The sequence below is a fragment of the Terrisporobacter mayombei genome (assembly GCF_020748465.1).
GTDB classification, from domain to species: domain Bacteria; phylum Bacillota; class Clostridia; order Peptostreptococcales; family Peptostreptococcaceae; genus Terrisporobacter; species Terrisporobacter mayombei.
On record NZ_JAHZMP010000002.1, the window covers coordinates 1 to 57,671 of the forward strand.

Annotated in this window: 57 protein-coding genes and 2 riboswitches (1 of these 59 running past the window's edge); of the genes, 44 read left to right on the forward strand and 13 right to left on the reverse strand. The window is 27.5% G+C overall.

The window, feature by feature from the left end; translation table 11 throughout:
- Positions 1 to 194: 194 nt before the first annotated feature.
- From K0039_RS06280 to K0039_RS06290, 3 genes are all read left to right on the forward strand, one after another.
- Positions 195 to 1,556, forward strand: a complete 1,362-nt coding sequence (locus tag K0039_RS06280; RefSeq protein ID WP_228104204.1) for a hypothetical protein — start codon at positions 195 to 197, stop codon at positions 1,554 to 1,556.
- A 14-nt stretch (positions 1,557 to 1,570) separates the two neighbouring features.
- Complete coding sequence (locus tag K0039_RS06285; protein WP_228104205.1) at positions 1,571 to 2,257, forward strand: zinc ribbon domain-containing protein; 687 nt, start codon at positions 1,571 to 1,573, stop codon at positions 2,255 to 2,257.
- Between the two features lie 202 nt (positions 2,258 to 2,459).
- On the forward strand, positions 2,460 to 3,329 hold the full coding sequence (locus K0039_RS06290; protein WP_228104206.1) for an alpha/beta hydrolase: 870 nt from the start codon (positions 2,460 to 2,462) through the stop codon (positions 3,327 to 3,329).
- A gap of 28 nt (positions 3,330 to 3,357) precedes the next feature.
- On the opposite strand, the gene K0039_RS06295 is transcribed toward K0039_RS06290, so the two are convergent.
- A complete protein-coding gene (locus tag K0039_RS06295; RefSeq protein ID WP_228104207.1) occupies positions 3,358 to 4,926 on the reverse strand; it encodes an oligosaccharide flippase family protein in 1,569 nt (522 codons plus the stop codon).
- A gap of 207 nt (positions 4,927 to 5,133) precedes the next feature.
- On the opposite strand from K0039_RS06295, the gene K0039_RS06300 reads away from it, so the two are divergent.
- Genes K0039_RS06300 through moaC form a run of 3 tightly spaced genes read left to right on the forward strand, consistent with a single transcriptional unit; the run spans position 5,134 to position 6,896 of the window.
- The gene (locus K0039_RS06300) at positions 5,134 to 5,649 is read left to right on the forward strand and encodes an RNA polymerase sigma factor (RefSeq protein ID WP_228104208.1); all 516 of its coding nucleotides are present in this window, start codon (positions 5,134 to 5,136) and stop codon (positions 5,647 to 5,649) included.
- Positions 5,627 to 6,388 carry a DUF6241 domain-containing protein gene (locus tag K0039_RS06305; RefSeq protein ID WP_228104209.1) on the forward strand — a complete coding sequence of 254 codons (762 nt, stop codon included), beginning with the start codon at positions 5,627 to 5,629 and terminating at the stop codon, positions 6,386 to 6,388. Before K0039_RS06300 ends, K0039_RS06305 begins: the two co-directional genes overlap by 23 nt.
- 16 nt (positions 6,389 to 6,404) lie before the next feature.
- The gene (gene moaC, locus K0039_RS06310; RefSeq protein WP_228104210.1) at positions 6,405 to 6,896 is read left to right on the forward strand and encodes a cyclic pyranopterin monophosphate synthase MoaC; all 492 of its coding nucleotides are present in this window, start codon (positions 6,405 to 6,407) and stop codon (positions 6,894 to 6,896) included.
- A 68-nt stretch (positions 6,897 to 6,964) separates the two neighbouring features.
- On the opposite strand, the gene K0039_RS06315 is transcribed toward moaC, so the two are convergent.
- The gene (locus K0039_RS06315) at positions 6,965 to 7,453 is read right to left on the reverse strand and encodes a prolyl-tRNA synthetase associated domain-containing protein (protein ID WP_228104211.1); all 489 of its coding nucleotides are present in this window, start codon (positions 7,451 to 7,453) and stop codon (positions 6,965 to 6,967) included.
- 148 nt (positions 7,454 to 7,601) lie between these two features.
- Here K0039_RS06315 and K0039_RS06320 point away from each other — a divergent pair, with 148 nt between their 5' ends.
- On the forward strand, positions 7,602 to 8,798 hold the full coding sequence (locus K0039_RS06320; RefSeq protein ID WP_228104212.1) for a DHHA1 domain-containing protein: 1,197 nt from the start codon (positions 7,602 to 7,604) through the stop codon (positions 8,796 to 8,798).
- 104 nt (positions 8,799 to 8,902) lie between these two features.
- Positions 8,903 to 10,021 carry an XRE family transcriptional regulator gene (locus K0039_RS06325; protein WP_228104213.1) on the forward strand — a complete coding sequence of 373 codons (1,119 nt, stop codon included), beginning with the start codon at positions 8,903 to 8,905 and terminating at the stop codon, positions 10,019 to 10,021.
- A gap of 58 nt (positions 10,022 to 10,079) precedes the next feature.
- Here the strand turns inward: K0039_RS06325 and K0039_RS06330 are convergent, their stop codons facing one another.
- Complete coding sequence (locus K0039_RS06330; protein WP_228104214.1) at positions 10,080 to 10,904, reverse strand: carbon-nitrogen hydrolase family protein; 825 nt, start codon at positions 10,902 to 10,904, stop codon at positions 10,080 to 10,082.
- Between the two features lie 260 nt (positions 10,905 to 11,164).
- On the opposite strand from K0039_RS06330, the gene msrA reads away from it, so the two are divergent.
- Together msrA and K0039_RS06340 are read left to right on the forward strand one after the other, a co-directional pair.
- The gene (gene msrA, locus K0039_RS06335; protein WP_228104215.1) at positions 11,165 to 12,046 is read left to right on the forward strand and encodes a peptide-methionine (S)-S-oxide reductase MsrA; all 882 of its coding nucleotides are present in this window, start codon (positions 11,165 to 11,167) and stop codon (positions 12,044 to 12,046) included.
- A gap of 842 nt (positions 12,047 to 12,888) precedes the next feature.
- Complete coding sequence (locus K0039_RS06340) at positions 12,889 to 13,419, forward strand: hypothetical protein (protein ID WP_228104216.1); 531 nt, start codon at positions 12,889 to 12,891, stop codon at positions 13,417 to 13,419.
- A gap of 282 nt (positions 13,420 to 13,701) precedes the next feature.
- Here K0039_RS06340 and K0039_RS21950 read toward each other — a convergent pair whose 3' ends face one another.
- Complete coding sequence (locus K0039_RS21950) at positions 13,702 to 13,830, reverse strand: hypothetical protein (RefSeq protein ID WP_265589433.1); 129 nt, start codon at positions 13,828 to 13,830, stop codon at positions 13,702 to 13,704.
- A 210-nt stretch (positions 13,831 to 14,040) separates the two neighbouring features.
- Here K0039_RS21950 and K0039_RS06345 point away from each other — a divergent pair, with 210 nt between their 5' ends.
- The 3 genes from K0039_RS06345 (at position 14,041) to K0039_RS06355 (ending at position 16,399) form a co-directional block, all read left to right on the forward strand.
- The gene (locus K0039_RS06345; RefSeq protein WP_228104217.1) at positions 14,041 to 15,090 is read left to right on the forward strand and encodes an SH3 domain-containing protein; all 1,050 of its coding nucleotides are present in this window, start codon (positions 14,041 to 14,043) and stop codon (positions 15,088 to 15,090) included.
- A gap of 378 nt (positions 15,091 to 15,468) precedes the next feature.
- Positions 15,469 to 16,026: a 3D domain-containing protein gene (locus tag K0039_RS06350; protein WP_228104218.1), complete on the forward strand. Its 558-nt coding sequence runs from the start codon at positions 15,469 to 15,471 to the stop codon at positions 16,024 to 16,026.
- Between the two features lie 154 nt (positions 16,027 to 16,180).
- On the forward strand, positions 16,181 to 16,399 hold the full coding sequence (locus tag K0039_RS06355; RefSeq protein WP_228104219.1) for a hypothetical protein: 219 nt from the start codon (positions 16,181 to 16,183) through the stop codon (positions 16,397 to 16,399).
- A 15-nt stretch (positions 16,400 to 16,414) separates the two neighbouring features.
- Here K0039_RS06355 and K0039_RS06360 read toward each other — a convergent pair whose 3' ends face one another.
- Both K0039_RS06360 and K0039_RS06365 read right to left on the reverse strand, forming a co-directional pair.
- Positions 16,415 to 16,975, reverse strand: coding sequence for a hypothetical protein (locus K0039_RS06360; RefSeq protein ID WP_228104220.1), 561 nt, complete (start codon positions 16,973 to 16,975; stop codon positions 16,415 to 16,417).
- 241 nt (positions 16,976 to 17,216) lie between these two features.
- Positions 17,217 to 17,474 (reverse strand): TM1266 family iron-only hydrogenase system putative regulator, encoded by a 258-nt coding sequence (locus K0039_RS06365; RefSeq protein WP_228104221.1) that lies wholly within the window; start codon positions 17,472 to 17,474, stop codon positions 17,217 to 17,219.
- A gap of 298 nt (positions 17,475 to 17,772) precedes the next feature.
- Here K0039_RS06365 and K0039_RS06370 point away from each other — a divergent pair, with 298 nt between their 5' ends.
- The 8 genes from K0039_RS06370 (at position 17,773) to K0039_RS06405 (ending at position 27,742) form a co-directional block, all read left to right on the forward strand.
- Complete coding sequence (locus tag K0039_RS06370; protein ID WP_228104222.1) at positions 17,773 to 17,943, forward strand: hypothetical protein; 171 nt, start codon at positions 17,773 to 17,775, stop codon at positions 17,941 to 17,943.
- Positions 17,944 to 18,135: 192 nt separating this feature from the next.
- Complete coding sequence (locus K0039_RS06375) at positions 18,136 to 19,398, forward strand: VanW family protein (protein ID WP_228104223.1); 1,263 nt, start codon at positions 18,136 to 18,138, stop codon at positions 19,396 to 19,398.
- Positions 19,399 to 19,603: 205 nt separating this feature from the next.
- Positions 19,604 to 20,560 carry a protein kinase domain-containing protein gene (locus tag K0039_RS06380; protein WP_228104224.1) on the forward strand — a complete coding sequence of 319 codons (957 nt, stop codon included), beginning with the start codon at positions 19,604 to 19,606 and terminating at the stop codon, positions 20,558 to 20,560.
- A 32-nt stretch (positions 20,561 to 20,592) separates the two neighbouring features.
- Positions 20,593 to 21,768, forward strand: a complete 1,176-nt coding sequence (locus K0039_RS06385) for an AI-2E family transporter (RefSeq protein WP_228104225.1) — start codon at positions 20,593 to 20,595, stop codon at positions 21,766 to 21,768.
- Between the two features lie 29 nt (positions 21,769 to 21,797).
- Entirely contained in the window at positions 21,798 to 22,886 is a 1,089-nt protein-coding gene (locus K0039_RS06390) for a DUF8173 domain-containing protein (protein ID WP_228104226.1), read from the forward strand.
- A gap of 330 nt (positions 22,887 to 23,216) precedes the next feature.
- Positions 23,217 to 23,305, forward strand: a riboswitch (glycine riboswitch).
- Between the two features lie 303 nt (positions 23,306 to 23,608).
- A complete protein-coding gene (locus K0039_RS06395; RefSeq protein ID WP_228104227.1) occupies positions 23,609 to 24,979 on the forward strand; it encodes an alanine/glycine:cation symporter family protein in 1,371 nt (456 codons plus the stop codon).
- Between the two features lie 124 nt (positions 24,980 to 25,103).
- The gene (locus K0039_RS06400; RefSeq protein WP_228104228.1) at positions 25,104 to 25,805 is read left to right on the forward strand and encodes a PepSY domain-containing protein; all 702 of its coding nucleotides are present in this window, start codon (positions 25,104 to 25,106) and stop codon (positions 25,803 to 25,805) included.
- 176 nt (positions 25,806 to 25,981) lie between these two features.
- Positions 25,982 to 27,742: a hypothetical protein gene (locus K0039_RS06405; protein WP_228104229.1), complete on the forward strand. Its 1,761-nt coding sequence runs from the start codon at positions 25,982 to 25,984 to the stop codon at positions 27,740 to 27,742.
- Positions 27,743 to 27,919: 177 nt separating this feature from the next.
- Here the strand turns inward: K0039_RS06405 and K0039_RS06410 are convergent, their stop codons facing one another.
- The gene (locus K0039_RS06410; RefSeq protein ID WP_228104230.1) at positions 27,920 to 28,420 is read right to left on the reverse strand and encodes a CarD family transcriptional regulator; all 501 of its coding nucleotides are present in this window, start codon (positions 28,418 to 28,420) and stop codon (positions 27,920 to 27,922) included.
- A 172-nt stretch (positions 28,421 to 28,592) separates the two neighbouring features.
- On the reverse strand, positions 28,593 to 28,721 hold the full coding sequence (locus K0039_RS21955; protein ID WP_265589434.1) for a hypothetical protein: 129 nt from the start codon (positions 28,719 to 28,721) through the stop codon (positions 28,593 to 28,595).
- 301 nt (positions 28,722 to 29,022) lie between these two features.
- Between K0039_RS21955 and K0039_RS06415 the strand changes: the two genes are divergently transcribed.
- From K0039_RS06415 to K0039_RS06485, 15 genes are all read left to right on the forward strand, one after another.
- Positions 29,023 to 30,078, forward strand: coding sequence for a potassium channel family protein (locus K0039_RS06415; RefSeq protein WP_228104231.1), 1,056 nt, complete (start codon positions 29,023 to 29,025; stop codon positions 30,076 to 30,078).
- Positions 30,079 to 30,158: 80 nt separating this feature from the next.
- Entirely contained in the window at positions 30,159 to 31,340 is a 1,182-nt protein-coding gene (locus K0039_RS06420; RefSeq protein ID WP_265589435.1) for a D-alanyl-D-alanine carboxypeptidase family protein, read from the forward strand.
- 199 nt (positions 31,341 to 31,539) lie between these two features.
- Positions 31,540 to 32,262, forward strand: coding sequence for a 30S ribosomal protein S2 (rpsB, locus tag K0039_RS06425; RefSeq protein WP_228104233.1), 723 nt, complete (start codon positions 31,540 to 31,542; stop codon positions 32,260 to 32,262).
- A gap of 58 nt (positions 32,263 to 32,320) precedes the next feature.
- Complete coding sequence (gene tsf, locus K0039_RS06430) at positions 32,321 to 33,232, forward strand: translation elongation factor Ts (RefSeq protein ID WP_228104234.1); 912 nt, start codon at positions 32,321 to 32,323, stop codon at positions 33,230 to 33,232.
- A 94-nt stretch (positions 33,233 to 33,326) separates the two neighbouring features.
- A complete protein-coding gene (gene pyrH / locus K0039_RS06435) occupies positions 33,327 to 34,028 on the forward strand; it encodes a UMP kinase (protein WP_228104235.1) in 702 nt (233 codons plus the stop codon).
- Positions 34,029 to 34,060: 32 nt separating this feature from the next.
- A complete protein-coding gene (gene frr / locus K0039_RS06440) occupies positions 34,061 to 34,615 on the forward strand; it encodes a ribosome recycling factor (RefSeq protein WP_228104236.1) in 555 nt (184 codons plus the stop codon).
- Between the two features lie 5 nt (positions 34,616 to 34,620).
- Positions 34,621 to 34,824 carry a hypothetical protein gene (locus K0039_RS06445; protein ID WP_228104237.1) on the forward strand — a complete coding sequence of 68 codons (204 nt, stop codon included), beginning with the start codon at positions 34,621 to 34,623 and terminating at the stop codon, positions 34,822 to 34,824.
- 30 nt (positions 34,825 to 34,854) lie between these two features.
- The gene (uppS, locus tag K0039_RS06450; protein ID WP_228104238.1) at positions 34,855 to 35,589 is read left to right on the forward strand and encodes an undecaprenyl pyrophosphate synthase; all 735 of its coding nucleotides are present in this window, start codon (positions 34,855 to 34,857) and stop codon (positions 35,587 to 35,589) included.
- 11 nt (positions 35,590 to 35,600) lie between these two features.
- Positions 35,601 to 36,380, forward strand: coding sequence for a phosphatidate cytidylyltransferase (locus K0039_RS06455; RefSeq protein WP_228104239.1), 780 nt, complete (start codon positions 35,601 to 35,603; stop codon positions 36,378 to 36,380).
- 161 nt (positions 36,381 to 36,541) lie between these two features.
- Positions 36,542 to 37,693 (forward strand): 1-deoxy-D-xylulose-5-phosphate reductoisomerase, encoded by a 1,152-nt coding sequence (locus tag K0039_RS06460; protein WP_228104240.1) that lies wholly within the window; start codon positions 36,542 to 36,544, stop codon positions 37,691 to 37,693.
- A gap of 27 nt (positions 37,694 to 37,720) precedes the next feature.
- Positions 37,721 to 38,743 (forward strand): RIP metalloprotease RseP, encoded by a 1,023-nt coding sequence (gene rseP, locus K0039_RS06465; protein ID WP_228104241.1) that lies wholly within the window; start codon positions 37,721 to 37,723, stop codon positions 38,741 to 38,743.
- Positions 38,744 to 38,766: 23 nt separating this feature from the next.
- Positions 38,767 to 39,828, forward strand: a complete 1,062-nt coding sequence (ispG, locus tag K0039_RS06470) for a flavodoxin-dependent (E)-4-hydroxy-3-methylbut-2-enyl-diphosphate synthase (protein ID WP_228104242.1) — start codon at positions 38,767 to 38,769, stop codon at positions 39,826 to 39,828.
- A gap of 176 nt (positions 39,829 to 40,004) precedes the next feature.
- Positions 40,005 to 41,141, forward strand: a complete 1,137-nt coding sequence (locus K0039_RS06475; RefSeq protein WP_228104243.1) for an ABC transporter ATP-binding protein — start codon at positions 40,005 to 40,007, stop codon at positions 41,139 to 41,141.
- Entirely contained in the window at positions 41,134 to 42,693 is a 1,560-nt protein-coding gene (locus K0039_RS06480) for an ABC transporter permease/substrate-binding protein (protein ID WP_228104244.1), read from the forward strand. The genes K0039_RS06475 and K0039_RS06480 overlap by 8 nt, the downstream gene beginning before the upstream one ends.
- 200 nt (positions 42,694 to 42,893) lie before the next feature.
- Complete coding sequence (locus K0039_RS06485) at positions 42,894 to 45,020, forward strand: adenosylcobalamin-dependent ribonucleoside-diphosphate reductase (RefSeq protein WP_228104245.1); 2,127 nt, start codon at positions 42,894 to 42,896, stop codon at positions 45,018 to 45,020.
- Between the two features lie 77 nt (positions 45,021 to 45,097).
- On the opposite strand, the gene hydE is transcribed toward K0039_RS06485, so the two are convergent.
- Positions 45,098 to 46,156, reverse strand: coding sequence for a [FeFe] hydrogenase H-cluster radical SAM maturase HydE (gene hydE, locus K0039_RS06490; RefSeq protein WP_265589436.1), 1,059 nt, complete (start codon positions 46,154 to 46,156; stop codon positions 45,098 to 45,100).
- 584 nt (positions 46,157 to 46,740) lie between these two features.
- Positions 46,741 to 47,226: a hypothetical protein gene (locus K0039_RS06495; protein WP_228104246.1), complete on the reverse strand. Its 486-nt coding sequence runs from the start codon at positions 47,224 to 47,226 to the stop codon at positions 46,741 to 46,743.
- A gap of 485 nt (positions 47,227 to 47,711) precedes the next feature.
- Here K0039_RS06495 and K0039_RS06500 point away from each other — a divergent pair, with 485 nt between their 5' ends.
- The 4 genes from K0039_RS06500 (at position 47,712) to K0039_RS06515 (ending at position 51,198) form a co-directional block, all read left to right on the forward strand.
- Complete coding sequence (locus K0039_RS06500) at positions 47,712 to 48,320, forward strand: hypothetical protein (protein ID WP_228104247.1); 609 nt, start codon at positions 47,712 to 47,714, stop codon at positions 48,318 to 48,320.
- A gap of 88 nt (positions 48,321 to 48,408) precedes the next feature.
- Positions 48,409 to 48,512, forward strand: a riboswitch (SAM riboswitch).
- An 89-nt stretch (positions 48,513 to 48,601) separates the two neighbouring features.
- Positions 48,602 to 49,567 (forward strand): methionine ABC transporter ATP-binding protein, encoded by a 966-nt coding sequence (locus K0039_RS06505; RefSeq protein ID WP_228104248.1) that lies wholly within the window; start codon positions 48,602 to 48,604, stop codon positions 49,565 to 49,567.
- Entirely contained in the window at positions 49,560 to 50,222 is a 663-nt protein-coding gene (locus tag K0039_RS06510; protein ID WP_228104249.1) for a methionine ABC transporter permease, read from the forward strand. Before K0039_RS06505 ends, K0039_RS06510 begins: the two co-directional genes overlap by 8 nt.
- Positions 50,223 to 50,394: 172 nt before the next feature.
- The gene (locus K0039_RS06515; protein WP_228104250.1) at positions 50,395 to 51,198 is read left to right on the forward strand and encodes a MetQ/NlpA family ABC transporter substrate-binding protein; all 804 of its coding nucleotides are present in this window, start codon (positions 50,395 to 50,397) and stop codon (positions 51,196 to 51,198) included.
- A gap of 65 nt (positions 51,199 to 51,263) precedes the next feature.
- On the opposite strand, the gene K0039_RS06520 is transcribed toward K0039_RS06515, so the two are convergent.
- The gene (locus K0039_RS06520) at positions 51,264 to 52,175 is read right to left on the reverse strand and encodes a Ppx/GppA phosphatase family protein (protein WP_228104251.1); all 912 of its coding nucleotides are present in this window, start codon (positions 52,173 to 52,175) and stop codon (positions 51,264 to 51,266) included.
- Between the two features lie 126 nt (positions 52,176 to 52,301).
- Between K0039_RS06520 and K0039_RS06525 the strand changes: the two genes are divergently transcribed.
- A complete protein-coding gene (locus K0039_RS06525; RefSeq protein WP_228104252.1) occupies positions 52,302 to 52,913 on the forward strand; it encodes a DNA-3-methyladenine glycosylase in 612 nt (203 codons plus the stop codon).
- A 37-nt stretch (positions 52,914 to 52,950) separates the two neighbouring features.
- Positions 52,951 to 53,751 (forward strand): pyrroline-5-carboxylate reductase, encoded by an 801-nt coding sequence (proC, locus tag K0039_RS06530; protein ID WP_228104253.1) that lies wholly within the window; start codon positions 52,951 to 52,953, stop codon positions 53,749 to 53,751.
- A 45-nt stretch (positions 53,752 to 53,796) separates the two neighbouring features.
- On the opposite strand, the gene K0039_RS06535 is transcribed toward proC, so the two are convergent.
- On the reverse strand, positions 53,797 to 55,098 hold the full coding sequence (locus K0039_RS06535; protein ID WP_228104254.1) for a DUF1002 domain-containing protein: 1,302 nt from the start codon (positions 55,096 to 55,098) through the stop codon (positions 53,797 to 53,799).
- A 642-nt stretch (positions 55,099 to 55,740) separates the two neighbouring features.
- Between K0039_RS06535 and K0039_RS06540 the strand changes: the two genes are divergently transcribed.
- Complete coding sequence (locus K0039_RS06540; RefSeq protein ID WP_228104255.1) at positions 55,741 to 56,271, forward strand: type I restriction enzyme HsdR N-terminal domain-containing protein; 531 nt, start codon at positions 55,741 to 55,743, stop codon at positions 56,269 to 56,271.
- Between the two features lie 280 nt (positions 56,272 to 56,551).
- The gene (locus tag K0039_RS06545; protein ID WP_228104256.1) at positions 56,552 to 57,436 is read left to right on the forward strand and encodes a sigma-70 family RNA polymerase sigma factor; all 885 of its coding nucleotides are present in this window, start codon (positions 56,552 to 56,554) and stop codon (positions 57,434 to 57,436) included.
- Positions 57,437 to 57,536: 100 nt separating this feature from the next.
- On the opposite strand, the gene K0039_RS06550 is transcribed toward K0039_RS06545, so the two are convergent.
- Positions 57,537 to 57,671, reverse strand: the 3' portion of a protein-coding gene (locus tag K0039_RS06550) for a hypothetical protein (RefSeq protein ID WP_228104257.1). The gene runs 96 nt beyond the window's last position; 135 of the gene's 231 nt are visible here — the last part of the coding sequence; the start codon falls outside the window, past its right edge; the stop codon is at positions 57,537 to 57,539.

The window sequence follows — 57,671 nt, forward strand, 5'->3', positions numbered from 1 at the left end:
TGTTGATTAAACTGTGTATAACTTATTTGTACTGACAAAAAACTGACATTATATAAAATATAAAGTTTAGAAATGTTGCAAATACTAGTTTTATTTTTTTGTATTAGTTAAGGTATAATTAAGAAAACTTTGCTATAATTCATAAATGTAATAAGATAATCTATTTTGAAGTAAGTCAGGAGGGAGAAATTAAGATGAATATGGAAGAAAACTTAAATAGAAGTAAGTATGATAATTATTCAAAAGAAGATGGTAGATTAAATATAAAAGAAAATATTAATTATTTTACTATAGAAAAAGACAATAAAATTAATTGTCCTAAATGTGAAAGCTCAGTTAGTAAAAAAGATATTTATTGCAGGAACTGTGGTGAAATTTTAGAAAATATTAAAAGTAAAAGAGAAAAATTTATAAATCAAGAAGGGGAGAAAACAAGATTTAAAGATATAGCATCTAGTTTTGATTTAATAAATGGATTAAAGGCATCAGGTTTAGCTATTGCAATATTATTTGCTTTTTCTTTAATAATTAAATTTATATTATTTGGAAGTAATAATCAAATTAATGAATTAATAAATCCACTGCATATTATGCTTTTTAGTAATTTAGCAAGTGTGAATATTTTTATGTCACTTTTTGTGAATAGCGCTCAATCAAGTGTTAACTTTGGATTTTTAATTTTATTAATATTACCAATTGTATCAATAATATTACCATATAGAATGTTTATTAAAAAAAGAAATACATCTTTTATAGCACATATGAAAAATTCTTTAGGAGTAGCTGTAATTTATGCTCTTATGCTATGTATAATATCTAAAGTATCTCAAGTCGAAGTTAGTTTGTCTAACGGATTTAATCAAAATGGCTATGGAATTTTATTTGAATTTAGTACATTTAATGTTTTATTTAAAGGATTCATAATAAGTTTTATTTCTATGTTATTTATGGGAATGAAAAAAGAATATGAAAAAGAAAATATGATTGCTAATTTATTAAAAATGGCTTTAAAAACTATTTTTATAGGATATATATTAGTATTTATAATATCTGTAGTACTTAATTTCGCAAATATAAATTACGTTTTTGATTTAGGATTAAATTCTTATGCAAATAATATATCTTTAGGTGTACTTTTAAGTCAACTTGCGATGTATTTGTGGGCATTTGCAAATTTAGTACCTGTAAGTCTTGGTAGTGGATCATTATCAATATTATCTTTATTTAATTCGAATATTTCATTAGATTTAATTTTACTTTTAGGAGCTATGATGGCTTTATCAGCTTTAATATTTATAATAGTTGGCTGTAAAATAGAAAGTAAATATAAGAGTAAAAATATAAAACCAGTGATAATCTTTAGTGGATGTTATGCAGTAATTATGGCTATAATTGGTTTTTTAACAACTATTTATATAGGCAATAATGCAGCATCTATGCTAAGTTCTCTAAGCGCTATGCAAATGGGGTTCAACTTTATGATAGGATTTATTGCTTCATTTATATATAGCTTAATAATGACTTTAATCGGTTATAAATTAAATATTTTTAATTAATTTGGAGGAAGAAGATGAAGGATATGAAATTTTCTAATATACAAAAAGAATCAGAAAAAATAAAAATAAAAAAAAATATAAATGATTACGAGGATTTGAAAGCACAGGCATTATTAAAATTAGGAATAATGACATATGATAAAATAAGAAAAGGCGAAATAATTGACGAAGAATTTAGCTTGTTATGTGATGAAATAAAGGGTTTTGATATAGAAATTTACACAAAACATATGCAACTTAGAAGTTTTGAAGATAAAAGTAACAAGATTGTTTGTCAATGTGGTTATGTTGCTTTTAAAAACGAAAAATTTTGTCCTCAATGTGGAAAAAGTTTAATTGAAGAAGAAAAATCTTATATAATTTGTAAACATTGTAACCAAGAAACAGAAAAAGATTCAAACTTTTGTGCATGCTGTGGGAGTAAGATAAAAGAAGAATCTATAGATTATTATGATGATGAAGTTTACTTTGTAAATGAAGAAGCAAAGGTAGAAGATACTATAATTGAAGAAATACCAGAAGTAAGTATGATAGATGAAGATTTTGGAAAAGAATTTTTAAAGGAAAAAGAAGAATTAGCTTTAGAAGAAGATAATTTTGAAGATGAAATAGAAACAAATAACAATATAATAGAAACAGAATTTATAGAGATTGAAGGAAGGGAATTTTTAAAAGGTCATCAAGATAATAGACCAGAATAAAATAAAAATAAGAGATATGAAAAGGCTATAATTAAGCTTTTTATATCTCTTATTATTGTATTATAGCAATTGTTATTTACAATATTGTAAATAATAATTATTATAATATAATAATTGTAAGAAATTTGATTTATTTATTAAGATGAAATGATTAAATTTATATGGTAAAATATAGTGTAGTGAAAAATTTTGGAGGGATAATATGAAAAAAAGGAAAGCAAAGTCAAACAGTGAAAGTAAATATGATACTTTTAGTATTACTATGGAGTTAGAAAGACCTTTGCTTTACAATGATGAAAATAATGTAGACAAGAATAATAAGCTAAAGAAAGAGAATAAATCACAAATAAGAAAAAAAAGAATTATAACTCTTTTAACTGTATTAGCTCTATTTGTAATAGGTTTTTTCATATGGCTAAGCAATGGATACTCTTTACAAAAAGAAGACATGAAGTATTTACAAAGTAACTCTAAAGTTGAGGTTACTGCAAAAGGAGATTACACATACTTTACTCCAAAGAATGTAAGTGCGACAAAAGGATTTATTTTTTACCCTGGTGTAAGAGTAGATTCATCTTCTTATGCAAAACTATGTAATGATGTTGCAAGTTATGGATATAAGGTAGTAGCTGTAGATATGCCTTTTAACTATGCTAATTTTGGTAAAAACAAGGCCAATAAGGTAATTGAAGATAACCCTGAAATTACAAAGTGGGTTATAGGTGGAGATTCTCTTGGAGGAACTGTTGCTTGTGAATATGCCATAAACAATAAAAATATTGAAGGAATAGTATTAATATCATCATATCCAAGAGACAATATAAGTGAATTAGGTTTCAAGGTGTTATCTCTTTGGGGAAGTAAAGATAATGTTGTAGATTATAAAGAATTAATTAATTCTAAAGGACAACTACCAAAAGATACAAAATATGTAGAAATAGAAGGAGCCAATCATTCTCAATTTGCCAACTATGGAATGTATGGTGGAGATGAGGAAGCTTTAATAAGTAGTGATGAACAAATGGATATAACAGTGAGAAATATAGTTAATTTTTTATATAATATACAATAATAAAAGAGTTTGCATTTAGCAAACTCTTTTATATTTGTTTGTAAAGTCCCATAGTCTCCCATTTGCCTTTTTTTACATCTTTTTTTAATCCATCTGCAAACCACTGAAGATCTTTTCGTCTAATAGCTTTAAATAAAATAAGCATAATAAAATAAATAAATAAATCTAACATAATACTTACAAAAATTGAGTTTTCAATATGTAAACAATAAAGAATAATCTTTGTTGCATAACTAGATAAGGTTACGGATAAACCTGGTTTCAAAATCCAGTCAAGTATATCAAATTTGAGTTTTGTCACTTTTAATATTTTTATTACTCCTAATGATGTATTAAATGTTGTACTTATGAACAAGACTAATACAAAACCTTTTATTCCATATTTAGGTATTAAAAAAGTTATTGCACTAATTCTTACAAACATATCAATTATATTGTATTTTAAAGTTGTAACTTGCAAGTCTAGAGCGTTTAAACTACCATCGACTATTTTATCTAAGTACATAAAAGGTATCAAAGGAGCTAAAATCTTAAGCAAATAACCAACTTCTTCACTTTTATAAAGCCCTACTCCCAATTCATTGGAAAAAACAATAAATATTCCTGTAGCAAAAACTGCAATAAGCATGGTAAATTTAATTACTCTAGAAATTATATAGTTTACAGTATTTTTTTTATTTAGTGCATTTGCCTCTGCAATCTCTGGAATGATTAATGTTGAAAAAGAAGCTAAAAATATGGAAGGAAATACCAATAGGGGCATTGCCATTCCCTTTACCATACCAAAAATTGATAGCGACATAGATCCTGAAGAGCCATAGAGTCTTAATGACTTTGGTATTAGAATATCTTCTACAGTCTTCAGTGAAGTTTGTATATATGCACTAAAAGCTAAAGGTATAGCAACTCTTATAATTTTAAAAAATGAATATTTATTCGTAGTTGTTTTACATAATTTAAAATGTTTTTTTTCAAATGTGTATAATATGTAAGAATAAAAGGCAGCACATATACTTCCAATAGAATTTCCTACGGCTATGAGAGCACAAGTATAATCTAATCTTCCTGTTGAAAAAGATGTTATACATAGTGACACAATACTTATCATTACTAACGTCTCAATAATATCTGCACTTATACATTTTACTACTTTTCTACAGCCATAGAAGTATCCGTTTAAACAACAGGATATACCAACAAAAGGTAGAGAGCAAGATAAAATTTTTAATGGAATAATAGCTCTTTCATCTTGAATCCATGCTGTTGATATAAATTCTGATACGTTAAATAATAGAATTCCTGTTAATATACTGAAAAACAAAGTATATAAAATCCCTTTTATAATAATACTTTTTACTAAATGCGCATTGCCCTTTCCTAGTTCTTCTGCTATAAGTCTTGTCATAGTAACTCTTATACCAGATATTGCTAGTGTTTGGCATACAATATTAATACTCATAATAAGCTGGAATAAACCCATACCTTCCGCACCGATTTTATTTGATAAATACACCCGAAAAGCCATACCTATAAAACCAAGAGTCATAGTGGAAATGGTTAGCAATATGACGTTTATCAGTAAGTTTTTTCTTTTCATAATTATCTCCTTGTAATATATAGAAAATATTATTTTAAATTTATATATTATTTATATGCGCGAAGGAGAATAAAAAGTATAAATAAAATATCTATTTAGATTTACAATTCTTGAAGATAATTGTAAAAAAGTGTAAAATAACTTAAAGGGATATTTAAAAATACTGACATTTTTTATTAGAAGTGATTCATTTGAGAGGAGATTGTTATGGGGTTAACTTTATTAGAAAGATCTATTGATGGTGATAGAAAAGCTTTTAAAAAGTTTATGATGAGGAATAGTGAATACATCTATAAATTAGCTTATATTCATACTAAATATGAAGAAGATGCAAAAATCATAATGAAGAGAGTAATACTTTATATTGGTGATAATATTCATAAACTATCAAAATACAATAATTTTGAAAAATATATGATTAGAGTAACACTAAAGCATACAAACGAATACTTAGAAGAAGTAGGAATGATAGAGAAAAGTAATGATGATAATTATATAGATGAAAATGGATATATTGATATATTTAAAGGAATAGATTTATTAGATATTCATTTAAAGAATGTGGTTGTTTTAATATATTTTTACAATATGTCCTATAAGGATGTTGGAGAAATTCTTAATATGGATGAAAGCACTGTAAAATTGTATCTTAGAAATTCCTTAAAATTCATGAAAGATAATATAAAGGGGGATTTTGAGGATGACAAATGTGAAGCCAGATAATAATCTTTTGAGCAGTATAGATTTTAATAATCTAGAAATAGAAAAAAATATAGATATAGATATAGATAAATACATAAAAGAATTTAATGTAGATAATACTGATCTTGATTTAATACATATTCCAGATAATCTTGAAGCTAGCATCAAAATACCTTTCAAGGAAGTGAAAAAGGAAAAAAGAAAAAATCTAAGATATAAAATACTGGATCTTATCCTTGTTTTCATAATTTTATTACCAGCAATAGGAGTAATTTATCCAAAGGTTTTTATAAAAGTTCCAAAAGTATATAGTGTTTTTGAAAATATAAATGAATTTATTCAAATTGATAATTTAAAATCATTTATTGGTATTGGAAAAGAAGTTATTGAAGGTAGCGAATCTTCTTCTGTAGAAACTATTCATATAAAAGAGAAAGAAGTGGTAAAACCTAAAAGTAATAATGAAGCTATTAAACTCATTCATTCTCTAGCTAATACTTTAGTAGAAGCTGAATATAAATGGCAGTGTAGTGAAGTTACGCCTAAAACCATAGATTTGGCTTTGGAAGGTGTTGAAGAAATTAAAGATGATTATGATAGAATGCATCTAAGAAACTCTTTAACAAAATGGAAATCTGGAGATTTTTCCAATGCAGTAGAGGTGCATAACTATGTATGGGAAATGTTAGATGGAAATGTGGGTAAGGCAGAAGTATTAGATAAGGATAAAATACAAAGAATCCTAAATGAGTATTACTAAATAAGGGAGGTTGAAAATGGAAAAAAAGCTAAATCATTTCGATTCAAATGGAAATGCTATAATGGTAGATGTAACGGAGAAAAATATTACACAAAGAGAAGCAATTGCAAGTGGTAAAATATTTGTAAATGATGAAACTTTTAAAAAAATTGTAGCAGGCAATATGGCAAAAGGAGATGTTCTTGGAGTATCTAGAGTAGCAGGAATAATGGCTACTAAAAAGACATCAGATTTAATTCCTATGTGCCATCCTTTAATGTTAACAACGTCAAAAATAGATTTTGAACTTAATGAAGATGAAAAAAGTATTACAGTTATTTCTTTAGTTAAATTAGCAGGTAAAACTGGTGTAGAAATGGAAGCATTAACAGGAGTTAATGTGGCGCTTTTAACTATTTATGATATGTGTAAAGCTATAGATAAAAACATGGTGATTTCAGATATTCATTTAGTTGAAAAAACTGGTGGAAAATCTGGCAAGTTCGTATTTGAAGGAATTGATAAGTAAAGATAGGCTCTATTATCTGCATAGATAGTAGAGCCTATTTTTTATTAATTTATAAAATAATTTTATCACTATATATTAACATAAAAAATTTCATTTCCAAAATTATTTATAAATTTAACCATATCATTATAACTTATAAAAACTGTTGAAGTATTTACATTTGGGTGAACTCCTATAAGAGTTTGATTTTTTAAGTCATCATCTATAACAACATTTACGCAGTGATCCTCATCATTGATAATACCTAGAGGTGTAACGGCACCTTTTAAGAGGTTTAAATGTTTTTCTAATCTTTCTTCTGAAGCGAAACTTAGAGCACTAGATTGAATCTGTGATCTTATTGATTTTAAATCAGCTTTTTTATCTCCTTTTAGTAACACGAGATAATGACTTTTTCCATTAGAATTTTTTAAAAAAAGATTTTTAACTATATGTCCTTTTTCTTCTAAATTAAGGTTTTCCATCTCTTCAATAGTATAAACAGGAGGATGATCTATTACTTCATATTCAATATTTAGTTCATCTAATTTTTTAAAAACTTTTTCTTTCTTATCCATATATTTCTCCTTATTTAAACAGTTTATTTAAATTATAGTCATAGTTAAAAGTTTTGTACAAGAAAAACTATTAAAATAATAATTTTATAGTTATAATTAACTAATAATGCTAAAGATAAACAATAAATAAATTGAAATGGAGATAAAAATGGAAAAGTTATTTTATGATGATTCATATATTAAAAATTTTACTGCTGAAATCGAGGAAGTTAAAGAAGTGGATAATAAGTATCATGTTTTGTTAAATAAAACAGCTTTTTTCCCAGGTGGTGGAGGTCAATACTGCGATTTAGGTACTATAGATAATATAGTTGTTGCAGATGTTTATGAAGAAAATGATAAAATTTATCATATATTAGATAAAAAACCAAATAGAATTCATAAGGTAAAATGTGAGATTGATTGGGATAGAAGAGAATATGGCATGCAACATCATTTTGGTCAACATGTTATATCCGCTTGTTTTAATAATAAATATAATGCAAAAACTGTAGGTTTTCATTTAGGAAAAGAATTTTCTACTGCTGATATAGAAGGATTTTTTAAAGAGGATGACATAATAAAAATAGAAAATATGTGTAATGAGATTATTAGAGAAAACATACCTGTAGAAATTCTAAATATAAATAAAAATGAGGCTAAAAAATTAAAAATAAAAGATGATTTGTCTAAATTGAGTAAAGATATAAGAGTTGTAAAATTTGGAGATTTAGATATAAATTTATGTTGTGGTGTTCATATGAAAAATACTTTAGATTTAAGAGTTATAAAAATAAAGAAATTTGAAAAATATAAAAAAGCAACAAGAATTGAATTTTTATGTGGAACAAAAGCTATAAATGAAATGTTAAAAAGAGATAATTACTTAAATAAAATTTGTAAGTTACTTAGCAGTAATGAGGAAGATGCTTATAGAGGTATAGAAAATCTGAACAATAAATTAAATGAAATAAATAAAGAAAATAAAAAATTAGAAGAAATAGTAAGTAATTATGAAGTTAAAGAAATGATTGAAGAAGCTGAAAAGATTAACAACATGAATATTATAATTAAAACTTATGAAAATAAAAATATGAACTACATAAACAAAATAGCAAATAAAATAACAGAAAGAGATGATAATATTGGATTATTTGCTTTAATAAATAAGGATAAAATAAATTTATTATTTGCATGTTCAAAGAATTTGGAAAAAATAGATATGAATTTGTTATTAAAAGATAGTATTAAATTAGTTGACGGGAATGGTGGAGGAAGTAAAGCCCTTGCTCAAGGTGGTGGAAAAAATAATAATAATTTAGCTTCATTATTTGATTATGTAAAAATTAAAATAAAATCAATTTAACACTAAATTGCTACTATTAAATAACTTATTATTTGAAAAGATGTTACATATTAAGTATAATAAGAAGTTGAATGAAAAAAACAACTATGAAAGGACCATAAAATATGAAGAAAGAACTATTTAATGGTAAAAGACTTAAAATAGCTAGAGTATATAGAGGAAAAACTATAGATCAAGTATCGAAGGAGACAAATATAAATAAAAAGGATATATTAGCTTTTGAGGAAAATAAATATAAACCAACAGTGGAAAATGCGCTAAAACTATCAAATGTACTACATTTTCCAAGAGATTATTTCTATAGAAATGAAAATATTAAAGTGAATGTATTAGGCGCTCATTTTAATCCACAGTCAACAATACAAAGAAATGAAGAAATTTCATATAGAGAAAAATTAGTAATGATACACAAACTTTATTTGTTCTTTGAAAACTATATTCAATTTCCAGAATTACAACTTCCAGACAACATGAATAAAAATTTATCTATGGAAGAGTTGGCAGAGAGATGTAGGGAGTTCTATGAATTAGGAGAAGAACCTTTAATAAATATGGTATCATTTATGGAAGCTGTAGGAGTAGTAATTACTGCTATGAATATAGATAGAAAAGGAGCTTCTCCATATTCACAAAAACAAAGTATAAATGGAAACGAAAAATATATAGTGTCACTTGGTCATGATAAAAATTCTTTAGCTGTAAGAAATTACGATTTAGCTTATGAATTTGCATTTATAATAAGTAATGAGTTAAATATACCAGCTAAAAGATTTAATAAAGATGACTTTGCTTCTGCTCTTTTATTACCAAAGAACAGATTAATAGAAGAATTATCTAACCCTAATGAATTAGAATCGTATTTAGAAGTTAAATCTAAATTTATGGTACCACTTACTATAACTTTATATAGAGCTTATGGATTAGGATTAATTAACTATAAAAAATATAATTATTTAATGAATGAAATAAGTAAAAATGGATGGTATAAAGAAGAACCTTTGGATAATGTTAAAGCAACTCATCCAACTTGTCTTAGAAAAGCTTATAAATTACTACTAGATAACAACATAGTAAGTAAAAATACATTGATGGAAAAACTATATAATGAAAATATGATTTTATATGGTGATGATTTAGAGATACTAATGGGGCTTAAAGAAGGTTCTTTAGCTGATAAAAATGATGTAAAGGTTCTAAGCTTTAATAATAAAAATAAAAAATAATAAACTCAAAAAGAGTATTTACATAACTTGATAGTAATGAAAATACTCTTTTATTTTTCTATTTTTCAATTGATTTGTATAAATCTTTCCTTCTATGATGAAGTAGGGGAAGCTCTTCCCTGACCTTATCTACGTAATTTAAATCAATTGTATAAGTAACTAAATTTTCTTCTTCGTTTAATTCCTCAAGAATCTCACCAAAGGGAGAAACTATTAAAGAGTGACCATAAGAAATATAAGAGGAATTATAATCTCGAGAAGGAGAACATCCAATGGTAAAAACCTGATTATCTATAGCCCTAGATTTAAACATAATATGCCAATGGGCAGGACCTGTAGTTAAATTAAAAGATGCAGGAACTATTATAGCCTTAGCACCTTTATCTACCATAAGCCTTGAAAGTTCAGGGAATCTGAAGTCATAACAAATACATAAGCCTATTTTACCAAATTCTGTGTCAAATACAGTAACCTTATTACCGGCAGATAAAGTATCTGATTCTTTAAACTTTTGCTTATTTTTTATGTCTATATCAAATAAGTGCATTTTTCTATGCTTTTCTATTTTTTCCCCTTGTCTGTTAAAAACATAAGAAGTATTATAAATTTTATTTCCTTCTTTTTCTGGAATAGAACCAGCAACTAAATATATATTATTAGTTTTTGCTAGATTTGATAAGAAATTAAATGATTTACCCTTTTCCTCTTCAGCATAAATAGGGAAATTACATGAAGCATAAGGACAAGAAAACATTTCTGGCAAAATAACAATATCAGGTTTTTCAATAGAAATTTTTGAGACTAATTGAGAAGCCTTCATCAGATTTTGTTCTTTATTGTCACAGACTTTCATCTGAATTAGTCCTATTTTTAACTCCCTCATATTTTACCTCCTAAAAAGCTTAATATATGTTATATTGTGGTATATTTTCTCAAATAAAACAAGTATATTGATAAATTATATAATAGAATTATTTTTTTCAGTTGAATTAATAAGTTTTTTAATATACAATTATAAATAATTAGAATTTCCACGAAATAACATTATTATATTTTATGCCTATAAAAATTAATTTACTATAAAGATTAAAAATCAACTCTATTGGGGAAAATAAATAAAATTTACCAAGGAGTTGATTTTTTATGGAGAAAACTGCAATGTTTGCAGGAGGATGCTTCTGGTGTATGGTTGAACCATTTGAGAAACTAAAAGGTGTAAAAGACGTAAAAGTAGGTTATAGCGGAGGTACAAATAAAAATCCAACTTTCCAGATAGTTTCAAAAGAAGATAACAAGCATTTTTTAGTTGTAAAAATTATTTATGATGATGAGATTTTAACTTACAATGAGCTTCTTGAAGTTTATTTTAATTCTGTTGACCCGACTGATGAAGAAGGCCAATTTGGAGATAAATCACATTGCTTTAAAACTGCTATTTTTTACTATGATATAGACCAGTGGAGACAGGCTCAAAAGTATATCGAAGATTTAGAAGAGAATAATATATTTGGTGATTTAATTGCAACAAAATTATATGAAGCTAAAACCTTTTATGAAGCAGAAGACTTTCACCAGAATTTTTATAAAAAGAATCCGCTACTATACAGAGAATATTTAAGATTTTCTGGCAGATATGAATACTTAAAAAGAAGTTATGCCAAGAGGTATTTAAACGAATTACAATATGAAGTAACACAAAATAAATTAAGAGAAGAACCTTTTAAAAATCAATATTGTAATTATTTTAGTAAAGGAGTTTATGTAGATATATTAGATAATACTCCTTTATTTTCATCAAAGGATAAAATAAATAAAAACTATGGATGGCCTACATTTTCAAAAGCAATAAACAATAACTTAATAAAACTTATAAAAGATGAAAAAATAATGAATAAAATTGAAGTGAGAAGTAAAAAAAGTGACATACATTTGGGTTATGTTTTAAATGATACATTGGAAGATCTAAGAAATAATATTCTTTCAATTAATTCTGCAGCCATAAAATTTATACCAGAAAATAAATAATTTGAAATCACTTAAAGATATTGTGATTTTAATGTAATTATACTGATACAATTAAATAAATAAAAAATAAAAGTGAATAAAGTAATTATTCACTTTTTTTAGGGTGCAAAACTTGAAAAAATAGTAATATTAAAAATGGGAGAAACACTAGACTCAATTTTAAGTCAATATGGAGATTTTCATGAACATATTATAAAAAAAGTAAAATTGATAGGAGTCAAGTTATAATTGTTGATTGTTCAAAATAAGAAGAACTATATAACTTAGAAAACATAAAAGGAATAATAATAACTTGTTCTCAGTAAATGGTTTCTGATTATGAACCTTAGAGTGTTAAAATTTCAAAGTGGTTAAAGTTAGTTGTTAAAACAAATATTCCAGTATTAGGTATTTGCTATAGACATCAAATTTTAGCAGATATACTTGTAGGACTGCCTAAAATATTCAAAGGATATAAATCACATTCTCAAAGTGTCTTACAATTGCCAAAAGGAGCAAAACTTCTAGCGTATAATGATAATGACTCAACACAATCTTTTTCATATGAAAACCATATTCGGGCAACTTAATTTCACCCAGAATTTTTATCTGAGATAACTAAAGAAAATATAAAATTTGATAAAGAAAACATAATTAATAATGGGAAAAATTACGAAAAAATATATAATGAAGTTGAAGAACAAAAACTATGGTGAAGTTTTATTAAAAAAATTTATAGAAATTGCAAATGAAAGCTAAAAATTTAAAATCACATTAACTAAGGACTTAATTATATTGAAGATTCAATGATTGTATGCAATAATTAGAATTAACAAAAGTAATAGATAAGGGGGAGATTATTAATGGAAAAACTTACAATAAATCAAGGTATGATTAAAGTAGCAGAAATAGAAAGAAATTATAGATATAAGTCACCGAGTGTTATAAATAGAAAAAAAGCGAGCATTACGTATATATTAGAAGCTGACGGCACAAGGTTTGATTGTGACGAGAAATTTGATTTTAATAAAGAGCTTAATGAGCTTATATCCTTATCTAATAATATAGAAAAAATAAAAACAGCTATTGCTTATGCAAACAATACTACAGAAATACAAGTACTAGGAGAAACAACGACTATTCAAGGAGCTTTAAATAAAGTTAAATTGAAAAGAGAATTAGCCTTTGAATTAGAAGAGTTATTACAAAATGTAAAGGTTAGTAAAGAAAGAAAAGTAGATGCTGCAGCAACTTCTGTATATTATAAAGTTACAGAATTAAATTTTGATAGAGAAGATATGGAAAAATTAATAGAGAATCTAAATAGAGAAGTAATAGAATTGGAAGTAGCTATTAATAAAGCTAATAACGAAACTTATATAAATATTGATTAGTTTATTATGATATGGGATGTAAATCTCATACTTATAATAAAATATGCTTAGATGGATAATAATATTGTACATAAGTGTTTTAAATAACTATGAGGTAGTTATAATTATATATGATTTTATATTTTACAACTTACAACTAAAATATTAATTACAATTTAACCTTATAAATAACAATTAAAACATTTATAAAAAGAGAATTAAAAAATAATTTAAAGATAAATCCATCTAATGCATATAAAGGACATCATAAAATATTATGATGTCTTTATTTATTGCAATAAATTATTCTTTTTCCCAAGCAACCATTACAAAATCTTTACCAGTTTCTTTTTTCACCTCAGCCTCAGCTTTTTTTATTGCAGCTTCTTCATCTTTTGTAATAGATGCTATTTGATAATCTTTTTCAGTCATAATCAACCCTCCATAAAAATTGTATTTTTAATAGTATATGAAAAATTAAAAATATAATTAGTGAACTTTTACCAAAAAAAACTAAAATTAAAATTTTATAAGAATTTTTTAATTAATATGTTTAAAATTAAATGAAATTAAGATAAGATATTAATAAATGGATAATTATGGTGAATTTATATAGTAAAAAATAAATTTGTGGGGGGAAAAATGATTAATAAAAAAAATAAATATGCAATAGCAGCACTATCAGCTACGTCTGCAATTTACGCCTTAGGTGCAAGTAATGTACATGCTGATTCTAAAGTTGGAGAAGTGACGGCATATTCACTTAATGTTAGAAGTGGACCAGCAACATCATACAATGCTATAGGCGGACTTAGTAAAGGAGATAAGGTTGAGATTATATCTTCAAAAGATGGTTGGTATCAAATTAAGTATAAAAGTAAGGACGGATGGGTAAGTGGAGATTATATTACAACAAAAACTTCTTCAAATAGTTCATCTACTACAGGAAAAAAGCTTATTGCAACTGGTGGAGTAAATGTAAGAACAGGTGGTTCAACAAAATATAAAAAAATAGGGTATATTAAGAAAAATAGTAAAGTAGAGATGCTTGGTGTTGCCAGCTCTGGATGGTACAAAGTTAAATTAAGTGATGGAACCATAGGATATTCTAGTAATAAATATTTAAAAGAAAGTAATAGTAACTCGGGAAACAATTCTAATGATTCAAATAATAATGCTACTATTATAGATAGTTTAATAGCTACTGCTAATTTAAACGTTAGAACTGGTGCATCAACATCAAATAGCATTATAGGGATAGTTTATAAAGGTGATGAAGTAAGTATAGTTGAACGTACTAATAGTAATTGGTATAAAGTTAAGTTATCAAGCGGAAAAGTCGGTTATTGTTCTTCTGCTTATTTAAAATCGCAAGGTGAATTAGATTCGGCAACTAATAAACCAGAAAGTTCTAATGATATATCTTATAGCATGCAAGTTAAAGCATATGCTTATTGTACTGGAACTATAACAGCTACAGGAACAAAGCCTACATTCGGTAGAACAATAGCTATAGATCCAACAATTATTCCTTATGGGACTAGAGTATACATACCTGAGTTTGATAAAACTTTTATTGCAGAAGATTGTGGTGGAGGAATAAAAGGAAATAAAATAGATATTTATATGAATACAGAAAAAGAGTGTTTAAATTGGGGAGTGCAAAATATAACAATATATATTTTGAAGTAAAAGCTAAGTTTATCTTGGCTTTTTTTTATGTGAAAATATATATTATTTTCTTGATATAGTTTATAGCCAAATTATAATTTGCAATCTAGGAAAATGTTTACAAGTTGTGGATTAAAAGTTACAAAGAAGAAAAAAGTATAAAAAGATTTATTTTAAATTGATATTCATGGAAATGTTGCAAATGCTTATGTACAGCTATGTGTAAAAAATGGAAAATATTCATATGTGTTACTTATTTGTAACTTTTTTCTAAAAAAGGCTTTAAAAAGTTACTAAAATGTAATATTATATATGTATAGGGACAATAAAACATAGATTAAAGACGAAATAATTTTCAGTGAGATAACAACCTTAAAAATTAATATAGGGGGAAAATATATGTTTAAAAATACTTTAAAAGTTACTGCCATAGTAGGAGCATTAGTAATGACTATGGGGATTATAAAGCCGATAGAGGTAGAGGCTGCAACTGCAAATGGAACAGCAACAGCAACAATTAATGTTAGATCTGGTGCTTCAACTAAATATAAATCAATAGGAAAAATTGAAAAAGGAACAAAAGTTAAAATACTATCTACTAAAAATGGATGGCATAGAGTTAAGTATAGCAATAAGACAGGGTGGTCTAGTGGAAAGTATATAAAAAAATCAAGTTCATCTTCAAACGTTAAAAAGAGATTAACAGTTAAAGCTTATGCGTATACAGGTGGAGGATATACAGCTACAGGAACTAAGGCAAAGTATGGAACTTTAGCAGTAGACCCAAAGGTTATACCATATGGAACAAAGGTATATATAAAAGAATTGGATAAAGTATTCACAGCAGAAGACTGTGGTGGAGGAATAAAAGGAAATAAGGTAGATATATACATGAACTCTTCAGCAGCTTGTAACAATTGGGGAGTTAGAACAATAACATTAGAAATATTAAAATAATAATTAAAAGCAAGGCTAAGCCTTGTTTTTATTTTTTTATAAAATATATAAATTGCAAAATAAATAATTTAATATAGGAACAATATAATTAATTTGTCATATAATATACTGTAAATAACTTTATAATAAAATTATTTTATAGGAGATGTATTGTATGGCTAAGGTTACAAAACCTGTTACTGATGTAGGTAAAGAAGTTATAAATGGAGTAGGAAATGTTACAAAAGAAACTATAAATACAGGCGTAAATGTGGGAAAAGATGTAATTAACGGAGTAGGAAATGTGGCGAAAGAAACTATAAATACTGGTGTAAATGTAGGAAAAGCTGTTAAAGACAATGTGAAAGGTGTAAAAAATAATATAAAAAAATAAGGTGCATTTAGCACCTTATTTTTTTAAGTATTCTTCACCATTAACCTTTAAAGAATATGGTGAATAATTTTTTAGTATCATATCGAAATTTATATCACCTTTGTCTGGGATATTGAAATATCCTCTAGCAAAGACTAAGCTACCATTTTTATGAAGTTGTTCAACATTAACCTTATATTTGACCCCTAAAGTACCTTGTATCGATTCTTTTACAATAGAAGAGTATGTTGACACATCAGAATTTGATAAGTTTTGACTTTCCACCTTAAAATTATAATCATTTGATTGAACATAGGAAGGATTATAGAATTTTTGCCACAAATACGTACCGACAAATACAATTGATGCTACTATGATAATTCCAAGGATTTTCTTTCTAAACTTAAATACTCTAGAATTAAATATTTTTCGCTTTTTAGATTCAAGGGCTTTCATTTTTTTGTGCTCTTGATATCCAATCACTTTGTGATTTTTACTAAGCTTACTAATGTGTAGTTTAGAAATCTTATTTTTGCCTTCATATTCAGTCTTTTTTTCAATGAACTTTATTGTATTATCTACATTAGCTTGTTTCATTGCCCCTCCCCCTTTTTATATTCCCTTTAACATAATAATACTATAGGATAATTGAAAAAAACAAGGAACATGGCTAATTATTATGTAAAAAAAAGTATATTTGTAACAAAAAAATAATACAAAAATTTATTAATTTAAAATTATCATAAAAACAAGTTATTAGTTAAACTATTAATATGTATTATAGTAACGTATGTTCTGTATATGATTTTTAAATAGAGCTATATATTCATGATAAAAACTAACCTCTTATTTCTTTTTTTGAAACGCTTGTTTTAACAGATACAGAGGGGATTTTACCTAATTTACCTGTTAAATTATTTATTGTATCCATATCACCAACAACAGTAACTGCGATGACAGACACTCCTTCATCATCAAAAGGAATACCCATTCTTCCTTTAATAATTCCTTTAAATCCACCTAAAATCTTGTTAAACTCTTGTTGACATCTTTCTGGTTCATCTAAAACAGCACTTATTACCGCTACACGACTCATATGTATTCACCCCTTTAAAAAGTATTTATTAGATTAAAATTAAAAAAAGCTTTCGGTTTTATTTTAACAGTATAATAGTGATAAATCTACAAAAGCTAGTATTTTATTGCTATTAACTAAAAATTTCTACAAAAAACGAAAATATACTTGATAACGAATAAGTGTTCGTATATAATAATTGTATAGAACGAACATTTGGTACGGACGTTTGGAGGAAATTATTTTTAAAACTTATCATATTAGTACAAGCATATTAATATAATGAATTAAAATTATTTATTTTTAGGAGTGATAAATTATGGGAAAATTAATAGCTAATGAAAAAAGAATAGAAGATATAACCTTAGACAATATAAAAAAAGGTGAAGTGACATTAATACAATTAAATGAAATATATAATAAAATGGGGTTTGTATTTGTAGCTGATTCAGGCAGATTTACTGGAATAAAAAAAGAAAGAATACATTAATTAAATGAATTGTTTATATATAAAATATTTAAGAGGCCTATACTTGGGTAGATATTAAGTATAGGTTTTTTATGTGGAAAAAATATCATATTCTAGTGGGAAAATGTGTAACAATATAGTTACATCTTGAAAAAATTTGTTGTTTATAAGTTGATTATAAAATATAATGCTTTGTAGGGATGAGGTGATGTTATGAGTGACGATATAAAAAATAAGTCAGCTAAAAAAGATAAAAGTAAATTATATAAAAGACTGGGAATAGCAGTAAGTATTATAGTAGTAATTATTTGTATATCATTAAATTCTTTTACTAAAAAGTCTTTATATAATGGTAAAATAGCTGATAATATTTTTATACAAGGTGTAGAAGTATCTCATATGAGTAAAGAAGAAGCTATAGAAGCTATAAATAAAAAATACAAGCCACAAAATTTAAATTTGAGTTATGATAATAATAATTATGAAATTGGTTTTGAGGATATTGATTTAAAGTATAATACTGAAGAATTAGTAGAAAAAGCTTACAATAGCACAAGATCAGGTTCTTACTTCAATGACATTGCTTCTTATATAAGTATGAGCATGGAATCAGGAGGAGAAAAATATACTATAAAGGCGACTTATGATGAGGAAAAACTTGATAAATATCTTGCTAATGTTGCTAATGAAATTAATCAAGATTTTAAAAATGCCTCAATAAGTATAGGCAGTGGCATAAGTGTTAATCCTTCAAGTACAGGTTTGAAATTTGAAACAAAAGAAAACAAAGAATTAGTAATGGAAGCTTTAAATAACAAAAAATATGAGACCATAGACTTAAAAGTAAGTGTTACAAAACCCAAAATATCTACTGAAGATGTATCGAGCATAGATACATGTTTAGCATCATTTTCAACTACTTTTAATTCTGGCTTAGTAGAAAGATCATATAATATAGGGTTATCAGCTCAAAGATGTAATAATGTTATACTAAAACCAGGAGAAACATTTTCATATAATGAACATACAGGAATGAGAGTTCTTAGCAATGGGTACAAGAAGGCTTCTGTTATAATAGGTGATCAGTATGAAGATGCACCAGGAGGCGGAGTATGCCAAACATCTACGACATTATTTAATGCAGCCCTATTATCAGGATTACAAATAGATCAAGTGAGAAATCATTCTAAGACATCTGCATATGTTCCTAGAGGTAGAGATGCTATGGTTAATGATGGAGATAGTGATTTAAAATTCACAAATAACTTTGATCATGCTGTATATGTTCAATGTTATAGAAGTGGAAGTAGTGTTGGTGCAGCAGTATATGGTGCATCACAAGATAAAGTTGCTGTAAATATAAAAGTTGATAATTTTACTTACAACGGTAGACCGGCTGCCAAAACATATAGAACTATAACTAAAAATGGAAAAAGTAAGACATCATATATTTATACAAGCGTGTATAAGGAATAATAAAAGAGATGAACTCTACAAGAGTTCATCTCTTTTTCCTTGGAATTATCTTATTACTTTTAGGCACTACCTTTTGTATATGAAAAATTTATTTGAACCTTTCAACTGCTATGTTAAAGTTTTTTATAAAGGTATTTGGTAAAGATAGAAAAATATGTAATATATTGGTATAATTTATATATGATATGAAATAAAGGAGGTGTATATGTTGAGATATATTTCGAATAGATATGTGGTATTGGATAATGATGAGGAAGTTGTATTGGGTAAATTTTATAAGGCTAGAGATTTACAAGAGGATATTTTAGTTTTTATTCAAATTATAAGAGATGATAAGTATATTAATGAAAAATTTTTACCTAATTTAATAGATGAGTCAATGACTTTGTTACAAATTAATTCTGTTAATATTGCTAAAATACTAGATTTGGGAACTCATTACACTGAAAATGAAAGGTGCTATTATATAGTAAGCGAATTTTTTGCTGGTATTGAGCTTAGAAAAGTTATAAAGGGTAATTATATGGATTTAAATAGTATTGTTAAAATATCTAGAAAAATTCTAAGAGCACTAGATACGTCTTACAACCATAAACTTTATCATGGATCATTAACAGAAGATAATATTTTTGTAGATGAAAATTATAATGTGAAAATATATGATTTTGGTATAACTCAAGCAAATAAGGGTGTTAATATTAGGAAGGATAATAGTATAGGATTTTTATGCCCTCATCAGATTAATATTAATTATACAGATATGGAGAGTGATTTTTTTTCCTTAGGTGTAATTCTATTTGATGCAATCTTTAAAAAAATGCCCTTTAGTATTGGTAAAAATGAGGAGGAAATGTTAAAATTAATTGATAGAGGAATTGACTGGAATACTGTGGCTATTAATACTGAAAATATTGCCTTAGTAAATATGGTCAAGAAACTTATTAGGAGAACTGAAAAATATAATAATGTAAAAGAAGTACTAATTGACTTGAGTAAGTTTATGTATGTTAAAGCTGATATTGAAGAAAATAGTATAAGCACTTTACAACAATGCGAAAGCGATAAAAATCATAATAAATATCAAGGAAAGTTTTTTCAAAAAGCATTGTTGCTTGTTTTAACATTAACAATTTTAGTCACAGTTATTATTCGGTTTCAGTAGCATGAAAATAATTATTTATCAGGAGAAAAAATATGAAAGTAAATTGGAATTCAAAGTACAACACTATATCAGTATATGCATTAATAGTAATCTGCTGTAGTATAATTTTTTATTTTGTAGCATCTCAAATAGGATCTTTTAGTGAAAAGATTAGTATTGCAATTGGCATATTATATCCTTTCATAATAGGATTTGCCATTGCTTATTTACTTAATTTTATTTTAGATTTTTATGAAGTAAAGATGCTAGGTAAAGTTCAGTGGTTTAGAAACTTAAGAAAAGGACAAAAAAGAAGTATAGGGTTATTATTAACATATTTAACAGCTATGGGTATATGTTACTTATTTATACACTTTATAGTTCCTCAATTAATAGAAAGTATAATGGGATTTGTTAATGAAGTTCCTCAATATGTAGATAATGTTACTAAACTATTTAATGATTTAATTAATGAAACAAATGTAAGCCCCGAATACGCGGCACTAATACAAGAGCAAATAGATAAATACATACAATTTGTTATGGATTTTGCAAAGGAAATAATTCCTATTGTAGGAAATACGGTAAAAGTAATTGCATCAAGTATATGGAATATAGTTCTTGGAATGGTTATTTCTGTATATTTATTAATAGATAAAGAAAACTTCTTTGCTATAAATAGAAAAATTACATGTGCACTGTTCTCAACTAAAACTGCAAATAGAATATTTGAATTAACTTATAGAAGTAATGAAACTTTTGGTAAATTCCTAAGTGGTAAAATAATTGACTCGGCTATTATAGGAGTATTAAGTTTTGTGGTATTCTCAGTATTTAAGATGCCATACACATTATTGATCTCTGTAATAATAGGTGTGACTAACATAATTCCATTCTTTGGACCATTTATTGGAGCGATACCATCATTTATTATAATTTTATTTGTTTCCCCAACTAAAGCATTAATATTCTTGTTACTAGTATTCATAATACAACAAATTGACGGAAATATTATAGGGCCAAAAATACTAGGAGATTCAATTGGAATATCAGCATTTTGGATATTATTTGCTATACTTGTGGCAGGTAAATTCTTAGGCATAGTGGGAATGATAATAGGTGTACCTTTATTTGCCATTGTTTATTCAATTATAAAAGAAGATGTTGAGTACAAACTGAAGATTAAAGAATTACCAACAGACACCAAAGATTATATAGATAAAGTGTAGCAAAAAGTAAATCAAGGGGAGATGTTATTATGAAGAAAAAAGGGGTTTTTATTTTAACACTGTTGATGATGGTTTTGTTAACGGTTAATGCATTTGCAGATAATATAGATAGTGCATCTAATTATTTTGCTTTCAATGAAGATATAAATATCTCAAAAGAAGTTTTAGGTGATATTTATTCTGCAGGTAAAAAGATTACTGTAAAAGATAATGTAAATGGTGATGTTATAGCTCTTGGTGAGAGCATAGATATCACAAGTAATGAGCTAAATGGAAATATAAGATGTGGAGCACAGACTTTAAATATTAACAGCAAGGATGTAAAAAATATAACTTCTTTTGGTCAAAATATCAACATAGGTAAAAAAACTACTGCAAAGGCCATTTATGTTTCAGGCGAGAATATTAATTTCAAAGGTAGTTGTGAGGGACTCTACGCTACAGGTGACACAATAATAATAAATGGGAAAATTAATGGTGATGTTAGCGTAACTTGTGATGAATTAATTATTGCTGATAATGGTGAAATCACAGGGAATATAAAAGTGAGCTCACCTAAAGAACCTATTGTAAACTCCAATGTATCTATGGATGACATACAATATACGAAGATAGAAAATTCAACTAATGAGAGTAAATTAAAAACTTTTTTAGGTTTTGGAACTATTCTATCGATTTTAGGATCTTTAATATTTGGAGTGCTTTTATACTCCATATTTAAAAAATTCTTTATAAAAAGTAGTGATTTATTAGTGAAAGAACCACTTCCAATAGTTTTAGGAGGTATGGCATCATTTATATTAATGCCTATAGCTAGTTTATTGTTATTTCTAACTATAATAGCTTTACCTATTGGAGTAATATCACTAATTATGTACTTCATAGTAGTTTATTTGTCACCTGTGATTATGGGAATAGTGCTTGGGAGATTAATACTTAAGAATAAAAATCCATACCTGCAGCTTTTAGTTGGTATATTAGTGGTAAGCTTACTAAGCCTTTTACCAATGATAGGTTGTTTTGTATGGGTAGTAAGTGGAATGATTGCCCAAGGATTAATAGTATATTCATTTTGTCAATCAATAAAGTATAAAGAAAAAAGAATAGAAACACACTAATAAAAAATATGGGTTATTTTCAACCCATATTTTTTATTTATTAAAAATGAAATTGATAGTTTAATTTTTTAAGCTGTAAGATTAGGACAATCATTAAATATAAATCTTGATAACTATGAAGAAGTATAACTCTTACTTAAATCAAGCATATTAAATAATTTTATATGGAAATTTAAATTAATTATTTGACAAGTATTAGAAGATAATATACTATTATTGTTACAAGTTAACAAGTCAATAATCTGATGAAGCTTTACAGAAGAGTTGTCTTAGGACACACCGAAGGAGTCATACTCTCAGGTACTTTTTATAAAAGTGGGACTGTAAAGAATAGGAAACTCTGGAGAGACCCGTAAAGGGAGCCGAAGGGGCAAGGCTTAACTGCTCAATCTCTCAGGCAAAAGGACAGAGAATATACATAAAGCATACTTATGCTTTTCTTTAATATGTATGAAATCCTATACTAAATTATCTTTATGATTTAGTATTTTTTAGTTTGAATGAAATTACAGCTTATTTCATTTGCAGATAAACTGTAATCTCAAACTATTTAATGGAAAATAGAGGGATACTTTTATAGTTCATACATATTCGAAATTATTATATTTTTAGCAAACTGCATGTTATTATTGTATGCAGGATGCAATTTATCCTTGTCTTTATTCATAAAGGATTATGTGATTTTGTACTTAAATTATTTAATTACAAAAGGAGTGTTTTTTATGGATTTTCTTAACTTATTAAACCAGGTGGATAGCTTTATATGGGGACCACCATTATTAGTCTTGCTAGTAGGTACAGGTATTTATCTTACAGTAAGATTGGGACTAATACAAATTATCAGATTACCTAAAGCATTAAAATTAATTTTTAAAGCTGAAAATGAGGGTAATGGAGATATTTCAAGTTTTGGAGCTTTATGTACAGCTCTTGCAGCAACAATAGGAACAGGTAATATAGTTGGAGTTGCTACAGCAATTAAAGCTGGTGGACCAGGTGCATTATTTTGGATGTGGCTTGCTGCCTTCTTTGGAATGGCAACTAAGTATTCTGAAGGTTTACTTGCTATAAAATTTAGAACTAAAGATAAAAATGGCCAAGTATCTGGTGGTCCAATGTACTATATAGTAAATGGTATGGGGGAAAAATGGAGACCTTTAGCATCATTCTTTGCTGTAAGTGGTATATTAGTAGCACTTTTAGGGATTGGTACTTTTTCACAAGTTAATTCAATTACAGATGCAGTACAAGGTTCTTTTAACATAGACCCCAAAATAACAGGAGTTATATTGTCAATTTGTGTTGCTTTAGTTGTATTTGGAGGGCTACAAAGTATATCAAAGGTGGCGACTAAAATAGTTCCTTTTATGACAGTAGCATATATATTAATATGTCTTACTATTTTGGGTAAATCTTATACATTAATACCAGAAACATTTGTATTAATATTTAAAAGTGCTTTTACTGGTCAAGCAGCTGCGGGAGGTTTTATTGGAGCAACTGTATCAATGGCTATTAGAAATGGTATAGCTCGTGGTGTATTTTCAAATGAATCAGGTCTTGGTAGTGCTCCAATTGCAGCTGCTGCAGCAAAAACTAAGTGGCCAGCAGAGCAAGGTCTAATATCAATGACAGGAACATTTATAGATAGTATAATAATTTGTACCTTAACAGGAGTATCTTTAATAATTTCAGGTGTTTGGCAAAGTGATTTAAATGGAGCCATAATGACTCAATCAGCTTTTGCATCAGTACTTCCAAATTTAGGACCGATACTTTTAACAATAAGTTTAAGTTTATTTGCATTTACAACTATCCTTGGATGGAGTTATTATGGAGAAAGATGTTTTGAATTTTTATTTGGAGTTAAAAAAATAAATTTGTTTAGAGGTTTATTTGTACTTATGGTGTTGCTTGGTGCATTTTTAAAATTAGAAGTGGTTTGGGTTATAGCTGATATTGTAAACGGTCTTATGGCACTACCAAATTTAATTGCTTTACTTGCTTTATCTCCAATAATCATATCTGAAACTAAATTATACCTAGATTATTTGGATGAAAAAAATAAATCAGATAGAGAAAAAATAAGCTAAAATAACAGATTTTGAATATTTCAATGAAGTTTTAAAAAACTTTTATTTTTTTATAAAAAAGGTACTCAAAATAGAACTTAACCTTTGTATATATAGTGTAAAAAATAAAAAAGGAGAGATTTCAATGAAATTAAACAAAATGGTAGCAGTAGCTTTAGGTGTTGTTCTTACATCATCAACAGTATTATCACAAGTAGAAGTGGCGGATGCAGCATCTAAACATATAGGAAGTACAAAAGCAAAGGAAATTATGTTAAAGAAAGTTCCAGGAGCTAAGATAGTTAAATTTAGATTAGATAATGATAAGACTCCAGAGTACGAAGGAGAATTAACAAAAGGAAGTTATAAGTACGAAATAGATGTAAATGCTAATAGCGGAAAAATAACAGATTACGAAAAGGAAAAAATAAAAAAATCTTCTTCAAAATACATAGGAGAAGCTAAGGCAAAAGAGATAATGTTAAAGAAAGTCCCAGGAGCAGAAATAGTTAAATTTAAATTAGATAAGGATGATACAGCAGAATATGAAGGTGAATTAAGAAAAGGTAACTATGAATATGAAATATCAGTAAATGCTAAAAGTGGAAAAATAACAGAATTTGAAAAAGAAAAAGTAATAACTTCTTCTAAAAAGTTAGTAGGAGAAACTAGAGCAAAAGAGATAATGTTAAAGAAAGTCCCAGGAACAAAAATAGTTAAATTTGAGTTAGATAATGACAAAACACCAGAATATGAAGGCGAACTAAGAAAAGGTAACTATGAATATGAAATAACAGTTAATGCTATGACAGGAAAAATAACAGAATTTGAAAAAGATAATGATTAATAAAAAATAATTTTTAGTGGTAAAATATAAATAATGTCAATAAAAAAACCTTAGAGTGAAGTGAAATTCATTCTAAGGTTTTTAATTTCTAAATATAAAAACTGATAGTTTTAAAAGGAGTATATAAGGTAAAATATATAATATAGATAATTATAAAAATAAAAAGGAATAGGCATATGAAAAAAGAGAGAAGACGCATAATTATTGATTTTGAAGTATTGTCCAAAGGCGGATTTTGGATGTGCTGTATGAAAGATTATAAAACAGAAAAAGAACATATCATCATTAATAATAGAGACGAATTTCTTAGAGTCTTTAATAAAAATAAAGACTCTGTTTGGGTAGGTTATAATATAAAAGGATATGATCAATGGATAATGAAGGCAATAATTGCAGGAATAGATCCTGGTATTATATCAGAAAAGATAATTGAACAAAATATTTCTCCTTATGCAGTAGACAGAAGTTTAAATAGAATTCCCATAAATATTTTTGAATTAAATGACAGTTATAGAAGTTTAAAAGAATTGGAATTATTTATGGGAGAAGATATAAGAGAAAGTACTGTCTCTTTTGATTTAAATAGCTATCCTACAAAAGAAGAAATTGAAGAACTTACTACTTATTGTCTTCATGATGTTAGAATGACTTTTAAAGTATTTCAAGAAGTTTATTACAAATACGAGGCACAACTGGGATTAATAGAATATTTTAACTTAGATGAAAGTATGATGAACAAAACGGAGGCCCAGTTAAGTGCACATATTCTTGGAGCTAAAAAGCCTAATTATCCTAGGGAAGATGTAGCAGACTTTGAAATAATCAATACTATAGAACTTAGCAAGTATAATAATATAAAACAGTGGTATGAAGATTATAATAATAGAGATTTTAAAAAATATCTAAGAGCAAATGTATATGGAGTTGACACAGATTTTGGATGGGGAGGTCTTCATTCTGCAAGAAAAAAATACAAAGGTGAAGATTTTATTGTGAACTCCGATGTTAGTTCATTTTATCCATCTATTATGATAGAATATGAACTTCTTAGTAGAAACGTTCAAAACCCAAGCAAGTTTAAAGAAATAAGAGATACAAGATTTAAATTTAAAAAAGAAAAAAATCCTATAGAAAAATCACTTAAACTTGTACTTAACTCCACATATGGTGCATGTTTAGATGTAAATAATGATTTATATGACCAAAGACAAGGAATAGCTATTTGTGTTAATGGACAGTTATTACTTCTTGATTTAATAGAAAAAGTTGAATTAATATTTGGTGATAGGGCAGAGTTTATACAAGGAAATACAGATGGTATCATGTTTAAATTTAAGTCTAAAGAAGATGTGAACAAATATTTACAGATCTGTCAAGAGTGGAGCGAAAGAACAAAAATGAATTTAGATCATGATTTCATTAGAAAAATAATTCAAAAAGATGTAAATAATTATGTATATGTTAAAGAAGATAATAGCATAAAGAGTAAGGGTGCTTATGTGAAAAAACTAAGTTTAGTAGACAATGATTTATTTATTGTAAATAAAGCTATTAAAGAAAAGTTGATAAATAACGTAGAAATAGAAAAAACGATTAATGATAGTAATGACCTAATGGATTTTCAAAAATGTGTTAAAATCACAGGTAAATATAGTCATGCAGTTTATGGTAGAGAAAATATAAATCTTAAGGTACTTAGAGTATTTGCTAGTAAATCCAGCAGTGACAATGCCATAATGAAAATGAAAAGTGATGGAAAATTAGAAAAGATAAGTTATACTCCTGATAGAGTTTTTATTGATAATCATAGGGTAATTAATAAAGAAATACCGGAGAAGTTAGATAAGTCGTGGTATATTAAATTGGCAAAAGATAGGTTGGAAAGTTTTGTTCCAGAAAATTCATTTACTTTGTTTGACTATTTTAATATGATTTAAACATGAAAAAGAGCCGTATAAAATACGGCTCTTTTATTTGGGCTAGCGTCATACTTATACTAGATGTATAAGTTCCCACTTATGAATATAATTATAAGTTATCCATTCATAAAAGTAAATGGAATTATTTGTAAAATAAGCCGTAATTTAAATAAGATAAGGTTAAAAAACCCTACTCTACTGTGGAATATTATTTAAGATAAAAGAAGGTACGTCTTGGACAGGTATATTTAGAACTGTGGCAAATTCCTCATCTATTAATTTTTCAGCAGTCTTTTTAAAATCTTCATCTGTTTTAGATATTTTTTTCCCAATAGATAATTTCTCTTGTTCGATAAGAGTAATACTTTTTACTACCTGAGCAAGTTCTTCACACTCATTATTTTTTATTACTGATTTAAAGTGCTCACTTCTTTGTCTATCATTTTCAATTTTAAGTACATCTAGATTAGGTATACTTTTTATTATTGATAGTACTTCTTTCTCTGATAGAAGGTGTCTCATAACTACTTTTTTATTGTCGGTAGGAACTTTGATGATAGTATTTTTATCAGAATAAACTGGTTGTATTACATAATAGGATTTACGGCCTATGTAGATATTTTCTTCTTCTACAATATCTAATATTTTACAAACACTCATTGAACCATAAATTACATAATCATTTTTGCTAAACATGTAAGAATCACCCCTTATAATAATAATTTTGATAAATGGGATTAACTTATCAAAACTTTGCGCTATACTTATATTCTATCATACTTTGCATGGTGTATGTAAGATTTATAAAATACACAAAAATAAACCCATGGCTAATTAGCTATAGGTTCATTTTTAGAGAACTTCATAATTAACAATTTTCAAAAGTAGTAGTATCTAAATTAGTATATATAATTCCACTACTTACTCCAAAGAAATTAAGGCTAGAGTCTGCGAAAGAAGGCTCATAGCCTAAATTTAAGCTATTTCTTCGTATCATTTTTCAGTTAAAGCCAAATTATTAGAAGTTGAATTCTCATTCATGTTTAATCCCCGCATTTTAGTTGTTTTGTTTTTATAATATATATTGTATGAGAGGGATGAGTTAATGTCGATTCAAAATTAGAGAATTATGGAAAATTTAAATATTTAAAAAATCCTAAATACAATAAAAAATCAAAAACTATAAAATCTAGATTGTAGATTTAAAGTTTTGGTGATGAGCTCATAATATAATAATGATGTATATAAAAATTCTATTAATAAAAACTAATACTAGATTTAACTGATAGGAGGCAAAAATGAATTGTAAGTGGGTTTCTAATGAAGATAGAAATTTAAAGTGCAGTAGACATGCGGGCTCATCTGGTTATTGTCTTTTTCACAAAGAAAACAAAAATAAAAGAGAAAGAGCTTTATTTGATGCGTATATAAAAAAAGGTGAAATTAGTGATTTTACAGGATTTTGTTTTGAGGATAAATTTTATATTAGTAAAATAGTAAACTTTGAGTATGAAAAATTAAAATTTTGCGAAGCTATATTTAAAGCTGAAGCTAACTTTAGTGATTTTATATTTAAAAATACTGTAGATTTTACAAATGCCCAGTTTGAATCTTACATTTGCTTTAAGCAATCAGCTTTTTTAGGAAACTGTATATTCCATAAAACTATTTTTAATACTAAATATATAAATGAAGAAGTCTTTGAAAAATCAGATTTCAATGGACAGAAACTTATAGTAGAAAAATGTGTTAGCTTTCCTCGTTTAGATGGAATTGTTTTCTCACCATATACAAAATTTATTTTAAAAGATACATATTATAATAAAGAAAGCTCCTTATGTGGTAGAAATAATTATAAGATAGCAAGAATACAGGCAAAAATAACAGAAGATAACGAAAATATTGGTTACTATTATTATAATGAAAGAAATTATGCTAGTAATTTCTTGAAAAGCAAGAAGTACAACGGGTATAGGGACTATTTAGTTAATGATTTTTTTGATTTTTTATCAAAACATTTTATAGGTTATGGAGAAAAGCCTATAAAACTATTATTAATAAGTTTTTCAATTATAAGCTTATTTGCTTTTATATACTTATTTACAGGAATAAAAAGTCTTTACCACGGATTAATAAAAATAAATTTGTTAAATAATACATATTCACTTTATGATTTTGTTACTTTTTATATGGAATCTTGGTATTTTTCCATGATGACATTTAGCACTGTGGGATATGGCGATTTTATTGCCTTTGGTTTATTAAGCAAAATGTTAGTATGTCTAGAAGTTTTTTTAGGAATAACAATACATGCCACATGGACATCTGTATTATTCTCAAGAATGATAAAATAATCCTAGAAAATAATTCAAGATTATTACTCAATTAAAGGGGAAAAATAATTTAGACTAAAATTACCAAGAAGGTGAGAATTTTGAAAAAAGGAGCACAAGTATTACTAGTTTTTCTAATCATTATAAGTATCGTTATTCCTAGTATTTCTTATGGTGAAAATACAAATGTAGACAAGTTTTCCAAGTCATCTATATTAATTGACCAAGACACTGGTAGAGCTTTGTATGAAAAAAATCCTGATGAAAAAAGACCTTTGGCCAGTCTTAGTAAGATGATGACATTTTTAATTGCTATCGAAGCAATTAATAATAAGGAGGTAAATCCTCAAGATATTATTGTTGTGGACAAAGATATAGCAAAAGTAAGAGGATCTTCTTATAAATTAAAAGAAGGAGAAAAGGTACCACTGATAGAGCTTATGAAGGGCTTAATGATAGTATCAGGAAATGATGCAGCAGTAGCAATATCAAAACATATTGGAAAAAGTGAAGAAAAATTTGTAGAGAGAATGAATAAAAGAGCAAAAGAAATAGGGATGACAAATACCTCATTTGTAAATTGTAATGGTCTTCCAATATATAGTTTATCTGATCCTAAAAAGCCACCAAAAGAAAATATCTCTACAGCAAGAGATATTGCAAAATTAGGTAAGTTTATGATGGATAATTATGAAAAAGAAGTGACAGCCATAACAGATATGCAAACTTACACCTATTCAAAAAGAGGTTTTTGTAAAAATAACACCAATGGACTCCTTTCCATAATACCTGAGGTAGATGGAATAAAAACAGGATATACAGGTAATGCAGGATACTGTTTAGCTTTTTCAATGAAAATCGATGAAGATACTAAAAATATAGAAAATAGATTAATAGGGGTATCTCTTGGAGCTAATCATAAAAATAAAAGAATTCAAGCGTGTCTTGCAATGCTTAAGTATGGAAAAGAAAATTTTACTACACAGAAAGTTATGAGTAAAGAAGATTTAATTGGTAAAAAATATTTAAAGGGACTAGAAGAGTTAGAAATTACCTTAGAAAGTGAAGATGATTTAATAATAGTTAAAAAAAATGATGAAAATATAAATACACAACTCACATTTAAGGAGATTAAATTACCTATTAAAAAAGGTGACGTATTAGGTGTAATAAAATACTATAATGATGATGGAGAAATTTTAGGCACTAGTGAAATAGTAAGTAGAGAAGACTTATGTGATATTTCATTAAAAACAAGAATAAAAATTTTGTTTGCAGATTAATATCTAAAGATTAGTTAATAATTATAATGTAAGGTTATATTAAATTATATTGAAATTTATTTTTTCCTATGTTATACTATCAGAGGTGAAAAAATAAAATATAAACATCACACACGGCTATGGGATCCTTAAAAGGTGCCATAAAATGGTTTTTTAGGGAGTTGATCATGCCGGAGGTACAAAACCAAGGAGGTACAATATGTCAGTAATATCAATGAAACAATTATTAGAAGCTGGTGTTCACTTTGGACATCAAACAAGAAGATGGAATCCTAAAATGTCAAGATTCATCTTCACAGAAAGAAACGGAATCTATATAATAGATTTACAAAAAACAGTTAAAAAAGTTGAAGAAGCTTACAAATTCGTTAAAGAAGTAGCTGAAACTGGAAAGCCAATCTTATTCGTAGGAACTAAGAAACAAGCTCAAGAAGCTATAAAAGAAGAAGCTGAAAGATGTGGAATGTTCTTCGTAAACGAAAGATGGTTAGGTGGAATGTTAACTAACCACCAAACAATTCAAACAAGAATTAAAAAATTAAGAGAATTAGAAAAAATGGAAAACGAAGGTGTATTCAACGTTCTTCCTAAAAAAGAAGTTATAAAATTAAACGCTGAAAAAGAAAAATTAGAAAAATACTTAGGCGGAATAAAAGACATGCCTGAATTACCAGGAGCTATATTCGTAGTAGACCCAAGAAAAGAAAATATAGCTATACAAGAAGCTCACAGATTAGGTATACCAGTAGTTGGTATAGTTGATACAAACTGTGATCCAGATGAATTAGATTTACCAATACCAGGAAATGATGATGCTATAAGAGCTGTTAAATTAATAACTGGTGCAATGGCTACTGCTGTAATAGAAGGTAGACAAGGTGCTGAAGAAGAAGTTGTTGAGGAACAAACTCAAGAACAATAAAAAAAAATAAATGGTAAGGGGGGTCCCTTACCATTTAGAATATATAGGAGGAATAATAATGGCTAACATAACTGCACAAATGGTTAAAGAATTAAGAGAAACTACTGGAGCTGGAATGCTTGATTGCAAAAAAGCTTTACAAGAAGCTGAAGCTAACATGGAAAAAGCGATAGATTTATTAAGAGAAAAAGGTTTATCAAAAGCTGCTAAAAAAGCTGATAGAGTTGCTGCTGAAGGTTTAGTAACTATAGAAGTAAATGCTGACAATACTGTTGCTGCAATAGTAGAAGTAAACTCAGAAACTGACTTCGTTGCTAAAAATGAAGATTTCAAAGTATTCGTTAAGGATGCTGCTGAAATGGCATTAGCTACTGAAGCTACTGAAATAGAAGTATTATTAGCTGAAAATCACAAAGAAGGAAAAGCGTTAAAAGACGTATTAAACGATAGAATAGCTAAAATAGGTGAAAAATTAGACTTCAGAAGATTCGAAAAATTAACTACTGAAGGCCAAATAGCTGGATACATACATGGAGCTGGAAAAATAGGTGTTTTAGTTGAATTATTAACTGAAGCAAGAGATGAAAAAGTATTAACAATGGGTAAAGATATAGCTATGCAAGTTGCTGCTATGAACCCAAAATATGTTTCAAGAGATGATGTTGATCAAACTTATATAGCTCATGAAACAGAAGTTTTAACTGCTCAAGCGTTAAACGAAGGAAAACCTGCTAACATAGTTGAGAAAATGGTTAAAGGTAGATTAGAAAAAGAATTAAAAGAAGTTTGCTTGTTAGAACAAACATTCGTAAAAGATTCTGATTTAACTATAAAGAAATTAGTAGCAAACACTGCTAAAGAAGTTGGTTCAGACATACAAGTTGGTAGAGTTGTAAGATTCGAAGTTGGTGAAGGTATAGAAAAGAAAGAAGAAAACTTTGCTGAAGAAGTTGCTAAGCAACTTAAGTAATAGTTAACCAAAAGAGAGCACTTATGTGTTCTCTTTTTTAAAAAATAGAATAAATAATAAAAAATGTATATGAAATGCAAACGGGAGGATTTCTATGGAACCTGAGTACAAAAGAGTATTACTTAAGCTAAGTGGTGAAGCACTAGCTGGTGACAAAGGATTTGGAATAAACAATGAAGTTGTTAATGAGATAGCAGTGGCTATTAAAAAAGTACAAGAAATTGGTGTTGAAGTTGCTGTTGTAGTAGGTGGAGGAAACTTCTGGAGAGGAAGAACTTCTGAAGGTATGGATAGAACAACAGCTGACTACATAGGAATGCTTGCTACAGTTATGAATGCTATGGCTCTTCAGGATGCCTTAGAAAATATAGATGTAGAAACTAGAGTACAAACTGCAATAGAAATGAAAGAAATTGCAGAACCATATATAAGAAGAAAAGCTGTAAGACATTTAGAAAAAGAAAGAGTTGTAATATTTGGTTCGGGAACTGGAAATCCATATTTCTCAACTGATACAGCTGCAGCCTTAAGAGCAGCAGAAATGGAAGCGGAAATAATATTATTAGCTAAAAAAGTTGATGGTGTGTATGATAAAGATCCAGTTTTACATGCTGATGCTAAAAAGTTTAATGAATTATCATATATAGAAGTACTACAAAAGGAATTAAAAGTTATGGACTCAACTGCAACATCTTTATGTATGGATAATAGTATTCCAATAAAGGTATTTGAGCTAACAACAGAGAATATATTAAAAGCAGTGTACGGAGAAAATATAGGAACAATTGTACATTAATTAAAAACTAATTAAACGAAGGAGGAGTAAAAATGAAAGAAGTACAAGACAAATTACAACAACAAATGGACAAAGCAATAGAAGCTCTAAAAAATGAATTTTCAACAATAAGAGCAGGTAGAGCAAATGCACAAATGCTAGATAAATTAAGAGTTGATTATTATGGAACTCCAACTCCTATTAATCAAGTTGGATCTATATCAGTACCAGAACCAAGAACATTAATGATAAACCCTTGGGACAAAAGTGCAATGAAAGAAATAGAAAAAGCTATAAGAAACTCAGATTTAGGGTTTAACCCAACAAATGATGGAGAAGTTATAAGAATATCTGTTCCAGCATTAACTGAAGAAAGAAGAAAAGAACTTTGTAAACAAGCTAAAAAATCTTCAGAAGATTTTAAAGTTAGATTAAGAAACGAAAGAAGAGACGCTAACGACAAACTTAAAAAGTTAGAAAAAGAAGGCGAAATAACTGAGGATGAATTAAAAAAAGCACAAGACAATGTGCAAAAAATGACTGATAAATATATTAAAGAAATAGATGTATTATTAGATGCTAAAGAAAAAGATATAATGGCGGTATAATAACTTTGAAAAAGTACTATGAGCTATTAGGCCTTCCTTTAGATGAAGTTAAAGAATATTTTGATAATAAAGAAATAAAATATACTACAACAATTCTTCAAGGTAAGAAAGATAAGGATAAATTAATTTATCCTAGAGTAATCAAAATTACAGAAAAAGAAAATAACGTAGAGTTATTTGTAACTTACTTTTCTGGCTCCTTAATATAAGGAGTCAGAAATAATATTTGGAGTATGAATATGAAAAACAATTTGTTTTATGATATAGATTTAAACAGAGTTCCAAATCACATCGCAATTATAATGGATGGTAACGGAAGATGGGCTAAAAGTAAGTTTTTACCTAGAACTGCAGGACATAAAGCTGGTGTAGAAACTATAAGAACAGTACTTAGAGAATGTAAGAAGCTAAATGTTAAACATGTTACTTTGTATGCATTTTCAACAGAAAATTGGAAAAGACCTAAATTAGAAGTAGATACATTGATGAATTTATTATCTACTTATTTGAAAAATGAAGTGGCTACATTACATAAAGAAAATGTTAAATTGACAGCTGTAGGAGATATAGATAGTTTACCAAGTCAATGTGTAAAAGAATTAAATAATGGCATAGAATTAACTAAAAATAATACAGGGTGTAATTTAAATTTAGCTTTAAACTATGGCGGAAGATTAGATATAAAAAATGCACTAGTTGATATTATAAAAGATGTTAAAGTTGGTAAAATAAATTTAGATGAAATTGACGAAAATACTATAAGTAATCATTTAAGTACAAAATGCATTCCGGATCCAGATTTAGTAATAAGAACTAGTGGAGAAGAAAGACTTAGTAATTTCTTATTATGGGAAGTTGCATATGCAGAATTTTACTTCACAAATGTTCATTGGCCTGATTTTGATGAAAAAGAGCTCCAAAAAGCTATTTTTACATATCAAAATCGAGATAGAAGATTTGGTGGAATAAAATAAGGAGAATACCTATGAGAACAAGAGTTATAGCAGGATTATTATTAGTTCCATTATTTATCCTTATAATATTTGGAGGAACACCTTTATATATAGGAGAAGCTATAATAATCTCAATTGCCTTAAATGAGTTTTATAAGGCATTTGAACAAAAGGATATTAAGCCATTATATTATATAGGTTATATTTTTTCTATTTATTTACTAATTAAAAACTATCTTCAATTACCAATATCTTATACTTATACATTAATATTTATATTATTCTTAATATCGATAGCACCAATATTAATGGTAAAAAGAAATATTATAGATATAGTAGTTACCTTCTTTGGGATTTTTTATGTGGCAGTACTAATAGACTTTATAGTATTAACTATGGATAACTTCTCAGAAGGAAATATTTATGTTTGGTTAATATTTATTATTGCATTTATGACAGATACATTTGCATATTTTGCAGGCTACTTATTTGGAAAGCATAAACTAATTCCTAAAGTGAGTCCTAAAAAGACTGTAGAAGGAAGTGTGGGAGGCATATTAGGCTCCTCATTAATATGCTTAGTATTTGGGTATTTCTTCAAAATTGATTTAAAAGTAATATTATTTTTAGGTTTCTTTGGAAGTTTAGTTGCTCAATTTGGAGATTTATTTGCCTCGTCAATAAAAAGATATGTTGGAATTAAAGATTATGGGAAATTAATACCAGGACATGGTGGAATACTAGATAGATTTGATAGTGTAATACTAGTTGCACCATTTGTGTATAGTGTAATAACCTTATTTATAAAATGATTTAGCTTCAGTTAGACTGGAGCTTTTTTGTTTATAATTAAAATAAGTCTTGCAAATTTATTATTTGAAATTTTGATGAATATTGCAAATAATAATAGTAATAATGATATAATACATAAGTAAAGACAAATTACAATATATGACTGAGAAAGGAATTTTTTATGAAAAAAATTACTATACTAGGTTCTACAGGATCTATAGGTACTCAAACTTTAGATGTGATTAGAAAAAATAAAGATAAGTTTGAAGTAGTTGCTATTTCTGCAAATAGCAGCGTAGATTTATTATTAGAACAAATATTAGAATTTAATCCTAAATATGTTGCAGTATATAATGAAAAAAGTGCAAACAAATTAAAGAATATGATTCCAAATAATATAGATATAGAAGTGTTAAGTTCTATGGAAGGATTAGTTAAGATATGTGAACTAAAAGAAGTAGATGTTGTCTTAACTGCTGTTGTTGGAATGATAGGACTTGTGCCAACTATGTCTGCAATAAAAGCAAGAAAAACAATAGCTCTTGCAAATAAGGAAACACTAGTTACGGCTGGTGAGATTGTAATGGAAGAAGCAAAGAAAAATAATGTGGAGATTTTGCCAGTTGATAGTGAGCATAGTGCCATATTCCAATGTTTAAATGGAGAAAGAAAAAAAGATGTAGAAAAGATAATATTAACAGCTTCAGGTGGGCCTTTTAGGGGTAAAAAGAAAGAAGAGCTAATTAATGTTACAAAAAATCAAGCTCTTAAACATCCTAACTGGGATATGGGAAGAAAAATAAGTATAGATTCGTCAACGCTTATGAATAAAGGTCTAGAAGTAATAGAAGCTAAGTGGTTATTTGATGTGGATGTGGAAGATATTGATATAGTAGTTCACCCACAAAGTATAATTCACTCCATGGTATCTTTTAAAGATAGTTCAGTGATGGCTCAATTAGGTTGCCCAGATATGAGATTACCAATAGAGTATGCTCTAACTTATCCTAAAAGATCTGAAACAGACTTTGAAAGATTAGATTTAGCTAAAATAGCTACATTAACTTTTGAGAAACCAGATATGGAAACATTCCCTTGTTTACAATTGGCATTTAAAGTATTAAAGTTAGGTGGGACATATCCAACAGTATTAAATGCTGCCAATGAAGTTTTAGTAAATGAATTTTTAGAGGATAAAATTGGATTTTATGACATACCATATTACATAGAAAGAAGTTTAGAGCAGCATAATAATAGAAGTAATCCAACTTTAGAAGATATTTTAGAAGTTGACAAAGAAACTAGACAATTATTATCTAACTTACTTAAATAATAGTATTAGAATTAGGAAGGTGAATATATGACTATAATAGCAGCTTTATTACTTTTTGGAGTAATAATATTAATACATGAATTTGGTCATTTTATTTTTGCAAAGAAAAATGGAATTACAGTTCATGAATTTGCCATAGGTATGGGACCAAAATTATTTGGTAAAGAAAAAAATGGAACTATGTATTCAATTAGGATTTTACCAATAGGTGGATACGTATCTATGGAAGGTGAAGACGAAGACTCAAATAAACCAGGTTCATTTGGGACAAAATCCATACTTCAAAGAGCTAGTGTTATATTTGCAGGACCATTTTTTAACTTAGTTTTAGCCGTGATTTTTTTAATTCCAGTGTTTATTTACATGGGGTCTCCAACAACTACTTTAGAAATATTGGACAATACACCAGCGGCTAAGGCAAATTTACAATCTGGAGATATAGTAAAAAGTGTAAATGGAGAAGAAATTAATTCATGGAATGAGTTTACTAAAATAATATCCTCATCTAATGGAGGAGAATTAAACATTACTGTTGATAGAAACGATAAAACAGTAAAAGTAAATGTTATGCCAGAAAAAAACGAAGATGGAACATACAAGATAGGTGTAACCTATAAAAAAGATAGAAACATAGTTAATGCAATAAAGCAATCATTTATACAGACTGGACAAATGACAATGCAAATGATAACTTTCTTAAAACAAATGATAACAGGAACTGTGCCTGGTGGACTTACAAATTCTGTTGCAGGACCAGTTGGAGTAATTAGTATAGTCTCAGGGGCAGCTAAGACAGGTATATTGAATTTATTATATCTAGGCTCTATAATAAGTTTAAACCTTGGAATAATAAATCTAGTTCCATTCCCTGCGTTAGATGGAGGAAGATTATTATTACTTTTCATTGAATGGATAAGAGGTGGAAAGAAAATAAATCCAGACAAAGAAGCCATGATCAATATGATAGGTTTCTGTGCATTAATGGCATTCATGGTTTTCATCACTTATAATGATGTAACTAAATTATTTAAAGGAGTAATTAAATTCTAAATAGATAAATAGAAGGTGAAGTTTTGAGTTATAATAGAAAAAAAACAAGAGAAGTATCTCTAGGTAATATAAAAATTGGAGGAAATAATCCAATTGCAGTTCAGTCTATGACAACAACAGATACTAGAGATGCTGTGAAAACAATAGAACAAATAAAAAGATTAGAAGAAGCAGGATGTGACGCAGTAAGAGTTGCTGTTCCTGATATGGAAGCTGCTGAAAATTTAGGTAAAATAAAAGCAGGAATACATATACCTTTAATTGCAGATATACATTTTGACTACAAGTTAGCTTTAAAAGCTATAGAAGAAGGCGTAGACGGTATTAGAATAAATCCAGGGAATATTGGAAGTATTGATAGAGTGAAAGCAGTAGTTGAAAAATGTAAAGAAAGAAATTTGAAAATAAGAATTGGAGTAAATGGTGGTTCTTTAGAAAAACATTTATTAGAAAAATATGGCCATGCCACACCAGAAGCTCTTGTTGAAAGTGCATTAGCACATATTAAGATTCTAGAAGACTTAGATTTTTATAACATAGTTATATCTTTAAAATCTTCAGACATATACACTGCAGTAGAAGCTTATACTCTTATGAGTGAAAAAGTTGATTATCCTCTTCACTTAGGTATAACTGAAGCTGGTGGAATTAAAAAAGGAACAATTAAATCATCTATAGGTGTTGGTTCACTTTTAATGAATGGAATTGGTGATACGATAAGAATTTCATTAACAGGAGATCCTGTAGAAGAAGTTCATGTAGGTAAAGATATACTTAGAAGTTTAAATTTATTAAATGATAAAATAAAAATAGTATCTTGTCCAACTTGTGGAAGATGTAATATTGATTTAATAAGTGTAGCAAATGAAGTAGAAGAAAAAATAAAAGATATAAATAAAAATATGACAGTAGCTATTATGGGATGTGCTGTTAACGGTCCTGGTGAAGCTAGAGAAGCTGATATAGGCATTGCTGGTGGACAAGGAGAAGGTCTTTTATTTAAAAAAGGTGAAATAGTTAGAAAAATAAAAGGCGATTCATTAGTAGAAGAGTTACTAGAAGAAATAAATAAATTTGATAAATAGAATCTGTAAAAGACGAACTTTAATTAGTTCGTCTTTTTTTATTTTAGAAATGCATTTTAATATGAATTTAATTAAAAATTTTACTAAATTGTTGAATGTGAAGAAGAGGAGTGGTACAATATATGATAAACAACTTATAAATATAAATAAGTTGTTTGTTTAGGAGGGGAGATATTATGATAGAAATAAAAAACATATCTAAAAAAGTAGGGAAGAAAACTATATTAGATGATGTTTCCTTGAAAATAGAGGATGGCAGTTTTGTTGTTCTAATAGGGCCTAGTGGTTGTGGTAAAACTACTACATTAAAATTAATAAATAAGTTAATTGAGCCTACAAAAGGAGAAATCTTCATAAATGGTACGCCTATATCTAAGGAAAGTCCCATAAAGTTAAGAAGAAATATTGGCTATGTAATACAAAGTATAGGATTATTTCCTCATATGACAATAAAAGAAAATATAGAATTAATTCCAAAATTAAAAAAACAAAAAAACGACGAAGAGATTGAAGAAAAAACAATAGAGTTGATGAACATGGTAGGCTTAGATCCTAAAGAGTTTTTGGATAAATATCCAAGTGAACTTAGTGGTGGTCAGCAACAAAGGATAGGGCTTGTAAGAGCTATTGCAACTGATGCAGAAATTATTTTAATGGATGAACCTTTTAGTGCATTGGACCCAATAACTCGTACTCAACTACAAGAATGGTTATACTCACTTCAAGAAGAATTAAAGAAAACTATTATATTTGTTACTCATGATATGGATGAGGCATTAAAATTGGCAGACAAAATATGTATTATGAAAGATGGAAAAGTTCAGCAATATGATACAGTAGAAAATTTACTAAGAAATCCCGTTAATGAATTTGTTAAAAACTTTATAGGTAGTGATAGATTGTGGAATGCGCCAGAATACATTAAGGCCAGAGACATAATGATTAAAAATCCTATAAGTGTAAAAAGATCAAGAACTGTTATACAAGGTATGGAAATTATGAGAACAAACAAAGTAGACAGTTTATTAGTCGTTGATAAAGACGAAAATTTCCTTGGTATCGTAACAATAAAAGAACTAAGAAGAAATGGTATTCAAAATCATTACTTAAGTGAGATTATGAATAATGAACCTGTATTTGTATATGATGATAACAATTTAGTTGAAATATTAGAAGTAATGAATAGAGAGGGTATTGGTCATGTGCCTGTAGTCACGCGTTATAATAAGTTAGCAGGTCTGATAACAAGAAGTAGTTTACTTTCTGTTTTAAGTGAGCAATTCCTTGAAATGGAGGTGAGTGTACTTGACTAATTTTATAAATTATTTATCAGCACAAAAGGGTCAAATTATATCTTTGTTAATACAACATATTCAATTGACAGTAGTAGCAATTGTTGTAGCTATAATTATTGGTATACCTCTTGGAATATTAGTTTCGAAGAATGAAAAACTTAGAAAGTATATTATAGGTATAATAAATGTGTTTCAAGCAATACCATCCATGGCACTACTTGGATTATTAGTTCCGGTACTAGGAATTGGAAGTAAACCTGCCATAATGATGGTTGTATTGTATTCTCTGTTACCTATAGTAAAAAATACTACAACAGGAATTCTTGGCATAGATAAAAATATAATTGAATCTGCTACAGGAATTGGTCTTACTTCAAAGCAAATTTTATATAAAATACAGTTGCCTTTAGCTCTTCCAATAATTATGGCAGGGATAAGAATTTCAGCAGTAACTGCCGTTGGACTTATGACTTTAGCAGCATTTATAGGAGCAGGCGGCCTTGGTTATTTAGTATTCTCTGGTGTTCAAACTGTTAATAATATAATGATTCTAGCAGGTGCTATTCCAGCTTGTATCTTAGCTCTTACAGTGGATTACATATTCTCAAGAGTGGAAAAAGCTGTTATGAGCAAATATTCATCTCAAAAATCATCTAATGAAAAAAGAAAAAGTACTCATACTGGTCTAAAAGTGTGCACAGCTATAGTTGTAGTGGTGATATTGGTTTCATCAATAGTGCCTAGCTTTGGGCAAAAAGATACTATAGTAGTAGGTTCAAAGGATTACACAGAGGGTCTTATACTTGGAAATATGTATGCGGATTTACTAGAAGAGTATACTGATTACAATATTGAGAGAAAATTAAATATGGGTACAACAGTTCTTTGGAGCTCCATAGTAAGTGGTGAAGTTGATATGTGTGCTGATTATACAGGAACTATTTTAATGAATATTATGAAAGAAGAAGCAACAGGAGATGCTAATGAAGTGTATAATCGAGTAAAAGATCATCTTGATAAAGAATATGGTATTAAAGTATTAGATCCTATTGGTTTTAATAATACTTATACTTTAGCAATGGATTCTGAAGTTGCTAAGAAATACAATATAGAGACTTATTCTGATTTAATTAAACATTCAGAAGGCCTTGTATTTTCACCAACATTAGCATTCCAAAATAGAGAAGACGGTTTACCTGGATTACAGAAATATTATAATATGAAATTTAAAGAAATTAAAAGTATGGATGGAGCTTTAAGATATCAAGCCTTAAAAAGAGGAGATGCTCAAGTAATAGATGCATTTTCTACTGATGGATTATTAAAGAAATTCAATTTGAAAGTGTTAGAAGATGATAAAGAATTTTTCCCACCTTATTATGCTGTACCATTAGTTAGGGAAGATTTAATAGCAAAATACCCTGAAACAGAGGAAGTTTTAAATAAACTGAGTGGTGTAATAAATGAAGAGGAAATGATTGAATTAAACTATAAGGTTGACGAAGAAGGTCAAACTCCAGAAAAAGTAGCTCATGATTATTTAGTAGAAAAAAATTTAATAAAAGATTAATTATAATTTGCCCTTCTAAGTTTTATCTTAGAAGGGCTTTATAATGGGCAAAAAACTAAATAATTCTTTGAATAATAAATCAATGAGTACAAAATATATTAATATGAAATTAATAAATAATAAAGTACATAGGATATATGTAATGAAAATAAATTAAATGTAAATGAAGCAATTTAAATAAAATATTTAGGAGCAAAAATATGATTAAAGTATCTAAAAGGGATGGAACAATAGAAAAATTTGATAAAAGAAAAATTTTTAATGCAGTATATAAATCTTCAATCAATAGTAAGTTTGGTACAGATATAGAATTGGCTCATGCTATAGCCAAAATGATTGAAGAAAAAATACAAAATAAAGAAATAGAAGCAACAGTAGAAAACATACAAGATGAAGTAGAAGACTTATTAATGTCATCGAATAGAAAAGATATTGCTAAAAAATATATTATTTATAGAGATAGAAGAACTGAAATTAGAAATTCCAAGTGGAATATGGATGAGTTACAAAAGTCTATTTGGAAAAATAAATATCAGTATAAAGATGAAAGTTTCAATGAATGGGTAGCTAGAATTAGTGGTGGGAATCCTAAAATTGCAAAATTAATAAGAGAAAGAAAATTTTTATTTGCAGGAAGAATTTTAGCAAATAGAGGTTTGTATAGAGATAATATAAAGGTTACTTATTCTAATTGCTATGTATTAGAACCACCAGAAGATAATATAGAGAGCATATTTGATACAGCTAAAAATTTAGCAAGAACTTTTTCTTATGGTGGAGGTGTGGGAATAGATATTTCCAAACTTAGACCAAATGGAGCAGCAGTTCACAATGCAGCAAAAACCACATCAGGTGCTGTATCATTTATGGATTTATATTCAATGACAACAGGGCTTATAGGGCAAAATGGACGACGTGGTGCACTTATGATTTCCATGGATATAAGTCATCCTGATATTGAAGAATTTATAGATGTGAAAACTGACTTAGAAAAAATTACTAAGGCAAACATATCTGTAAGAATAAGTGATGAATTTATGGAAGCGGTTAAAAATAAAGAAACATATACTTGCAAATTTGTAGTGGAAGCAACGAAAGAAGAAATAATAAAAGAAGTTAATGCTTATGATTTATTTATGAAATTAGTGAAAAATAATTGGGACTATGCAGAACCAGGAATGTTATTTTGGGACAACATAAGTAAATATCACTTATTAAGTGAAGATAAAAAGTTTAAACATGATGGCGTAAATCCTTGTGCAGAAGAGCCTCTTCCAGCAGGTGGAAGCTGTTTACTTGGTTCCATAAACTTATCGGAATTTGTTGTGGAACCATTTACAGATAATGCCATATTCGATATGGAAAAATTCAAAGCTTGTGTAGAAGATTGTATACTAGGATTAAACGAGGTTTTAGAAGAAGGACTTTCTCTTCATCCACTAAAACAACAACAAAAGAGTGTTTCTGAATATAGACAAATAGGTCTTGGTGTTATGGGCATAGCTGATATGCTTATAAAATTAAATATTAGATATGGTTCAAAAGAATCAATTAATCTATGTAATGAAATTTCAAAAAATATGTTAAATAGCGCAGTGAAAAAATCAGCCTTATTATCAAAAGAAAGAGGGCCTTTTGAAAAATACAATGAAGAAAAAGTGTTTAAATCACCTTTCTTTATAAATAACATAAATGAAGATGTTAAAGAATTAGTAAAGAAATATGGGATTAGAAATTCACAAATATTAACTATACCACCAACAGGTTCCATATCTACCATGCTTGGCATAAGTGGAGGAATAGAGCCTATATTTAATATTTCATACACAAGAAAAACAGAAACACTTCACTCACAGGATGTTTACTACAAAGTATATACTCCAATAGTAAAAGAATACATGAATTTAAAAGATATTACTGATGAAAATGAACTGCCAGATATATTTGTAACAGCTATGAGCCTCAAGCCAGAAGAAAGAATAGATATGCAAGGAGTTTGGCAAAAGCATATTGATGCATCCATATCATCAACTATAAACTTACCTTATGAGGTCACAATAGAAGATGTTTATAATATTTATATGTCTGCTTGGGAAAATAAGCTTAAAGGTATAACAGTATACAGAGATGGCTGTGAGAGAAGTGGTGTATTATTAAATGATAAAAAAGATAAAAAGAAGAAAGAAGAAAAAATAGAAAAGTTTGAAGAATATCATATTGAAGAAGGTCATGAAAAATTTATTTGTCCAGAGTGTGGAAATGAATCTATTATTCCAACAGGTGGTTGTACAATATGCCTTCAATGTGGTTATAGTAAATGTAACTAAAGAAAAAACAGTTGTTATGCAAATAACAACTGTTTTTTCTTATTTATTCAAAATGAAAAGTTTAAAGTATTTTAAACTTATAAGGGACTATGCCAATTTATATTATCTCCTATAGATGTATCTAATACAAATCCAGCCATATTTATTCTTTTTTCTATGCAATTTCTACATTCAGCAGCCTCATCACCCATGCAAATTTTATTATCATACAAAGCGTATTTAGAACGAACATCTGTAGGAGAAAGGTTTGGCATAACTACATTACATCCAGCATTTAAACCTGCTTCGCGCCCCTTTGGATTAATAGTACCAAGTGCAGTAGTTGCAGGTAGAAGCACAGATGGAAGTAAAAGTCGCGTAAGAGCTAAAACAATAATAGATTTTTCAAGAGAGCCAGTAGGTTCATCTTTAAAAATAGTATCATGATGAGGAATAAAAGGACCGATACCAACCATTTCTGGATTTAAATCTTTTAAAAAAATTAGATCTTCAGCTATATTTTCATTAGTTTGGTATGGAGAATCAACCATTAATCCTGCACCAACTTGATATCCAATTTCTTTTAAATCTCTAAGACAATTAATTCTATTTGATAATCTTAAATTTTTAGGATGTAGCTTTTTATAATGTTCTTCTGTTGCAGTTTCATGCCTTAACAAATATCTATCAGCTCCAGCGTGAAAAAACTTTTTATAAGAGTCATAAGATTTTTCACCTATAGACAAGGTTATAGCACAATCATCATATTTATATTTTATTGATTTTATAATTTCAACAATTTTATCATCAGTAAAATAATTATCTTCCCCACCTTGTAATACAAAAGTTCTATATCCTAATTTATATCCTAAATCTGCACATTCCATAATTTGTTCTAAACTTAGTCGATATCTAGAAATATTTTTGTTTGAACATCTTATACCGCAGTAGTAGCAATCATTTTTACAGTAGTTTGTAAATTCGATTAAACCCCTCATATATACCTTATTATCATAAAACTTCTTTCTAGTAGCTACAGCTTTTTCACATAAATAATCAACTTCATAACTCTTAATATTATCAAGTATATAGAGAATTTCATTTTTGTTTAATAAATTTTCTTCATATAGTTTGTCAATTAACTTTATTATATTCATATTTTCCTCCTAATATTTTCATATGAATTCAACAAATAATGCTCAATTTTTAATTAAAAAGAGACAACAAAAGTACATAATTAACTATTATTTTAAATAAAATAAAGTTAAGTTTAATCTAATAAGATCCACTTATAATTTAAGAAAATACAATTTTACAATAAAAAAACTTTTCTCAAAAGCAATTAAACTAATGAAAGAAAAGTTAGTATTTTTGTAAATAAAGTTATGTACTGATATAAACTAATTTCCTTACAGATCAGTTAATACTTTTCTGGTAGGTAGTAAATTTTGATTAAATTATATCTAAAGAAAATCTCTAAATACAATTATTAAAAACATATATAAAAAGTATAGTATGAAAGTAAATAAAAATCCATAATTATTTTAAAAAAGATACTTTAAAATAGCTTGCATAAGAGAAATATGTTTAAAAAATATAAAAAATACTAATTTTATTAACAGTATTTGTTTTTTTGATCAAAGAATTAATAAGGGGAACTAATAAAAGAAATTAATATTACTTATGTAATATTAAAAATAACTACTAAGCTTTAAACTTAGTAGTTATTTTTATAATAAATCTAAGAGTTTGACTCTTCTAATTCTTTTAAATATACAGTATATCCGATAGCAGCACCCAAATAACCTAGTACTTTTACTAAGGAAAAAACAGTAATAATCCTCAATCCATTATTACTATTTTCATTAAATATCTCAAAATTAGGACTATTGTCAGATGGGTCTGAAGCAACTATACCTAATCCTAACTTATAATCTATTAAGTTATCGCTTGCAAATATAATAATAGCAATTAAAAATATTATACTTACCGCTTGGGCTATTGCTGCAGATTTTAGTTTATTATCGAGTACAATTGAATTATATTCTTCTACACTTGATGCAGACTCGAGTATGGCTTTTTCAGAATAGTTATACTCAATAAAGTTAAGAAAACATCCAATCATAAAAAGTATAGTGGCAAATCTTCCATTTTGAAGAAGTTTTATTTGAATGTTTGTTTCATCAGATAGATTTTTTTTACTAATCCTGGATTTAGATGATGCCATATTTTAACCTCCACAAATTATAGCGTTAAATAAATAGTTATAAATATTATATGATTACTATATTAAGATAATGTTTATTATAAATATATTTTAGTTATAATAATTTAATACATTTTTTCAAATAATAGAAAATTTTAAAAAAACTTCCTCTATTATTTATTGTTTGGGATATGTTAAATCTTTATGATAATATTAATTTAGATAAAGTAATTAGAATATTATCATATGACATAATTGCTAGATTTTTATTTGAAAGACGCTGATCATGTAATAGTTGAATCTATCAATTTAGACAAAAACAAGAATAGCTTTTATTATAAAAGATGATACAATTATAGAGATTTTTGAAGAAAAATAAATTTTACATAAATTACATAATTTTACATATAATTCTTTTGTTTTAGAAAATTATTCTATACAAATAAAAAAATAAAAAATAGAGATAATAATATTTAAAGACATAACTTAAATGGAGGGTAATTTAAATGAAAAAATTTTTAACACTAACTTTATCTTTACTTTTACTTTTTACTGCAGTAGCTTGTAGTAATAAAACTACAGCACCAACTAAAACCAATACAGGAACTAAAACAGAAACTAAAACAGAAACTACAGATAAAGCAACTGACAAAACTTATGTAAACAATTATACAGGACTATACGACAAAAGTGTGGGAACGTTAACTGACTATAACATGTATACTGATGTTAATACAGTAACTAACACATATAAAAATAAAAAATATCCTGGTAACGAACAATATTTAAATGAAGTAAAAGCTGCTTACAAAGATAGTAAAGAAAAAATTCGAGCTTTTGTAGATGGATTAAAAAAGGATGTAAAAACTGAAGATCCTGAATTAAAGAAAATGAATGAAAGTTTAATAGCTGAAGGCGAAAAATCAATAAAAGATATAGATGCTAAAATAGCAAAATTAGATAAAATATCTAAATCAGATTACAATAAACCACAAGATGAATTTATTAAATTAGTAGATGATACAGTGAGAGCTGGAGAAAATGTTACTAATAATTTTGTTAAAATGTTAAAAGATGTGGATACAAAATTAGGTATTACTAGAAATACTAAATAATAAAAAAATTATTTATAAAAATAAAATAAATGATTGACATGCAAAAAGAAAATGATTAACATTTATAACATAATAAAAATTAAAAAGACTCTTATCAAGAGAGGTGGAGGGACTGGCCCTATGAAACCCGGCAACCAGTACATTTGTACATGGTGCTAAATCCTGCAACTATTTTTAGTTGAAAGATGAGTATAAATTAGTTATTTAGCCTAAGTTTATACTTAGGCTTTTTTTAATACTATTTTTAGACAAAATTAAGAGACTTTTAAGGGGGGAATAATATGATACAAATATGTGAAGTAAATAAGTATTATGGAAAAACAAAAGTTTTAAATGATATTAATATGCATATAAAAGAAGGCGAGATATTTGGAATAATAGGCCATAGTGGAGCAGGTAAATCCACATTACTAAGATGCATAAATAGACTAGAAACTTATGAGGATGGAAGTATAACAGTACAAGGCAGAGAAGTGAAAAATTTAGATGAAAGAGAACTTAGATTTTTAAGAAAAGATTTGGGAATGATATTTCAACACTTTTCATTATTAGAGAGAAAAACAGTATTTGAAAATGTGGCTCTACCACTAGAATGCTTTAAATATTCAAAAAATGAAATAAATAAAAGAGTAGATGAACTTTTGTCATTGGTAGGAATTCAAGGTAAGAAAAATATGAAACCTAGGAACCTAAGTGGAGGTCAAAAGCAAAGAGTTGCAATAGCAAGAGCTTTAGCACTAAACCCAAAAGTACTTTTATGTGACGAAGCAACTTCAGCTCTAGATCCAAACACAACAAAATCCATATTAGGCTTACTACAAGATATAAATAAAAAGCTTAATATAACAATAATTATGGTTACTCACCAAATGGAAGTAATAAAACAAATTTGCTCTAGAGTGGCTATTATGGAAAATGGAGAAGTGTTAGAGATAGGAGATACAGAAGAATTATTTTTACAAAATTCTAAAAACCTACAAAAATTAGTGGGAGAAGATGATATTGTACTGCCAAAGGGAACTAATATAAGAATAATCTTCCCAAAAGAAATCTCTAATGATTCCATAATAACTTCTATGGCAAGGGATTTGGATATAAACTTCTCTATTATATGTGGAAAGTTAGAAAAATATAGAGAAGATATACTTGGATCATTAATTATAAATGTGGACAATGATAATAGAGAAAATATAAAAGATTATCTAAATTACAAAAAAGTTAGATGGGAGGAGATTATAAATGAATAAAACTAGCTTATATACTTATTTAACTGAAATACTTGGAGATGCTTTACTTCAAACATTATACATGATAATTGTGCCTACTATAGTAGCAACAATTTTAGGATTTATAATGGCAATAATTTTAGTGGTTACTAAGCCAAAAGGGCTTAAGCCAAATAAAGTCGTATACAGTATTCTGGGATTTATAGTGAATATGGTTAGAAGTTTTCCATTTATTATTTTACTAATAGCATTAATTCCTTTCACTAGATTTATTGTTGGAACGTCTATTGGAGAAACAGCAGCTATAGTTCCTATTACCATAGGTGCTGCGCCATTTATTGCTAGAGTAATTGAAAATGCATTAAACGAGGTAGATGAAGGGCTGATAGAAGCTGCAAAATCTTTTGGGGCTACAAACTTACAAATAATATTTAAAGTAATGATAAAAGAAGCAATGCCGTCAATAGTATCTGGAATTACTTTATCCATAATTTCCATATTGGGTTGTACGGCTATGGCAGGAACTGTAGGAGCAGGAGGTCTTGGAAAAGTTGCCATAGTGTATGGGCATCAAAGATTTGATACTTCAGTTATGATATATGTTGTAATCACACTTATTATAATGGTACAGCTAATACAAAGTGCAGGAGACTATGCATATAAAAAACTAAAATAAAATGTATTAACATTTTATGTCGCCAACGATGTGATTTTGAGCCACGTGTGGGCGGATTATTTTTCTATCACTTCAGAAAAATGCGTTGCGAACAATGATATAAAACCAAATTAAAGTAGAAGATTAATTATCTTTTAAAATAAAAAATTATACATACAAGGGGGATTTTAAAATGAAATTAAAAAAATTATTAGGATTAACATTATTAGGAATTATAAGTGCATCATTATTTGTAGGATGCTCAAATTCTAGTAAAGAGGAAGATAAAACTATAAAGGTGGGAGCGTCACCAACACCACATACAGAAATTTTAGAGGTTGTAAAACCACTATTAAAAGAAAAAGGATATGAATTAGAGGTAATACAATTTGATGATTATGTACTTCCAAATACATCTTTATCAGAGGGAGAACTGGATGCAAACTACTTCCAACATGTTCCTTACCTAGAACAAATGAACAAAGAAAAAGATCTAAAATTAACTTATACAGCTAAGGTTCATATAGAGCCAATGGGAATTTATTCTAAAAAACATGATAAGTTAGATAACTTAAAAAATGGGGCAAAAATATCTGTACCAAATGATGCAACAAATGAAGCAAGAGCATTACAACTATTAGCTGATAATGGTATTATAGAAGTCGCTGATAAAGAATTAATAACAGCAAAAGATATAACTAAAAATCTTAAGAATGTGGAAATAGTAGAAGTGGAGGCGGCTCAAGTACCATCGACTTTACAAGATGTAGATTTTGCCGTAATAAATACTAACTTTGCTTTAAATGTTAACTTAAATCCAACTAAAGATGCTTTAGCAATAGAATCTAATGATTCACCATATGCTAACATATTAGCTTGTAGAGAAGATAATAAAGATAGTGAAAAAGTAAAAGCATTAACTGAAGCATTAACAAGTGATGAAGTTAAGTCATTTATAAAAGAAAAATATAAAGGAAGTATAGTTCCAACATTTTAATTTATAATATATAATTTTCAATAAAAAGGAAGGATTTAATATCCTTCTTTTTTAGTTTAAAATAACTAAGTATTTTTTATATAGTCGTTAATAATACCTTCTCTGATTGTAAACTTACTAATGATTATTTTTGAAGATTGTAAATATAATATAAGACTGTTTAAAATAATTAAAGCACCTAAAAGAATGTCACCCCTACTTTTTGATATGCCTGTGGTACTAATTATTTCTTTTAAAGACATACTGCTAATTTTTTTTAAAAGAACTTCTATATCATTATAATTTAATTCATAATTATGAATACTTGACATAACATTATATTCTTTTTGATGAATTCTACCAATAGTTTTTATTGATCCACCAATTACAACTGTAGGCAGATTTTTACACTCATTAATCCATAAAATATTTTTTAATTTATCAAATATATATTCTTTAATTTGGCTTATTTCATCATTGGAAATACCATCTTTAATATGAAATTTATTTGTAATTATTAAAGCACCCATAGGTATACTAACACTTTTTATGAGGATTTTATCTTTTACTAAGCCTATTTCTACACTTCCTCCTCCTATATCTAAGTGAACATAATTATTTGAGTCCTTTGGAATAGAAGAAACATAACCAAAGTAACATTCTTCACTTGGTGATAATATCCTTATGCGTACATCTAAAGAATTAGAAATATGATTTATAATCTCTGTGGAGTTTTTAATTTGTCTAAGGGACTCTGTAGCTACAGCAATTATTTCATCACAATTAAAGTCGTCACAGAATTTTTTAAAAGTAAATATAATTCCAAAGAAGTTTTTCATACCTTCAGAGGATAATTCTTTGTTTTCTCTTCCTACGAAATCAGATAATCTAGTTTGGAATTTCTTATGAAAAATCTCATTATGTAAATTATTATTTATCTCTACGATTATTAATTTTATTGAATTAGAGCCAATATCAATTATTCCTAAAGTTTTCAATTTAATCCCCCCTGTATATGTCTATAAATAAATTATAGTTTAATATAATTACTTCATCAATAATTGAAAAAAATAGAGTTATACTAATATTAATAAAGAGAAAAGCATAAGTGAGGAGGATTTAACTTGGATAAAAAATTTTATAATACAGATGGAATAACTTTAGCTAGAAATCTTTTAAATAAATTTTTAATTAGAGAATATGACGATAAAAAAATTGTAACAAAAATAGTAGAGACAGAAGCTTACATGGGAGCTATTGATAAAGCTGCCCATGCTTATAAAAATAAAAAAAGCACTAGAACTGACCCTCTATACTTAAGTGGAGGACATATTTATGTATATTTAATTTATGGTATGTATAATTGTTTGAATCTCTCAGCTAACAAAGAAAACATACCAGAATGTGTTTTGATTAGAGCAGTTGAGCCCATAAGTGATCTGGATGAAATATCTTATAATAGATTTTCAAAATCTTATGATGAATTGACTAATTATCAAAAAAAGAATTTAACGAATGGCCCAGGCAAACTTTGCAAAGGTTTAAATGTTGACAGAAGTCTAAGTGGGGAAAATATATTTGGAAGTAAACTTTATATAGAAGATAATATAGATAATGATTTCGAAATTGTGGAAGACAAAAGAATTAATATAGATTATGCACAGGAAGATAAAGACAAACCATGGAGATTTTACATTAAAAACAATAAAAATGTTTCTGTTATAAATAAGCAATGATATAATTTAATAGTATTATGAAAAAGGAGGACAGATTATGAAAAAAATAGGCTTTATAGGTGCAGGAAATATGGGAGGGGCAATTTTAGGGGGAATATTAAATTCTAGAATAATTGATAATGACCATATTATTGCTTCTGCCAAAAGTGACAGAACAATTGAAAAAATAAAAAGAGATTATAATGTTAATGTAACTAAAGATTCTAAAGAAGTAGTTGAATTTTCAGATATTATAGTAATAGGTGTAAAGCCAGAAATATATGATGAAATATTAGAAGAAATAAAAGATTTAATATATGATAAGATAATAATAACAATAGCAGCAGGAAAAACTATTGAAGCAATGGAAAAAATTATTGGAGATGATAAAAAAATAGTAAGAACAATGCCAAATACTCCTTCTCTTGTAGGAGAAGGTATGACTTCTTTATCTCCAAATAAAAATATAAGCGAAGAAGAATTAAGTTTTATAAAATCTATATTTGATTCTTTGGGAAAAAGTGAAGTATTAAAAGAAGATTTAATTCATGCAGTAATAGGAGCTAGTGGCTCATCAACTGCTTATGCTTTTATGTTCATAGAAGCAATAGCCGATGGTGCAGTTCGTGCTGGTATGCCAAGAGACAAGGCTTATACATTTGCTGCACAAGGAGTATTAGGAGCTGCAAAAATGGTTTTAGATACAGAGAAACATCCTGGAGAGTTGAAGGATATGGTATGTTCACCAGGAGGAACAACAATAGAGGCTGTAAAAGTACTAGAAGAAGAAAAATTTAGAGGTGCTGTATTAAAAGCTATAGATTCTTGTATTAAGAAAAGTATAGAAATGAGTAAATAATATAAAAAACTCCCATTATAAAATGGGAGTTTTTCTTATGGAAATTTATTGATTTGTATTTTGTGAATCAAAATGTTCTTCATTTTCAGTTTGAACATTTAAAGAATTATCATTAGTATTTTTGTTACTATTTTGAGTATTATCAGTACTTTGGCTATCTTGTTTATTATCAGTACTATCTGCATTATTTTCTACATTGTTGTTAGTAGGTTCTTCTTTTGATGGTGTTTGAGTATTTTCTTCTTTAGATTTTTCACTGTTTGCATTATTACTTACATTATCGCTATTGTTATTTTTATCAGAATCATTATTAAATAAGCCTGTAAACCAGTTAATTATCTTTTGGAAGAAACCGTCAACTTCTTCACTAGAAGGTAATTTTTCAGCAGCTTTGTCTGTAGCATTTATAACTGCATTGCTTCCTAACATATCATCTTTTGTTTCACCAAGTATACCTAAGTCTTTGCTTCCACCAAATAAGTTAGAGAACCAATCTCCTATAGAAGAGAATAAACCTCCTACAGAATCCATTATTCCAGAATTACCAACTTCTTTACCAGCTTCTTTTAAGTTGTCTTGAACAACATCAGAAACATTGTTTAATGTTTGTTTCATTGAATTATAGTCATATTTTTGAGCAGCTATTTTTTCCATTAAATCAGTTATTTGTTTAATTTGAGCATCTGTTAATGTAACATTGTAATTATTAGTTACATTATTAATTATGTCTGCTATTTGAGTAACATCACTTGTACCGTTTTTAATAACTTCTGTTTTTATATCATTAACAACACCAGTTGCTTCATCTTGACCTATTTTATCACCAAGATCTCCCGTAGTTATTAATTCTTCAGAAGCTAATTCTTTTTTATCCTCATCTAATTTTTTACCAGAAGCATCTTCAAAAGCCTTCATAACACCTGTTAAAGCACCAGTACCACTTACAGGGAATACTGCAGCTATTACAGCATTTGCATTAGTCATGCCAGCAGTTGATAAGGTAGATGCCACCATTGAAGAAGTAACCCAAGTTATATTCGCAGTTTTTACATTTATTCCACCACTATTAGTTGGTTCTACATAAGAACAAGAGTATGTTTTAGTTCCAAGTTGTGCTTCTGTGGCAACTCCTCCTAAGTATTCTCTTTCTTCTTTATTATTTACCTCTAATACTTGAACTTCATTTTCCTTTACACCAAAATAACTAAATATCTTTTGTCTTTGCTCAGCTGTATTGTTAACACCTATAGTCACTACTCTAGTACCATCAGCAAAAGAAGGCACAATGCTACTTGCTATTATTGTCATTGCTACTAACAGAGAGCTAACTTTCTTTTTAAATTTCATAATATTTCCTCCTAAAATTCCCACCTAAAATAATTATATTACTCTTTTAAGTAGGTTTATGTAAAGATTTAATATAGAGTAAAAATACTCTGTGAATATAGTATAATATTTAACAATATAATGCGATGACAACATTGTAACTGTGATTACAATTTATATTTAAATCTTTACTAATTATTATTAGATACCTATTAATTATATTATAAAAAAAATTATTTGTGGCTATTTTAAGAAAATTGTAAGATTTATATAGCAAGTTAAAATAAATGAAAATGTAGAATATTTATTTATTATGGTAAAAAGGGTTTCAATTATATAAAGAATAATATATTAAAGGAAGATAATATTTTTAATGTAGAAAATAAATAATTATAAATCAACAGAACACATAATATATTATTAGGGGGGATTGCATGAAGCAGTTAAATTTCCAAGACCAGAACCTGCAAGAAAAAATTTTAAAAAATCTTCTAATTCAAGCAGATGTAAAAAGGAACTTAAGTATTTATAAAATATAATCTATTTGTTCATGATAAAGAATGAAGATGATTGAAAAATCATGAAATGTATTATACTATATAAAGGAAATAAATTATAATAATGTTTCACAATGTTAACTTAAGCATTGAAAGGAGAATAGTAATGTCACAAGAATTAGTTAAAGAAAGAGTTTTAAAATATCTAATAGAAGATTTATTAGTACCTCAAGATATGATAGATACAAATGTATTATTAAGTGAATTTGAAGAAGGTGCTGAAGGAATATTAGACATAGTTGTAAATGTAAAAGATAAAGAAGGATATTTTGCACCAGTATTAATAGTAAGATGTACAGACGATGACGTAGAATTAGAAGGAGATACATTACAAAAGGAAATCGAGTTCTTAGAGTATGTTGATAATATAACAATGGCTGGAAGAATGATACTGACAAATGGAGATCAAATGATGTATGCAGATTGGACAGGAGAAGAATATGATACAGAAGCATCTCTACCTACATATGAACAAATGGAAAGAGAATTCTTAGAATCAGAAGAAAGTTTAGAATTAGAACACCATCACCATGATGGATGCGGATGTGGTCATGACCATCATGAAGAAGGCCACAATTGTGGATGTGGAGATGATTGTGGTTGTAATGATGACCATGACTGTGGTTGTTCAAAATAATTAGAAAAGTTAGGTATAATAATATAATTATTCATAATAAAAAATAGATTTGTAAATATTTTTTATTAACTGTAAAATAGGATATATTTTAATAATTTGTAAAATGAAATAACTTAAATAAAGGTTTTTAGGTTATTATGTTGAATATTTAATGAATTAGAAAATATACAAAGAACATGCATTTTTTCATGGAGTGAAACATACTATAGTTGATATAGACAAAATATGTTTTTACCGATTTTTTTAATGAACAATATGTATAAAGAAGGGGTTAGATTATATGGGGGCTAACAAAGAGCATACTTACGAAAATTATGTTTTTGGAGATTCATCATCTGCATCAAATGCTATGAAAATGTATTTAAAAGAAATTGAAGAATACAAAATGCTAACACCGAATGAAGAAATAGAATTGGCAAAAGAAATAAATGATTCTATTCCTGAGGCAAAAGAAAAATTTATTAATGCCAATTATAGACTAGTTGTCAGTATTGCAAAAAAATACAGAAAAGAAAATGTAGATATGCTAGACTTGATTCAAGCGGGAAATATAGGCTTAATAAAAGCAGTTGAAAAATATGACTACAAAAAAGGCTTTAAGTTTAGTACCTATGCTACTTGGTGGATAAAACAAAGCATCACAAGATATATTGATGATTGCGAAAATACTATAAGAATTCCAGTGCATCTTCATCAAAGAATAAACTACATTAAAAGAAAAAAACAGGAATTGTCTAATGAATTACAAAGAGAGCCGTCATTAGATGAGCTAGCAGAAGTATGCGATATGGAGCCTGATAAAATTCTTGAAATATTAAAAAGAGATAAAAATGTAGTATCTTTAGATACTCCTATTAAAGAGGATGAAGATAGTTCTTTAGTTGAATTTATACCATCAGATGCCAACTTGGACGATGTTGTAATTCATGAAGTGGAGCAAAAGAATCTTAGAGAAAAGATAGATGAACTTCTTACAGGTCTTAATGACCAAGAACAAAGAGTATTAAGAATGAGATTTGGATTAGATGATGATGATCCAAAAACTCTTGAAGAAATAGGAAAAGTATTTGGGGTAACAAGAGAGAGAATTAGACAAATTGAAGCTAAGGCTATTAGGAAGCTGAGACATCCTAGTAGACTTAAGCAACTAAAAAATTTCTATTAAATTTGATTAATATTAAATGGGTGATTATAAATTTGTAATCACCTATTTTTATGTAAAAAATTACTTTTCACAATAATATACGAATGTTATATAGTAAAAATTAGACCTTTTTATTTGATAAAATATATAGCTGCATAGCAGATTTTTTTATTAAGTAATTAAAATAATAATCATCTTCATGATTGTCATCAATATTATAAAGTTTTGTAACATCCATACCAAGCAATAAATTCAA

Coding starts and splice junctions, on each gene's coding strand:
- K0039_RS06280 (WP_228104204.1), top strand. CDS start 195: ATGAATATGGAAGAAAACTTAAATAGAAGTAAGTATGATAATTATTCA.
- K0039_RS06285 (WP_228104205.1), top strand. CDS start 1,571: ATGAAGGATATGAAATTTTCTAATATACAAAAAGAATCAGAAAAAATA.
- K0039_RS06290 (WP_228104206.1), top strand. CDS start 2,460: ATGAAAAAAAGGAAAGCAAAGTCAAACAGTGAAAGTAAATATGATACT.
- K0039_RS06295 (WP_228104207.1), bottom strand. CDS start 4,926: ATGAAAAGAAAAAACTTACTGATAAACGTCATATTGCTAACCATTTCC.
- K0039_RS06300 (WP_228104208.1), top strand. CDS start 5,134: ATGGGGTTAACTTTATTAGAAAGATCTATTGATGGTGATAGAAAAGCT.
- K0039_RS06305 (WP_228104209.1), top strand. CDS start 5,627: ATGACAAATGTGAAGCCAGATAATAATCTTTTGAGCAGTATAGATTTT.
- moaC (WP_228104210.1), top strand. CDS start 6,405: ATGGAAAAAAAGCTAAATCATTTCGATTCAAATGGAAATGCTATAATG.
- K0039_RS06315 (WP_228104211.1), bottom strand. CDS start 7,453: ATGGATAAGAAAGAAAAAGTTTTTAAAAAATTAGATGAACTAAATATT.
- K0039_RS06320 (WP_228104212.1), top strand. CDS start 7,602: ATGGAAAAGTTATTTTATGATGATTCATATATTAAAAATTTTACTGCT.
- K0039_RS06325 (WP_228104213.1), top strand. CDS start 8,903: ATGAAGAAAGAACTATTTAATGGTAAAAGACTTAAAATAGCTAGAGTA.
- K0039_RS06330 (WP_228104214.1), bottom strand. CDS start 10,904: ATGAGGGAGTTAAAAATAGGACTAATTCAGATGAAAGTCTGTGACAAT.
- msrA (WP_228104215.1), top strand. CDS start 11,165: ATGGAGAAAACTGCAATGTTTGCAGGAGGATGCTTCTGGTGTATGGTT.
- K0039_RS06340 (WP_228104216.1), top strand. CDS start 12,889: ATGGAAAAACTTACAATAAATCAAGGTATGATTAAAGTAGCAGAAATA.
- K0039_RS21950 (WP_265589433.1), bottom strand. CDS start 13,830: ATGACTGAAAAAGATTATCAAATAGCATCTATTACAAAAGATGAAGAA.
- K0039_RS06345 (WP_228104217.1), top strand. CDS start 14,041: ATGATTAATAAAAAAAATAAATATGCAATAGCAGCACTATCAGCTACG.
- K0039_RS06350 (WP_228104218.1), top strand. CDS start 15,469: ATGTTTAAAAATACTTTAAAAGTTACTGCCATAGTAGGAGCATTAGTA.
- K0039_RS06355 (WP_228104219.1), top strand. CDS start 16,181: ATGGCTAAGGTTACAAAACCTGTTACTGATGTAGGTAAAGAAGTTATA.
- K0039_RS06360 (WP_228104220.1), bottom strand. CDS start 16,975: ATGAAACAAGCTAATGTAGATAATACAATAAAGTTCATTGAAAAAAAG.
- K0039_RS06365 (WP_228104221.1), bottom strand. CDS start 17,474: ATGAGTCGTGTAGCGGTAATAAGTGCTGTTTTAGATGAACCAGAAAGA.
- K0039_RS06370 (WP_228104222.1), top strand. CDS start 17,773: ATGGGAAAATTAATAGCTAATGAAAAAAGAATAGAAGATATAACCTTA.
- K0039_RS06375 (WP_228104223.1), top strand. CDS start 18,136: ATGAGTGACGATATAAAAAATAAGTCAGCTAAAAAAGATAAAAGTAAA.
- K0039_RS06380 (WP_228104224.1), top strand. CDS start 19,604: ATGTTGAGATATATTTCGAATAGATATGTGGTATTGGATAATGATGAG.
- K0039_RS06385 (WP_228104225.1), top strand. CDS start 20,593: ATGAAAGTAAATTGGAATTCAAAGTACAACACTATATCAGTATATGCA.
- K0039_RS06390 (WP_228104226.1), top strand. CDS start 21,798: ATGAAGAAAAAAGGGGTTTTTATTTTAACACTGTTGATGATGGTTTTG.
- K0039_RS06395 (WP_228104227.1), top strand. CDS start 23,609: ATGGATTTTCTTAACTTATTAAACCAGGTGGATAGCTTTATATGGGGA.
- K0039_RS06400 (WP_228104228.1), top strand. CDS start 25,104: ATGAAATTAAACAAAATGGTAGCAGTAGCTTTAGGTGTTGTTCTTACA.
- K0039_RS06405 (WP_228104229.1), top strand. CDS start 25,982: ATGAAAAAAGAGAGAAGACGCATAATTATTGATTTTGAAGTATTGTCC.
- K0039_RS06410 (WP_228104230.1), bottom strand. CDS start 28,420: ATGTTTAGCAAAAATGATTATGTAATTTATGGTTCAATGAGTGTTTGT.
- K0039_RS21955 (WP_265589434.1), bottom strand. CDS start 28,721: ATGATACGAAGAAATAGCTTAAATTTAGGCTATGAGCCTTCTTTCGCA.
- K0039_RS06415 (WP_228104231.1), top strand. CDS start 29,023: ATGAATTGTAAGTGGGTTTCTAATGAAGATAGAAATTTAAAGTGCAGT.
- rpsB (WP_228104233.1), top strand. CDS start 31,540: ATGTCAGTAATATCAATGAAACAATTATTAGAAGCTGGTGTTCACTTT.
- tsf (WP_228104234.1), top strand. CDS start 32,321: ATGGCTAACATAACTGCACAAATGGTTAAAGAATTAAGAGAAACTACT.
- pyrH (WP_228104235.1), top strand. CDS start 33,327: ATGGAACCTGAGTACAAAAGAGTATTACTTAAGCTAAGTGGTGAAGCA.
- frr (WP_228104236.1), top strand. CDS start 34,061: ATGAAAGAAGTACAAGACAAATTACAACAACAAATGGACAAAGCAATA.
- uppS (WP_228104238.1), top strand. CDS start 34,855: ATGAAAAACAATTTGTTTTATGATATAGATTTAAACAGAGTTCCAAAT.
- K0039_RS06455 (WP_228104239.1), top strand. CDS start 35,601: ATGAGAACAAGAGTTATAGCAGGATTATTATTAGTTCCATTATTTATC.
- K0039_RS06460 (WP_228104240.1), top strand. CDS start 36,542: ATGAAAAAAATTACTATACTAGGTTCTACAGGATCTATAGGTACTCAA.
- rseP (WP_228104241.1), top strand. CDS start 37,721: ATGACTATAATAGCAGCTTTATTACTTTTTGGAGTAATAATATTAATA.
- K0039_RS06475 (WP_228104243.1), top strand. CDS start 40,005: ATGATAGAAATAAAAAACATATCTAAAAAAGTAGGGAAGAAAACTATA.
- K0039_RS06485 (WP_228104245.1), top strand. CDS start 42,894: ATGATTAAAGTATCTAAAAGGGATGGAACAATAGAAAAATTTGATAAA.
- hydE (WP_265589436.1), bottom strand. CDS start 46,156: ATGAATATAATAAAGTTAATTGACAAACTATATGAAGAAAATTTATTA.
- K0039_RS06495 (WP_228104246.1), bottom strand. CDS start 47,226: ATGGCATCATCTAAATCCAGGATTAGTAAAAAAAATCTATCTGATGAA.
- K0039_RS06500 (WP_228104247.1), top strand. CDS start 47,712: ATGAAAAAATTTTTAACACTAACTTTATCTTTACTTTTACTTTTTACT.
- K0039_RS06505 (WP_228104248.1), top strand. CDS start 48,602: ATGATACAAATATGTGAAGTAAATAAGTATTATGGAAAAACAAAAGTT.
- K0039_RS06510 (WP_228104249.1), top strand. CDS start 49,560: ATGAATAAAACTAGCTTATATACTTATTTAACTGAAATACTTGGAGAT.
- K0039_RS06515 (WP_228104250.1), top strand. CDS start 50,395: ATGAAATTAAAAAAATTATTAGGATTAACATTATTAGGAATTATAAGT.
- proC (WP_228104253.1), top strand. CDS start 52,951: ATGAAAAAAATAGGCTTTATAGGTGCAGGAAATATGGGAGGGGCAATT.
- K0039_RS06535 (WP_228104254.1), bottom strand. CDS start 55,098: ATGAAATTTAAAAAGAAAGTTAGCTCTCTGTTAGTAGCAATGACAATA.
- K0039_RS06540 (WP_228104255.1), top strand. CDS start 55,741: ATGTCACAAGAATTAGTTAAAGAAAGAGTTTTAAAATATCTAATAGAA.
- K0039_RS06545 (WP_228104256.1), top strand. CDS start 56,552: ATGGGGGCTAACAAAGAGCATACTTACGAAAATTATGTTTTTGGAGAT.